The organism is Alloalcanivorax balearicus MACL04, from assembly GCF_025532145.1.
GTDB lineage: Bacteria > Pseudomonadota > Gammaproteobacteria > Pseudomonadales > Alcanivoracaceae > Alloalcanivorax > Alloalcanivorax balearicus.
The window spans coordinates 57672-114460 of the sequence record NZ_ARXS01000010.1 but is presented as its reverse complement, the minus strand read 5'-3'; the positions used below and the strand labels follow the sequence as shown (position 1 = coordinate 114460).

General features: G+C 63.3%; 54 protein-coding genes (2 of these 54 cut by a window edge). 39 read left to right on the top strand and 15 right to left on the bottom strand.

The genetic code is table 11. The annotated features are described in order from the left end of the window. From odhB to sucD, 4 genes are all read left to right on the top strand, one after another. Nucleotides 1-139, top strand: partial view of a 2-oxoglutarate dehydrogenase complex dihydrolipoyllysine-residue succinyltransferase gene (gene odhB, locus MA04_RS10570; protein ID WP_262460378.1) — the 3' portion only. It extends 1079 nt beyond the left edge of the window; 139 of the gene's 1218 nt are visible here — the last part of the coding sequence; the start codon falls outside the window, past its left edge; the stop codon is at nucleotides 137-139. Between the two features lie 65 nt (nucleotides 140-204). After that, nucleotides 205-1644 (top strand): dihydrolipoyl dehydrogenase, encoded by a 1440-nt coding sequence (lpdA, locus tag MA04_RS10565; protein ID WP_262460377.1) that lies wholly within the window; start codon nucleotides 205-207, stop codon nucleotides 1642-1644. Between the two features lie 161 nt (nucleotides 1645-1805). Further along, complete coding sequence (gene sucC, locus MA04_RS10560) at nucleotides 1806-2975, top strand: ADP-forming succinate--CoA ligase subunit beta (RefSeq protein ID WP_014995016.1); 1170 nt, start codon at nucleotides 1806-1808, stop codon at nucleotides 2973-2975. Further along, a complete protein-coding gene (sucD, locus tag MA04_RS10555; RefSeq protein ID WP_163124294.1) occupies nucleotides 2972-3847 on the top strand; it encodes a succinate--CoA ligase subunit alpha in 876 nt (291 codons plus the stop codon). The genes sucC and sucD overlap by 4 nt, the downstream gene beginning before the upstream one ends. Before the next feature lie 126 nt (nucleotides 3848-3973). On the opposite strand, the gene MA04_RS10550 is transcribed toward sucD, so the two are convergent. Continuing rightward, nucleotides 3974-5245 carry a serine hydrolase domain-containing protein gene (locus MA04_RS10550; RefSeq protein ID WP_262460376.1) on the bottom strand — a complete coding sequence of 424 codons (1272 nt, stop codon included), beginning with the start codon at nucleotides 5243-5245 and terminating at the stop codon, nucleotides 3974-3976. Nucleotides 5246-5470: 225 nt separating this feature from the next. On the opposite strand from MA04_RS10550, the gene panB reads away from it, so the two are divergent. The 5 genes from panB (at nucleotide 5471) to MA04_RS10525 (ending at nucleotide 8927) form a co-directional block, all read left to right on the top strand. Then, nucleotides 5471-6256 (top strand): 3-methyl-2-oxobutanoate hydroxymethyltransferase, encoded by a 786-nt coding sequence (gene panB / locus MA04_RS10545; protein ID WP_163124300.1) that lies wholly within the window; start codon nucleotides 5471-5473, stop codon nucleotides 6254-6256. A 28-nt stretch (nucleotides 6257-6284) separates the two neighbouring features. Continuing rightward, nucleotides 6285-7076, top strand: a complete 792-nt coding sequence (sseB, locus tag MA04_RS10540; RefSeq protein WP_262460375.1) for an enhanced serine sensitivity protein SseB — start codon at nucleotides 6285-6287, stop codon at nucleotides 7074-7076. A gap of 26 nt (nucleotides 7077-7102) precedes the next feature. Next, nucleotides 7103-7663 (top strand): GNAT family N-acetyltransferase, encoded by a 561-nt coding sequence (locus MA04_RS10535; protein WP_262460374.1) that lies wholly within the window; start codon nucleotides 7103-7105, stop codon nucleotides 7661-7663. A 31-nt stretch (nucleotides 7664-7694) separates the two neighbouring features. Further along, nucleotides 7695-8447, top strand: a complete 753-nt coding sequence (locus MA04_RS10530; protein WP_262460373.1) for a DUF4328 domain-containing protein — start codon at nucleotides 7695-7697, stop codon at nucleotides 8445-8447. A gap of 72 nt (nucleotides 8448-8519) precedes the next feature. Continuing rightward, nucleotides 8520-8927 (top strand): DUF393 domain-containing protein, encoded by a 408-nt coding sequence (locus tag MA04_RS10525; RefSeq protein WP_262460372.1) that lies wholly within the window; start codon nucleotides 8520-8522, stop codon nucleotides 8925-8927. 84 nt (nucleotides 8928-9011) lie between these two features. On the opposite strand, the gene MA04_RS10520 is transcribed toward MA04_RS10525, so the two are convergent. Next, on the bottom strand, nucleotides 9012-9251 hold the full coding sequence (locus MA04_RS10520; RefSeq protein WP_262460371.1) for a PA3496 family putative envelope integrity protein: 240 nt from the start codon (nucleotides 9249-9251) through the stop codon (nucleotides 9012-9014). Between the two features lie 719 nt (nucleotides 9252-9970). Here MA04_RS10520 and MA04_RS10515 point away from each other — a divergent pair. The 5 genes from MA04_RS10515 to sixA all read left to right on the top strand — a co-directional run bounded on the left by MA04_RS10515 (nucleotide 9971) and on the right by sixA (nucleotide 15974). Further along, complete coding sequence (locus MA04_RS10515) at nucleotides 9971-11500, top strand: hypothetical protein (RefSeq protein WP_262460370.1); 1530 nt, start codon at nucleotides 9971-9973, stop codon at nucleotides 11498-11500. Next, nucleotides 11497-12396 (top strand): TIGR01777 family oxidoreductase, encoded by a 900-nt coding sequence (locus MA04_RS10510; protein ID WP_163124321.1) that lies wholly within the window; start codon nucleotides 11497-11499, stop codon nucleotides 12394-12396. The genes MA04_RS10515 and MA04_RS10510 overlap by 4 nt, the downstream gene beginning before the upstream one ends. Before the next feature lie 79 nt (nucleotides 12397-12475). Next, the gene (htpG, locus tag MA04_RS10505) at nucleotides 12476-14353 is read left to right on the top strand and encodes a molecular chaperone HtpG (protein WP_262460369.1); all 1878 of its coding nucleotides are present in this window, start codon (nucleotides 12476-12478) and stop codon (nucleotides 14351-14353) included. A gap of 128 nt (nucleotides 14354-14481) precedes the next feature. After that, a complete protein-coding gene (locus MA04_RS10500) occupies nucleotides 14482-15507 on the top strand; it encodes an NAD(P)H-dependent glycerol-3-phosphate dehydrogenase (protein ID WP_014995003.1) in 1026 nt (341 codons plus the stop codon). 2 nt (nucleotides 15508-15509) lie between these two features. Beyond that, the gene (gene sixA / locus MA04_RS10495; RefSeq protein ID WP_014995002.1) at nucleotides 15510-15974 is read left to right on the top strand and encodes a phosphohistidine phosphatase SixA; all 465 of its coding nucleotides are present in this window, start codon (nucleotides 15510-15512) and stop codon (nucleotides 15972-15974) included. Nucleotides 15975-15981: 7 nt separating this feature from the next. Here sixA and MA04_RS10490 read toward each other — a convergent pair whose 3' ends face one another. Together MA04_RS10490 and xthA are read right to left on the bottom strand one after the other, a co-directional pair. Continuing rightward, nucleotides 15982-17073 (bottom strand): ion transporter, encoded by a 1092-nt coding sequence (locus MA04_RS10490; protein WP_262460368.1) that lies wholly within the window; start codon nucleotides 17071-17073, stop codon nucleotides 15982-15984. Beyond that, a complete protein-coding gene (xthA, locus tag MA04_RS10485) occupies nucleotides 17070-17891 on the bottom strand; it encodes an exodeoxyribonuclease III (protein WP_163124330.1) in 822 nt (273 codons plus the stop codon). Before xthA ends, MA04_RS10490 begins: the two co-directional genes overlap by 4 nt. Nucleotides 17892-18083: 192 nt before the next feature. On the opposite strand from xthA, the gene MA04_RS10480 reads away from it, so the two are divergent. The 7 genes from MA04_RS10480 (at nucleotide 18084) to MA04_RS10450 (ending at nucleotide 24616) form a co-directional block, all read left to right on the top strand. Beyond that, complete coding sequence (locus MA04_RS10480) at nucleotides 18084-18935, top strand: alpha/beta fold hydrolase (RefSeq protein WP_262460367.1); 852 nt, start codon at nucleotides 18084-18086, stop codon at nucleotides 18933-18935. Further along, on the top strand, nucleotides 18904-19764 hold the full coding sequence (locus tag MA04_RS10475; protein ID WP_262460366.1) for an alpha/beta fold hydrolase: 861 nt from the start codon (nucleotides 18904-18906) through the stop codon (nucleotides 19762-19764). The genes MA04_RS10480 and MA04_RS10475 overlap by 32 nt, the downstream gene beginning before the upstream one ends. 110 nt (nucleotides 19765-19874) lie before the next feature. Beyond that, on the top strand, nucleotides 19875-20816 hold the full coding sequence (locus MA04_RS10470; protein ID WP_163124339.1) for a metal-dependent hydrolase: 942 nt from the start codon (nucleotides 19875-19877) through the stop codon (nucleotides 20814-20816). Between the two features lie 57 nt (nucleotides 20817-20873). Further along, complete coding sequence (locus MA04_RS10465; protein WP_097058700.1) at nucleotides 20874-21320, top strand: Lrp/AsnC family transcriptional regulator; 447 nt, start codon at nucleotides 20874-20876, stop codon at nucleotides 21318-21320. Between the two features lie 337 nt (nucleotides 21321-21657). Next, nucleotides 21658-22746 carry a TRAP transporter substrate-binding protein gene (locus MA04_RS10460; RefSeq protein WP_014994996.1) on the top strand — a complete coding sequence of 363 codons (1089 nt, stop codon included), beginning with the start codon at nucleotides 21658-21660 and terminating at the stop codon, nucleotides 22744-22746. A gap of 11 nt (nucleotides 22747-22757) precedes the next feature. Next, a complete protein-coding gene (locus tag MA04_RS10455) occupies nucleotides 22758-23300 on the top strand; it encodes a TRAP transporter small permease subunit (RefSeq protein WP_240342698.1) in 543 nt (180 codons plus the stop codon). After that, a complete protein-coding gene (locus tag MA04_RS10450; RefSeq protein WP_163124345.1) occupies nucleotides 23297-24616 on the top strand; it encodes a TRAP transporter large permease in 1320 nt (439 codons plus the stop codon). Before MA04_RS10455 ends, MA04_RS10450 begins: the two co-directional genes overlap by 4 nt. Before the next feature lie 184 nt (nucleotides 24617-24800). On the opposite strand, the gene MA04_RS10445 is transcribed toward MA04_RS10450, so the two are convergent. The 6 genes from MA04_RS10445 to MA04_RS10420 form a co-directional block, all read right to left on the bottom strand. Next, on the bottom strand, nucleotides 24801-24992 hold the full coding sequence (locus tag MA04_RS10445) for a hypothetical protein (RefSeq protein WP_163124348.1): 192 nt from the start codon (nucleotides 24990-24992) through the stop codon (nucleotides 24801-24803). Then, complete coding sequence (locus MA04_RS10440) at nucleotides 24989-26125, bottom strand: PepSY-associated TM helix domain-containing protein (RefSeq protein ID WP_163124351.1); 1137 nt, start codon at nucleotides 26123-26125, stop codon at nucleotides 24989-24991. The genes MA04_RS10445 and MA04_RS10440 overlap by 4 nt, the downstream gene beginning before the upstream one ends. Nucleotides 26126-26148: 23 nt before the next feature. Beyond that, entirely contained in the window at nucleotides 26149-28572 is a 2424-nt protein-coding gene (locus MA04_RS10435; RefSeq protein ID WP_262460365.1) for a TonB-dependent receptor, read from the bottom strand. A gap of 67 nt (nucleotides 28573-28639) precedes the next feature. Then, nucleotides 28640-29656, bottom strand: coding sequence for a FecR domain-containing protein (locus MA04_RS10430; protein WP_262460364.1), 1017 nt, complete (start codon nucleotides 29654-29656; stop codon nucleotides 28640-28642). Then, entirely contained in the window at nucleotides 29653-30162 is a 510-nt protein-coding gene (locus MA04_RS10425; RefSeq protein WP_063141564.1) for a sigma-70 family RNA polymerase sigma factor, read from the bottom strand. Before MA04_RS10425 ends, MA04_RS10430 begins: the two co-directional genes overlap by 4 nt. A gap of 194 nt (nucleotides 30163-30356) precedes the next feature. Then, the gene (locus tag MA04_RS10420; protein WP_163124363.1) at nucleotides 30357-31553 is read right to left on the bottom strand and encodes a saccharopine dehydrogenase family protein; all 1197 of its coding nucleotides are present in this window, start codon (nucleotides 31551-31553) and stop codon (nucleotides 30357-30359) included. A gap of 123 nt (nucleotides 31554-31676) precedes the next feature. On the opposite strand from MA04_RS10420, the gene MA04_RS10415 reads away from it, so the two are divergent. Further along, the gene (locus tag MA04_RS10415; protein WP_163124366.1) at nucleotides 31677-32189 is read left to right on the top strand and encodes a DUF2505 domain-containing protein; all 513 of its coding nucleotides are present in this window, start codon (nucleotides 31677-31679) and stop codon (nucleotides 32187-32189) included. 222 nt (nucleotides 32190-32411) lie between these two features. Here MA04_RS10415 and MA04_RS10410 read toward each other — a convergent pair whose 3' ends face one another. The 4 genes from MA04_RS10410 to MA04_RS10395 form a co-directional block, all read right to left on the bottom strand. Next, nucleotides 32412-33200 carry an SDR family NAD(P)-dependent oxidoreductase gene (locus MA04_RS10410; RefSeq protein WP_262460363.1) on the bottom strand — a complete coding sequence of 263 codons (789 nt, stop codon included), beginning with the start codon at nucleotides 33198-33200 and terminating at the stop codon, nucleotides 32412-32414. 27 nt (nucleotides 33201-33227) lie between these two features. Then, nucleotides 33228-34523 (bottom strand): dicarboxylate/amino acid:cation symporter, encoded by a 1296-nt coding sequence (locus tag MA04_RS10405; RefSeq protein WP_163124372.1) that lies wholly within the window; start codon nucleotides 34521-34523, stop codon nucleotides 33228-33230. Nucleotides 34524-34601: 78 nt separating this feature from the next. Beyond that, nucleotides 34602-35093: an EVE domain-containing protein gene (locus MA04_RS10400; RefSeq protein WP_163124375.1), complete on the bottom strand. Its 492-nt coding sequence runs from the start codon at nucleotides 35091-35093 to the stop codon at nucleotides 34602-34604. 68 nt (nucleotides 35094-35161) lie between these two features. Next, complete coding sequence (locus MA04_RS10395; protein ID WP_163124378.1) at nucleotides 35162-35575, bottom strand: hypothetical protein; 414 nt, start codon at nucleotides 35573-35575, stop codon at nucleotides 35162-35164. A gap of 168 nt (nucleotides 35576-35743) precedes the next feature. Here MA04_RS10395 and prmB point away from each other — a divergent pair, with 168 nt between their 5' ends. Then, a complete protein-coding gene (prmB, locus tag MA04_RS10390) occupies nucleotides 35744-36670 on the top strand; it encodes a 50S ribosomal protein L3 N(5)-glutamine methyltransferase (protein WP_163124381.1) in 927 nt (308 codons plus the stop codon). Between the two features lie 27 nt (nucleotides 36671-36697). Next, on the top strand, nucleotides 36698-37804 hold the full coding sequence (aroC, locus tag MA04_RS10385) for a chorismate synthase (RefSeq protein ID WP_262460362.1): 1107 nt from the start codon (nucleotides 36698-36700) through the stop codon (nucleotides 37802-37804). A 199-nt stretch (nucleotides 37805-38003) separates the two neighbouring features. On the opposite strand, the gene MA04_RS10380 is transcribed toward aroC, so the two are convergent. Beyond that, nucleotides 38004-38870 (bottom strand): LysR family transcriptional regulator, encoded by an 867-nt coding sequence (locus MA04_RS10380; protein ID WP_163124387.1) that lies wholly within the window; start codon nucleotides 38868-38870, stop codon nucleotides 38004-38006. 258 nt (nucleotides 38871-39128) lie between these two features. On the opposite strand from MA04_RS10380, the gene leuC reads away from it, so the two are divergent. From leuC to purF, 15 genes are all read left to right on the top strand, one after another. Then, entirely contained in the window at nucleotides 39129-40541 is a 1413-nt protein-coding gene (leuC, locus tag MA04_RS10375; protein WP_262460361.1) for a 3-isopropylmalate dehydratase large subunit, read from the top strand. A gap of 6 nt (nucleotides 40542-40547) precedes the next feature. Beyond that, complete coding sequence (gene leuD, locus MA04_RS10370) at nucleotides 40548-41201, top strand: 3-isopropylmalate dehydratase small subunit (RefSeq protein ID WP_163124392.1); 654 nt, start codon at nucleotides 40548-40550, stop codon at nucleotides 41199-41201. A gap of 26 nt (nucleotides 41202-41227) precedes the next feature. Next, nucleotides 41228-42304, top strand: a complete 1077-nt coding sequence (gene leuB, locus MA04_RS10365) for a 3-isopropylmalate dehydrogenase (RefSeq protein WP_163124394.1) — start codon at nucleotides 41228-41230, stop codon at nucleotides 42302-42304. Nucleotides 42305-42360: 56 nt separating this feature from the next. Then, nucleotides 42361-43473, top strand: a complete 1113-nt coding sequence (asd, locus tag MA04_RS10360; protein ID WP_262460360.1) for an aspartate-semialdehyde dehydrogenase — start codon at nucleotides 42361-42363, stop codon at nucleotides 43471-43473. Nucleotides 43474-43633: 160 nt separating this feature from the next. Beyond that, nucleotides 43634-44647 carry an aspartate-semialdehyde dehydrogenase gene (locus MA04_RS10355; RefSeq protein WP_163124400.1) on the top strand — a complete coding sequence of 338 codons (1014 nt, stop codon included), beginning with the start codon at nucleotides 43634-43636 and terminating at the stop codon, nucleotides 44645-44647. A 433-nt stretch (nucleotides 44648-45080) separates the two neighbouring features. Further along, a complete protein-coding gene (locus MA04_RS10350) occupies nucleotides 45081-48221 on the top strand; it encodes a FimV/HubP family polar landmark protein (protein ID WP_262460359.1) in 3141 nt (1046 codons plus the stop codon). Nucleotides 48222-48625: 404 nt separating this feature from the next. After that, complete coding sequence (gene truA, locus MA04_RS10345) at nucleotides 48626-49414, top strand: tRNA pseudouridine(38-40) synthase TruA (protein ID WP_163124406.1); 789 nt, start codon at nucleotides 48626-48628, stop codon at nucleotides 49412-49414. Nucleotides 49415-49740: 326 nt separating this feature from the next. Continuing rightward, on the top strand, nucleotides 49741-50385 hold the full coding sequence (locus MA04_RS10340) for a phosphoribosylanthranilate isomerase (protein WP_163122201.1): 645 nt from the start codon (nucleotides 49741-49743) through the stop codon (nucleotides 50383-50385). A gap of 58 nt (nucleotides 50386-50443) precedes the next feature. After that, on the top strand, nucleotides 50444-51655 hold the full coding sequence (trpB, locus tag MA04_RS10335) for a tryptophan synthase subunit beta (protein ID WP_163122197.1): 1212 nt from the start codon (nucleotides 50444-50446) through the stop codon (nucleotides 51653-51655). An 11-nt stretch (nucleotides 51656-51666) separates the two neighbouring features. Further along, a complete protein-coding gene (gene trpA / locus MA04_RS10330) occupies nucleotides 51667-52470 on the top strand; it encodes a tryptophan synthase subunit alpha (protein ID WP_262460358.1) in 804 nt (267 codons plus the stop codon). A gap of 67 nt (nucleotides 52471-52537) precedes the next feature. Further along, nucleotides 52538-53410 (top strand): acetyl-CoA carboxylase, carboxyltransferase subunit beta, encoded by an 873-nt coding sequence (gene accD / locus MA04_RS10325; protein WP_163122191.1) that lies wholly within the window; start codon nucleotides 52538-52540, stop codon nucleotides 53408-53410. After that, a complete protein-coding gene (locus MA04_RS10320) occupies nucleotides 53407-54663 on the top strand; it encodes a bifunctional folylpolyglutamate synthase/dihydrofolate synthase (protein WP_262460357.1) in 1257 nt (418 codons plus the stop codon). Before accD ends, MA04_RS10320 begins: the two co-directional genes overlap by 4 nt. A 100-nt stretch (nucleotides 54664-54763) precedes the next feature. Beyond that, entirely contained in the window at nucleotides 54764-55405 is a 642-nt protein-coding gene (locus MA04_RS10315; RefSeq protein ID WP_163122185.1) for an SPOR domain-containing protein, read from the top strand. A gap of 160 nt (nucleotides 55406-55565) precedes the next feature. Beyond that, entirely contained in the window at nucleotides 55566-56066 is a 501-nt protein-coding gene (locus MA04_RS10310) for a CvpA family protein (protein ID WP_026949739.1), read from the top strand. 15 nt (nucleotides 56067-56081) lie between these two features. After that, nucleotides 56082-56789 carry the 5' end (the start) of an amidophosphoribosyltransferase gene (gene purF, locus MA04_RS10305; RefSeq protein WP_163121694.1) on the top strand. It continues 816 nt past the right edge of the window, so 708 of the gene's 1524 nt are visible here — the first part of the coding sequence; it begins with the start codon at nucleotides 56082-56084; its stop codon lies beyond the right edge, outside the window.

Genomic DNA, 56789 nt, shown 5'->3' with positions numbered 1-56789 from the left:
CGAAGTGAAGATTCTGCCGATGATGTATCTGGCGTTGTCCTATGACCACCGGATCATCGACGGCAAGGAAGCGGTGCAATTCCTGGTCGCCGTGAAGAACTTCATCGAGGATCCGGCACGGCTGCTGCTGGACATCTGATTCCCGGCGCCGGCCCGGGGCCCCGCGCCCCGCGCCGGTGGCCCCGACGCATATAGGGACTGGTTATGTCAGAGAAATACGATGTCATCGTCATCGGTGGCGGGCCTGGTGGCTATGTCGCCGCGATTCGCGCCGCGCAATTGGGTTACAAGACCGCCTGCATCGAGAAGCGCATCAACAAGCAGGGTGACCCGGCTCTCGGCGGCACCTGCCTGAACGTGGGATGCATCCCCTCCAAGGCGCTGCTGGATTCCTCCTGGAAATACCATGAAGCCGAAGAAGCCTTCGCCGATCACGGTATCGGTGTTGGCAAACTGAACCTGGACCTGGACACCATGCTGCAGCGCAAGGACAAGATCGTGCTGCAACTGACTGGCGGTATCGCTCAGTTGTTCAAGGCCAACAAGGTGGATTGGCTGCAAGGTACCGGCCAGCTCAAAGCCAACAAGCAGGTGGTGTTCAAGCCGCTGGAAGGCGACGAGCAGACCCTGGAAGCGGAAAACGTGGTCCTGGCCGCCGGCTCCGTGCCGATCGATATTCCGGTGGCGGAAGTGGATCAGCAGATCATTGTCGACTCCACCGGTGCCTTGGAATTCACCAGCGTGCCCAAGAAACTGGGCGTGATCGGTGCCGGCGTGATCGGCCTGGAACTGGGCAGCGTCTGGGCGCGCCTGGGCAGCCAGGTGACCGTGCTGGAAGCCGTGGACACCTTCCTGCCGGCGGTGGATCAGCAAGTCGCCAAGGAAGCGATGAAGCAGTTCACCAAGCAGGGCCTGGACATTCACCTCGGTGCCCGGGTCACTGGCAGCAAGAAAAACAAAAATTCCGTTCGCGTTACCTATACCGATGGTGGCGGCGAACAAGAAGAAACCTTCGATCGTTTGATCGTGGCCGTGGGCCGCCGCCCGTATACCGAAGGCCTGCTCAGCCAGGACGCCGGTGTGACCCTGGATGAGCGTAACTTCATTTACGTCGACAACCAGTGCCGTACCGACGTCCCCGGTGTCTACGCCATCGGTGATCTGGTGCGCGGTCCGGCCCTGGCCCACAAGGCCATTGAAGAAGGGGTCATGGTGGCGGAGGTGATCGCGGGCGAGCATACCCAGGTCAACTACGACGCCGTCCCCGGGGTGATTTATACCCACCCGGAAGTGGCGTGGGTGGGTAAAACCGAGGAAGAAGTGAAGGAATCCGGGGAGCCCTACAAAACCGGGGTGGTCCCCTTCGCCGCCAATGGGCGTGCTCTGGCCGCCGGTGAATCCGCCGGTATGGTGAAGTTCGTGGTGGACGAGAAAAGCGACCGCGTTCTGGGCATGCACGTGCTCGGTCCCCAGGCTTCCGAACTGGTCCAACAGGGCGTTATTTCCCTGGAATTCGGCGCCAGCATCGAGGACCTGCAATTGATGGTGTTCGGTCACCCGAGCCTGTCCGAGACCGTGCACGAAGCGGCTCTGGCCACGGATTACAAGGCCATCCACGTGGCGCAACGGCGCCGCAAGAAATAAGAGTCGGGCCCCGGCGTGCCGCGCTGGCCGATACCGGACGTAGTGTGTTTGCACCGCCGCGCTCCCACGGGAGCCGTCGACGCAAACGCGGAACTTCGTCGGTTGTTGGCGTGCCACGCCGTCCCGCCTTTTGATCTTTCATCAACGACGGAATTAATGGCATGAACCTCCACGAGTATCAGTCGAAACAGCTGTTTGCTGATTACGGCCTGCCGGTTTCCAAAGGCTTCGCCTGCGACACCCCCGAAGAGGTCGCCGCCAAGACGAAGGAAATTGGTGGTGACAAATGGGTCGTCAAGGCCCAGGTACACGCGGGCGGCCGTGGTAAGGCCGGTGGTGTGAAATTGGTGGACAGCGCGGAAGAAGCGGCTGAGTTCGCCAAAAAATGGCTGGGCCAGCGTCTGGTCACGTTCCAGACCGACGAGCACGGTCAGCCGGTTTCCAAAATTCTGGTGGAAACCTGCACCGACATCGCCCGGGAACTGTACCTGAGCGCGGTACTGGATCGCGCCACCCGCCGGGTGGTGTTCATGGCGTCCACCGAGGGCGGCGTGGAAATCGAGAAAGTGGCCGAGGAAACCCCCGAGAAAATCCTCAAGGCGGAAGTGGATCCGCTGGTCGGCGCGCAGCCGTACCAGGCCCGTCAGATCGCGTTCCAACTGGGTCTGGAAGGCAAGCAGGTCAATCAGTTCGCCAAGATCTTCACCGGTCTGGCCAAACTGTTCGACGACAAGGACCTGGCTCTGATCGAGGTCAACCCGCTGGTGGTCACCGAGCAGGGCGATCTGCACTGCCTGGACGCCAAGATCAATGTGGATGGCAGCGCGCTGTTCCGCCACCCGGACATCAAGGCGCTGGAAGATCCCTCCCAGGAAGACGAGCGTGAGCGTCGCGCCGCCGAATGGGAACTCAACTACGTGGCCCTGGAAGGCAACATCGGCTGCATGGTGAACGGCGCCGGTCTGGCCATGGGCACCATGGATCTGGTCAAACTCAAAGGCGGCCAGCCCGCCAACTTCCTGGATGTGGGCGGCGGTGCCACCAAAGAGCGCGTCACCGAAGCGTTCAAGATCATCCTCTCCGACGACCAGGTACAAGCGGTTCTGGTGAACATCTTCGGCGGTATCGTCCGTTGTGACCTGATCGCCGAAGGCATCATCGGTGCCGTGGAAGAAGTGGGCGTCGAGGTGCCGGTGGTGGTGCGTCTGGAAGGCAACAACGCCGAGCTGGGTGCGCAGAAGCTGGCCGACAGCGGCATGAACATCATCGCCGCCAAGAGTTTTGATGACGCCGCCGAGCAGGTGGTGAAAGCGGCGGGAGGTGCCAAATGAGCGTATTGATCGACAAGAACACCAAAGTGATCTGCCAGGGTTTCACCGGCAGTCAGGGCACCTTCCACTCCGAGCAGGCGATCGAGTACGGCACTCAGATGGTCGGCGGCGTGACCCCGGGCAAGGGCGGTCAGACCCATCTGGGCCTGCCGGTCTTCAACACCGTGGCCGACGCGGTCAAGGAAACCGGCGCCACCGCCTCCGTGATCTACGTACCGGCACCGTTCTGCAAGGACTCCATTCTGGAAGCGGCCGACGCGGGCATCGAGCTGATCGTCTGCATCACCGAGGGCATTCCGGCTCTCGATATGCTGTACGTGAAGGAATACATCACCCGCAAGGGCGGTGTGCGCCTGATCGGCCCGAACTGCCCCGGCGTGATCACTCCGGGCGAGTGCAAGATCGGTATCATGCCCGGTCACATTCACAAGCCGGGTAAAGTGGGCATCGTCTCCCGTTCCGGTACCCTGACCTACGAAGCGGTCAACCAGACCACCAAGCTGGGTTACGGTCAGTCCACCTGTATCGGTATCGGCGGCGACCCGATTCCGGGCACCACTTTCATCGACGCGCTGGAGTTGTTCCAGAACGATCCGCAGACCGAAGCCATCGTCATGGTGGGTGAGATCGGCGGTACCGCGGAAGATGAAGCCGCTGCCTACATCAAGGAGCACGTGACCAAGCCGGTGGTCAGCTACATCGCCGGTGTCACCGCGCCTCCGGGTAAACGCATGGGCCACGCCGGTGCGATCATCGCTGGTGGCAAGGGCACCGCGGACGAGAAGTTCGCCGCCCTGGAAGCCGCCGGTGTCGTTACCGTGCGCAACCCGGCGGAAATCGGCGAAGGCGTAAAGAAAGCCACCGGCTGGTAAGCCCAGGTGGTGCCGGACCTTGAGTCCGGCCGCCAGCGTCAATGCCATCGCGGCCCGTGGGCCGCTCCCGCAGGAGGTTTCTGCCTCTCGCAGGAGCGGCCCACGGGCCGCGATGCTTTTTGGGGTTCAGTCAATCAGCGCCTGATAGACCAGTGAGCGCAGGGTTTGCCGGATCGGTACCAGCGTGGAGGGCATCATCTGGGCCATCTGGATGACGATCAGGTCTTCACTGGGGTCGATCCAGAACTGGGTGTTGGCCATGCCGGTCCAGAAATACTCGCCCACCGAACCCATGGTTTGAGCCAAGGCCGGATTGAGTACCACGCCAAAACCCAGACCGAATCCCAACCCGGCCCCCATGTGAGTATTGTTGAAACGGGGCTCGCCCATGTCGGCCATCGAGCCGGGCAGGTGATTGCTGTGCATCAATTCCACGGTCTTGCGGCCCAGCAGGCGCACCCCGTTGAAGTTGCCGCCATTGCGTAGCATCAGAGCGAAACGCAGGTAGTCGCCGGTGGTGGAGGTCAGGCCACCGCCGCCGGAGAAAATTTTGGGTGGCTGAGTGAACTGCCGACCACCGGACGCCGCGCTGACTTCCAGCGCGCCCCGCGGGTCCGGGATGACTTCGGTGGGCTCGCCCTTGATGCGTGGTGGCGTGGCGCCGGCCAGGGTGTACATCTCTGCCAGTCGATGCAATTTTTCTTCGGCGACCCAGAAGGCGGTATCGTTCATGCCCAGAGGAGCAAAGATATGTTCCTCGAAATAGCGATCCAGTGATTGCCCGGAAATCACCTCCACCACCCGTCCCAGCACATCCGTGGAGATGCTGTAGTTCCACTTTGTACCGGGATGGAAAAGCAGCGGCATCTGTGCCGCCTGCCGGGTCATTTCCGCCAATGAACCGTGATGGCGACTGAAGTTGATGCCGTGCTTGCGATACAGGGCATCCACCGGTGGAATGCTGGTGAAATCGTAGGCCAACCCGGAAGTGTGCGTCAGCAGTTGCCGCATGGTGATCAGGCTGCGCGCCGGTTCCAGCTTGGGATTCTCTTCGTCCCCGCCCACACAGACCTGCATGTCGGTGAACTCAGGCAAGAATTTTGCTATCGGATCATCGAGCTGAAACAGGCCCTGCTCGTAGAGCATCATGGCGGCGACGCTGGTGATCGGCTTGGTCATCGAGTAGATACGAAAGAGGGTATCTTCGGCGATCTTCTGCTGCTGATCCGTCTTCAGGTGGCCAGCGCCGCCAAACCAGGCGCAATGCCCGCGCCGGTAAACCAGTACGCTGATACCGGCCAGCCGCCGCGATGCCACCAGCGTCCGCATCCAGTTGTCGACGCGTCCCAATCGATTGCTTGAGATTCCCACCAGCTCCGGTGTCACCAGATCGAACATATTGTTTTTCTCCAACTCATGACGACGGCGTGGCCATCGCGGAATTGCTGGCCGCGCTGGGGAATCAGCCGCCACCTTGAAAGCATTTTGCACGATATCGGTGTTGTGAAGATAGGGCGATAAGGCTGTCACCATGCTTTTCAACGGGCGGTGCCACACCCGTATTGTCTGTCGCGGCGGAACATGATTAGCTCAAGCTCCGGTTTTCAGGAGGAGTGGTTTGTGATGAAAAAGCACGCACAGGCTTTGATGGAAATGAAAGGGCGGACGCCCATCGCCATGTTGACCGCCTATACCTGCCCGGTGGCTCGGGCGGTGGAACGGGCATCAATTCCGGTGATCCTGGTGGGGGATACCGTCGGCATGGTGGAAATGGGCTTCGACAGCACCCGTGACGTGACCATTGACCACATGACCTATCACGTCGGTGCCGTACGCCGTGGCGCGCCGGAAACCCACATCATCGGCGACTTGCCCTACCAGACCGATAAGGACCCGGACACAGCGCTATGGAATGCCCGCCGCCTGATCGCCGCCGGCGCGGACAGCGTCAAGCTGGAGGGCGCCAAGACCGAGGTGATCCGGCATCTGGTGGACAACGGCATCGCGGTGGTCGGGCACACCGGCCTGACCCCGCAGACCGCCAAGAGCTTTACCAAGGTGGGGCGCACCGAACAGGAAGCCAGGCAGGTGCTGGAGGATGCCATCGCCATCCAGGAGGCGGGTGCCTTCATGATCGTGCTGGAACACATTCCCTACGATCTGGGCGCGACGCTCACCGACACCCTGCGGATTCCCACCATCGGTATCGGTGCCGGTCCGGACTGCGACGGCCAGGTGCTGGTGATCAACGATGCCCTGGGGCTGGGTGACTACTGGCCGCCGTTCTCCAAGCAGTATGCCCACGTCAGCCGCACCATTTTGCAGGTGGCGGAGGACTTCGCCGGTGAGGTGGCCTCCCGTGAGTTCCCCAACAATATCATTGCCTTCCCCGGCTCAGGGAAAGCCTGATGCAGGCATGACATACAGGATGTCGTTGATGACGGAAAGGGAAGAAAACGATCTGGAACGCCTGCTGCGGCTGGCAGCCAGCGAACCGGCTCACCGGCCGGAGTTCTACCAGCGGCTGCTGGAATCCACGGTCTATGTGCTGGGCACCGCCAATGGCGGTGGTGGGCAGACCACCCTGGAGGCCGGCAGTCAGGTCAATCTGGCGCAATGGGAGAAGCAGGACGGGAGCTCGGCGATTCCGTTCTTCTCGTCCCTGGAGCTGTTGCAGCAAGCCATTGAGGAGGAGCAATCCTACCTGGCGCTGCCGGCCCGTTCCTTGTTCGAGATGACCGAGGGCGCGACTCTCTATCTCAACCCGCGCCTGCCCTACGGCAAGGAGTTCGTGCCGGAGGAAGTGCGGGGGCTGCTGAACGGCGGTGTTGGCGGTGCGCCGGAGCAACGCACGGTGGAGCAGGATACCGAGGTACTGTTGGGACAGCCGGCCGAATATCCGGCCAGAATGGTGGATTCCCTGACCCAACTTCTGGCCAAGCACGGCAATGTGAAACGCGCCTTTCTGACACTGATGCATGATCGCTCCGTCAGCGAGCACCCCTCCTTGGTGGTCGGTATCGAGGCGGAAGGCGACATCGAGCCGGTGATGCGCGAATGCGGTCAGGTGATTGGCGACACCGTGAGCGAAGGGAAGGCGGTGGATCTGTATCGGATCGCGGAGAATGACGAAGGGCTGAGCCGCTATTTCGTGGAGCAGGTGGAGCCGTTTTATCAGCGTCGCTGGGGATCCCGGCTGCGCAATTTTTTCAAGGGCGGAAACGCCTGAGAGAGGCCATTGCCGCGGAGGGAGTGATGAAACAACCGGTTGCCGAACTGAACACCGAGCGTCTGCGTTTGCGCCAGTGGCGGCCCGCGGATCGTGCCCCGTTCGCGGCTATGAACGCGGACCCGGAAGTGATGCAATTCTTCCCCGGGACCATGAATGAGGCGCAGAGTCAGGCCATGGCGGATCACTGCGAGGCCTTGATCGCCGAACGCGGCTGGGGATTCTGGGCGCTGGAGCAACAGCAACAAAAGCGGTTTCTGGGCTTTGTCGGCCTCAATATTCCCAACGTCATGTTGCCGTTCCAGCCCTGCGTGGAAATCGGCTGGCGTCTGCGCCGCGATGCCTGGGGCAACGGCTATGCCACGGAAGCCGCCAGGGCGGTGCTCGAGTTCGGTTTTGACAACCTGGAGCTGGAGGAAATCGTTGCCTTCACCAGTGTGCTGAATTACCGCTCTCAGGCGGTGATGGAGCGGCTGGGTATGGAACGGCAGGAGGAAACCTTCGACCATCCCAGCGTGCCGGAAGGCATGCCAATACGGGAGCACTGTCTTTACCGGCTGTCCGCCGGGCACTGGCGCCGGCGCTAGCGAATATTCGAACCAAAAGGGAAGCCGAACAATGGAACAGGGAAGCCCGAATCAGGGGGAGGGGACGCCTTACGCACCGCCGCGGGCGGATCTGTCGGAAAAACCTCTGCAACCGGAGGCGTTGATTGACGCCGGTGCGCTGACCAAATGGGTGATACGTTTTTTATACGCGGATATGGCCATGGCGACGGTGGCGGTTATTTCGGGATTACTGGAATATCGGCTATTGACCCGACTTCGCGATGGCGTGATGTTGAGCGATCAGACTATCCAGACCGCGGCTATTCGCCAGGGAGTGATCGGCCTGGTGCAAACCCTCGTTCTTATCACCGCCATGATCCTGGTGGCCCGTTGGATCTACCGTGCCAACCAGAATTGCCGCAGGCTGGGGGCAGCGGACATGCAGTTCACGCCGGGCTGGGCGGTGGGCTGGTACTTCATCCCCGTGCTCAGCATGTGGAAACCGTATCAGGCGATGAAGGAAATCTGGCGTGCCAGTGTCGCCCCCGCCGATTGGCGGCGTCAATCCAGGCCAATGCTGATGCCTGTGTGGTGGGGGATGTGGCTGCTGTCCCTGGCACTCGGGTCGGCCATCATGCAACTGGCTCGTCATGCGAATTCCGTGGATGACTACCTGCGCCTTAGTCAGGTGACGCTGGCGGCGGACTTTCTGGAGATACCGCTGGCTTTCGCGTTGATCGTATTGGTCCGGCGTATCCATGCGATGCAGCGCTCAGGTGCCACGTCCGCCGAGCAGGCATGGGAGGCAAACCGTACGGAGTGAAGAACCGGCTCTCCCATTGCCCTGCACGGACGTTGTTTCGACAATGTGAGAAAGACAGACACTGAGGGCACTATGGCGAAAGCGGATATCGTGCTGGTCTATGACAAACAATGTCCCGCCTGCGACAACTATTGCCGCTGGGTTCGCCTGCGTGATGCCGTCGGCCCCTTGCAACTGGTCGATGCGCGTGAGGACACCGATATCCTGCGAGAGATCACCGCCCGTGGCTGGGACATTGATCAGGGCATGGTGTTGAAGGTCGGAGAGCAACTCTATTACGGTGCCGACGCTATCCACGCGCTGGCGTTGATGGGAAGCCGTTCCGGGCTGTTCAACCGCCTGAATTACTGGATGTTCCGCTCGCCGAGGGTCGCGTCGATATTGTATCCGGTACTGCGCGCCCTGCGTAACGGGTTACTCAAGGTATTACGGAAAAGCAAAATCAATAACCTGGGCAAAGCGAACAATGAACGCTTCTAGGTGACGTTTTCCCGGTTTTTTTTAAAAAATGAAAGATACCGGCGGACTCCGTCAGCCCGAAAGGGCGACGGAGGCCGGTGAGGTTCAGTGCAGAGTATCGTCGTCTTCCAAATCAAGGAACTCGTATTCGCTAAGCTCCCGTTTCAGACGACGCTCCTCCAGCCGATCCTCGATACGATGACGCATATCCATGTTGAAACTGCGAGCGCGGGCGCTGCGTTCCTCCTGGAGTTCCTCATCGTTGTCGTCATCGACAAGGTCAAAATCATCATTCATCAGCAGATCTTCCGATTCATAGTCACGGTCAGCGCGGCGGTTACTCATGGGGCCTCCTTTCGGTAACGAAAGCGCCGTAAACAACCGGGTGCCAAGGGGGACTCCGCGAACGGAACTCCCAACCCGACTACCTCAGCGCCTATATAACTTCTGTTTTTCCCCGATACAAGTATTTTTTTTGTTCATCGCGGATCAACCGAGGATGGGTCTCTCCATCGGGGGGGCGGGTCTGCACGGAGGCCTTCCGGGATCGCCGTGAATTCGTCCATGTAGGCTCCCGGTTTGACGTCCCTGTCAAACAGGGTCCCGGAAGGCCTCCGTACAGACCCGCTTCGAGTGAGCCGCAGCGTTCCGGGTTCCAGCAACGACGAACCTTTCAGGAGAGGGCAGATCACATCATCCCGTCATAGCGCCTCAGCGGAGGTCGGAAAGGCTCCTGTGCTTTCCGGTTACCTCGAAGCGGAGCCGCGTTATGCCTTTGCGGGATCCTGTCGAACAGGGACGTTCGACCGGGAGCCTACAGGGACGTATTTACGGCGTTCCCGTAAAGGCATAACGCGGCTCCGCTGTCCCTGATGGAGGGAGGCACTGAGGCGGGTCTGTACGGAAGCCTTTCGGTGCCGACGCTATGTGACCGTGATCATAAGCCCGGGATCTCCACCCCCCGATGGTGGGGGAAACGCTGGCGGGCTCCGGAGAGGCTTTGTAAGCTGGCCTTTTGGGCGGCCGCGAGCGGCATGTACCCGGGATTGGGGAGATAAAAGACAATGGCGGATTGGCTGGTGGTAGTGGGCGTCAGCATGACGGTCATGGCCACGGTGGGGCTGATCAGGCAGGCGGCCTGGCGTGGTCACAGCCTGGTCCTGTTCGTATTGCCTGTGGCAGGCTTGCAGCAGGTGCAGGAGAACTGGGAGGCCTATGGGCGGCTCGCCTTGTTGCGGGTCGCGGGGCTGGTGATCACCCTGGCGGGCCTGGGACTGATGTACGTGGACTACCGCGAGAACGCAACGATTCCCCTGATGCCGGGTCAGGTGGTGAGCGGCGGCGCCGACATCACCAGCAGCCCCTTCGTGCGCTCCTCGGAAGCGGCCCTGCTGATGGCCCGTGGCGAGGGGCATCCGCTTACCGGCCGGCTGCACGGTACCGATTTGAGCACCCCCCAGGTGACCCTGGTCAACGGTGTATTAACGGTGCATCAGGGGGACGGTGTGCTGCCGGAACTGTCCGTCAGTCTGCTCTTGAACTGGTCGGCGAAGGCGATCCGCGAACGCCGTACCTTGCTGGTGTCTCCCTGGGAGGAGCAGGGACCGGAAGTGCATCTTTCCTGGACCCCCGCCGGCCAGCAATACCCGGAAACGCGCATTATCAGTAACGGCTACCGTCTTGATCTGGCATTGGCGCCACGGGATCCCAGCGGCTTCAGCGGCACCATTCAACTGGTCCTGCCGGATGAGAAAAACAGCTATCTGGTGGGGGATTTCACCGCCCGCACCAACCACTTGCGCTACCGGGACGGCAAGGTGGATGCCGCTTTCGATCACCCGGACACCCTGGCCTGGGTGGCGGAGCAGTATTTGCAGACCCAGTTCCCCGCCGGGGTACTGCAAAACGTGGAAGTGGAAAATGTGATCCTGCGCCGTACCGCCGGCGAGGGCCGGGTGGAGGTGCGCCTGACCCGCTCCGATGGCGCCAGTGAACGGCGTCAGCTTGGCCTGGAGAAGACCCCGGTGGGATGGGCGGTGACACCGGGTTCCATGACCGGTGGTCGCCAACCGTTGCCCGAACCGTCACGGCCGCCGGAATCGGCCGAACCCCCGGGGCCGGATACCTCGGAGCCGCTGACCGACTTGCTGGCGCTGGCGCCACTGACCGGCACCGAGCTGACGGTGCGCGAAAGCAGTGGCCGGGAGCGCACCGGTGTGCTGACCCGGGTCGCCAGCGATCGGCTCTGGCTGCGCCTGGCGCTGGGTGCCGGCAGCGCCGAGATCGCCGTGGACGGGGCCCAGATCGACAGCCTGGGCAGCCACGACGGCCGCCGCTGGCAAGTGGCGACGGCCACCGTTTCCGACACGCCGCCGCCGGTGGTGCCGGGCGATGACCCGGTGGCCCCGGAGGTGCCTTATCAGGCACTGCTGGGGCGTCAGGTCCGGGTTACCACCGGGGACGGCAAAACCCAGGAAGGGCGCTTGCAGGCGGTGGCGGGCGGGCGTATTACTTTGACTGTGCCGGTGGGTGCCGGCACAGTGGAATACTTCCATGCACTACCCGATATCGTGTCCATGGAGGCGGTTCGGTGAATATCCTGATGACCGGCGGCACCGGTTTCATCGGTGGCGCCCTGGGACATCATCTGCACAGCCACGGTCACCGGCTGGTGGTGCTCAGTCGCCAGAGCCAGCAACGGGCGCTGGCGTCGTGCCCGCCCGGCACCCGGATAATCGCCTCGTTCGATGACATCGCCGACGACGAAGCGCTGGATGCGGTGGTCAATCTGGCCGGCGAGAGCCTGTTCAGTCGTCGCTGGAGTGCGCCACGCAAGCAGCGGTTGCTGGACTCCCGTGTCGGTCTTACCCGGGACCTGGTGGCGCTGATGCGCCGTCTGCGGCAGCCGCCGGCGGTGATGGTCAGCGGTTCGGCGGTGGGCTTCTACGGCGATGCCGGTGACGCCGAACTGACCGAACACAGCTCCGCCCGGCGCAAGGACTTCGGTTACCGTCTCTGCGATGCCTGGGAGCAGGCGGCCCGTGAAGTCACCGGCCTGGGCATACGGCTGGTGATCGTTCGTACCGGCGTGGTGCTGGGTGCCAACGGCGGCATGCTGGCCAGGCTGTTGCCCGCTTACCGGTTCGGCCTGGGGATGCGTCTGGGCAACGGGGAACAATGGCTGAGCTGGATCCACCGGGATGATCTGGTGGCGATTCTGACCCGGGCGCTGGCCGCTCCCGGCGTCGAAGGGGTGTTCAACGGTACCGCGCCGGGGCCGGTGACCCAGCGCGAATTTCATCACGCCCTGGCCCGGGCGGTGCGGCGGCCGGCGCCTTGGGTAATGCCGGCGCCGGTGCTGAGACTGGCTCTGGGCGAGATGTCGCAGCTGATGCTCGGCGGGCAGCGCGCTTACCCCCGCCGACTGGAAGAGCAAGGGTTCGTGTTCCGCTATCCCCACCTTGAGCAGGCTCTGGCCGATCTGGTGTGACCCCTTGAAATTCCCGCCGCCAACCCAATTTTTCTCCCATCCCAAGGCCGCACCCGACAACAAAACGGAGAACCCCTCGATGAGCAGTGACCGCGAGACCCGTGGTTTTCAGGCGGAAGTGTCCCGCCTGTTGCATCTGATGATCCATTCCCTGTACAGCAACCGGGAAATTTTCCTGCGTGAGCTGGTATCCAATGCCTCCGACGCCTGTGACAAGCTGCGCTTCGCCGCTCTGGATCACCCGGAATGGCTGGAGGAAGATCCGGAGCCGGCCATCGATCTGGCGGTGGACGCCGACGCCGGCACTCTGACTATCAGTGACAACGGAATCGGCATGAACCGCGAGGAAGTGGTGGAGAACCTGGGCACCATCGCCCGGTCCGGCACCGAGAAATTCCTCGCCAGTCTTACCGGTGATCAGAAGAAAGACGCGCAACTGATCGGCCAGTTCGGGGTCGGTTTCTATTCCGCTTTCATCGTCGCCGACACGGTCACCGTGGAAAGCCGCCGGGCCGGAGACAGCGCGGAGCAGGGCGTGCGCTGGGAAAGCGACGGTCAGGGCGAGTTCAGTGTGGAAACGCTGACGGTGCCGCACCGTGGTACCCGCATTACCCTGCATCTGCGTGACGACGCCAGGGACTTCGTCGACACCGGCAAGTTGCGCAACATAGTACGGCAGTATTCCGACCACGTGGCCTTCCCGATCCGCATGGCGGTGCCGTCCGGTGACGAGAAGGAGGAGGACGCCACCGAGCTGGAAACCCTCAATTCCGCCACCGCCCTGTGGCAGCGCCCCCGCCAGGAGGTCAGCGATGAGGAATACCAGAGCTTCTATCGTCACGTCAGTCATGACTTCCAGGATCCACTGACCTGGAGTCACAACCGGGTGGAAGGCAACCTGGAGTACACCAGCCTGTTGTACGTACCGCCGCGGGCACCGTTCGATCTGTACCACCGGGAAGCCAGCCGGGGGCTCAAGCTCTATGTTCAGCGCGTGTTCATCATGGACGACGCCGAACAGTTCCTGCCCCTGTATCTGCGTTTCATCAAAGGCGTGGTGGATGCGCCGGGCTTGCCGTTGAATGTCAGCCGTGAATTGCTGCAGGACTATGGTCCGGTGCGCAAGATCCGCGCGGCGCTGACCAAGCGGGTACTGCAGATGCTGCGCAAGCTGAGCGGTGACCAGGAAGCCTACGCCACGTTCTGGCAACAGTTCGGCCAGGTGCTCAAGGAAGGGGTCGGCGAGGACGGCGATAACCGTGAGGCCATCGCCGGTTTGCTGCGCTTCGCTTCCTCCACCTCGCCAACGCCGGGGAGCGTGGGGCTGGATGATTACATTGAACGCGCCGGCGAAGAGAACAAACGGATTTACTACCTGCTGGGCGACAGCCTGAGCGCCGCCCAGAACAGCCCGCACCTGGAAGTGTTCCGCAAGAAAGGCGTCGAGGTGCTGCTGCTGGCCGAGCGGGTGGACGAATGGATGATGGGCTTCCTCACCGAGTACAAGGGCTACACCCTGGTCAACGCCGCGCGCGGTGAGCTGGACATGCCCGGCGATGAAGACGACAAAGCGGAAGATCCACGGCAGGATGCACCGGTGCTGGGCCGTCTGGGCGAAGTGCTCAACGAGCAGGTGGAAGCGGTGCGCGCCACCGCCCGGCTGGTGGAGTCCCCGGCCTGTCTGGTGCTCGGTGCCGACGAGCTGGGCCCGCAGATGCGCATGATGCTGGAAGCCGCCGGCCAGCCGGTGCCGGAGAGCAAGCCGGTCCTGGAGGTGAATCTGTCCCATCCGTTGATGCAGCGCATGGCCGAGATCGAGGACGGCGATACCTTTGCCGAACTGACTCAGCTACTGCTGGATCAGGCGCTGCTGGCCGAAGGCCAGTTGCCGAAGGATCCGGCGGCCACCGCGCGGCGCTTGAATCAACTGCTGCAGGACCGCGCCGAACGGGCTTGATAGGAAGGCTGGACGACGGACCGGGAGCAGGAAAGTGGCCTAAGGTGGAAAGATCCGGCCCAGGCTCTTATGATGCCGGAAATTCGCGGCGCGGCCCGGTTCGCGCCGCCGGACAAAGGATGCCCTGCATGACGCAACATACCGCGGCCATTCTCGGTGGCGGCAGCTTCGGTACCGCCATGGCCAGTATCCTGGCGGAAAACGGTCACGGCACCCGGCTCTGGGTGCGCGATCCGGAAACCGCCGCGGCCATCAATGAGGACCGTGAGAACCCGCGCTATCTGCCAGGGCAGGCCCTGCCGGCCGGAGTGGTGGCTTCCGAGAGCCTGGAAGAAGTGCTCAAGGGCGCCGATCTGGTGTTCGTCGCCGTCCCCAGCAGCGCCTTTGTCGAGGTCCTCGGCCAGGCCCGCCATTGGGTGCCGGACGGCACCATCGTGGTCAGTTGCACCAAGGGCATCCTGGAGGACGGTTTCCTGCTGATGAGCCAGGTGTTGCAGCGCGAATGGCCGCACACCCGGGTCGGGGTACTCAGTGGCCCCAACCTGGCGCGGGAGATCGTCGAACGCAAATTCACCGGCACCGTCATCGCCAGTGGTGACGAGGCACTGCGCGCCACCATCCAGAAAGCCCTGAGCTGCGATTACTTTCGTGTCTACGACAATCCGGACCTGTATGGTGTGGAACTGGGCGGGGCGCTCAAGAACATCTACGCGGTGGCGTCCGGGATGGCGGCGGCCATTGGCGTCGGCGAGAACAGCCGCAGTTTCATGCTGACCCGGGCGTTGGCGGAGATGAGCCGCTTCGCCGTGGGGTTGGGCGCCAATCCACTGACCTTCCTGGGGTTGGCCGGGGTAGGCGATCTGATCGCCACCTGTTCCTCGTCGTTGTCGCGCAATTACCGGGTTGGTTACGAGCTGGGGCAGGGCAAATCGCTGGAACAGGCGGTGGCGGACCTGGGACAGACCGCGGAAGGGATCAACACCATCAAGCTGGTGGCGGAGCGGGCCAGGGAACTGCAGGTCTATATGCCGCTGGCCACCGCCCTCTACGATATCATTTACGATCATCAGCCGCTGGAGACCATGGTGGTGCGGCTGATGAGCGGTGAACACAAACACGATGTGGAATTCAGTTTCCACGGAGCCTCGTCTTGAGAGTGTACCTGTGCCGTCATGGTGAAGCGGTGGCCAAGGCCCCCACCGACGCGGAGCGCCCGCTGACCGAACGGGGCCGGGCGGAAGTGTTGTCCCTGTGGCAAACCTTGCGTGAGGAAGGGGTCAGCGTGGGCCGCATGGTGGCCAGCCCCTACCGGCGCGCGCAGCAGACCGCGCTGTGCATCGCTCAGGCGTTCGGCGGCATGGAACAGGAATCCTGCGGTTACCTGGTGCCCGAGGCGCAGCCGGAGCGGTTTCTGGAGTGGTTGATGCTGCAGCCGGAGCAGGAAAACCTGGTCCTGGTCAGCCACATGCCGCTGGTGTCCTTGCTCACCGCCACCTGGATTGGTGAGCCGTGCTCCCGTCCGGCGTTCCGGGTCGGTTCGGTGGCGGCGCTGGATGTGGACGTGGCCGCCGCCAACGGCGCCCGTCTGCTGTGGCTGCGAGGGCCGGAACGGCCCTGCTGATCGGCACTTAGCTTCTCTCTTTCCGTTCGCGCCTTTCACGGCGCGCTTTGCGGGCTTGCTGCCGGCGCTTCTCTTCGAGCATGCGCTCATCCGCTTCCTCGTGCTTCCAGTGCTGCACGGCGATTTGCGCCTTCACTTCCTCGAGGATATCCAGCAGGGTTTCGCGAATCAGCGTATTCAGTTGTTGCTGTTGACCGCCGGTGGCGGTGCTGATCAGGTCATTGATCAGGTGATCCAGCCTTTCACGGTTGGCTGGCGCGCTGATGTCTTCCACCAACTGCTCCACCAGAGCGTCGCCGGCATCGCGCACGGTCTCGCCAAGCAGGGCGACGGCACGGGGGCCGGCCACCGGAATCGCCGCCAGCCGCCGGCCCGCCGGGGTGCGGTTCACCGCCTCATTGGTGAGATGGCTGAGATAATCACCGAGCTGGTCCCGGTACTGGTCGTGACTGCGCCGGGTGGCGTCGGCGATGCGTCCGCCGAGATAGTCCACCAGATCGTCACGGCGCGGCAGCAGCACGTCCTGCTCGATACGATGCATCAGCTGGCCGCCGCTGACGATCTCCCGCTGAGCGCCTTCCAGAATGTTGATCACCACCCGGTCGGAAATCTCCTCCACCAGGATCCGGTAATACTTGAGTACGGTGCGGCCCAGATAGGTCTCGGTGAAGTCCACCACGCCCCGTTTCTGCAGACGGTACATGAGGCTGATCACACGCAGGATCCGCAACCAGCGGAAGCTGCCCACCGGAATACAGCCGAGCAGATCGTACCAGTGCGCGAACGGGTAGAAGAACCAGCGATGGTAGGTGCGCCGGCCGATGGCGACGCCCCAGCGAATCACGAACTCGGTAAGGAAAACCGCCACGAACCAGAGGTCGATTTCGAGAAAATTGGCGTGCACGGTGTCCCGGTAGAAGCCGAAAAACGCCGGTGACAGCATGTGCAGAAAATCCTGCACGGCGGGGATGCGGAACAGCCAGTCGAACAGGATCAGTCCCAGATTGAGCAGGATCAGGCCGATCATCGCCAGATCGACCAGATAGCCCAGGCTGTCCAGATCCGGGCGCAGCCGTTTCAGATTCAGACGCACGTTCATGAGATCGGGTCGAAGCGGCCCCACACCGGGCAGTGGTCGGAGGGTTTTTCCATGGCGCGGATGTCGTAATCCACACCGCTGTCCTTGAGCTTGTCAAGCAACGGCCGGGTCGCCAGCAGGGTGTCGATGCGCAGGCCGCGACGAGGCTCACGGTGAAAGCCCTTGGAGCGGTAATCAAACCAGGAGAACACATCGTTGGTTTGCGGATTCAGGTGGCGGAAGGTATCCACCAGACCCCAGTCCACCAGCCGCTGCCACCATTCACGTTCTTCCGGCAGGAAGCTGGTTTTGCCTTCGCGCAGCCAGCGTTTGCGATTGTCCTCGCCGATGCCGATGTCCAGATCGGTGGAGGAAATATTGAAATCGCCCATGATTACCAACTGCTCATCCGGCCTGTGTTCGCTTTCCAGATACTGTTGCAGGTCCTCGTAGAACTTCTGCTTGGCCGGGAACTTGGTCGGGTGGGCGCGGTTCTCGCCCTGCGGAAAGTAGCCGTTGAGTACCGTCACCGGCGCGCCGTCGCGATCATGCAGACGGCCGATGATCATGCGCTTTTGCGCTTCCTCGCCATCGCCAGGAAAGCCGTAGCGAATATCCGCCAGCGGTTCGCGGGTGATCAGGGCGACGCCGTAATGTCCCTTCTGGCCGAAATAATAGGGGTGATAACCCATATCCCGCACCGCTTGTTCGGGAAACTCGCTGTCCTGCACCTTGGTTTCCTGCAGACCGATCAGTGCCGGCTGGTACTTGTTGATCACCGCCTCCAACTGATGCAGACGGGCGCGAATACCGTTGATGTTGAAAGAAATCAGAGTCATGCCTTTTCCTCGGATCGTTACTCGGCCGCTGGCGGCCGTCCGCCATCGGGGCATTGTACACGAGCGGACCTGCGTTGCGCTGAGCTCCCGGCTGACCGAATTCGCCCCCCATGATGTCGTAATCGGTCCATGTGTTTCCCCGCCGGTGTGGCTATGATGTCCGACTTTCCACGCTGGTTCTGAGGTTCATGCATGACGGATACCGATAACACCGGTGAAGCCGGGCGCAAAACCACGCTCGCGTTCGCCCATGCCAACGGTGTGCCCGGCCACAGTTACGACACCTTCCTGGCGCCGCTGGCGGAGCACTATGATGTGCGGATTATCGAGTGTCTGGCGCACGATGCGCGCTTCCCGGTGGACGCCGACTGGAAAAGCCTGAGCCTGGAGCTGGAAGAGTGGATGCGGGATCTGCCCAAGCCGCTGATCGGCCTGGGCCATTCCATGGGCTCGGTGCTGATGTTTCACGTGGCCCAGCGCCACCCGGACTGGTTCAAGGCGCTGATCATGCTGGATCCGCCCATGGCCAACGGATTCCGCGGCGTTATCATGCGCGGCATCAAGGCGCTGGGCCTGCAGGACCGGTTCACCCCCGCCGGCCTCAGCAAAACCCGGCTCGATCATTGGGACAACTGGGACGACGTGGAAAGCTATTTCGGCTCCCGTGGCTTCTTCAAGGCGTTCGATCCGCGCTGCCTGCGGGATTATCTGCGGGCCGGTCTGGAGCGTCACGGGGACGGCTGGCGGCTGCGCTTCCGCCCGGCAATCGAAGTGGCCATCTTCCGCGAAGTCCCCACCGGTCTCACGCGCATGCCCCGCCTCAAGGTACCCGGCGCCCTGGTCACCGGCCAGGACTCGCCGCCGCCGTTTCATCACAGCGGCGGACGGCACGCGCGCCGTCACCGTCTGCGCCGGCTGTTCTCGCCAGGAGGCCACATGTACCCGTTGCAATACCCGGAGCGTACCGCTGAAATGGTGCGGGAACTGATCGTGGAACTGACCGGAGCCGAGCATGCCCTCCCCGCCGACCAAAAGAGTGCCTGAAGAACGCCGCTTTTCCGCCTACGGACAAACCCTGGCGGCGCTGTATTGGGATGGCGAGGGTGAACCGATTCTCGCGCTGCATGGCTGGCTCGACAATGCCGCTTCCTATCTGCCGCTGTCCGCGCATTTGCACCGGCCCATGGTGGCGCTGGACTTCGCCGGCCATGGCCATTCCGAGCACCGCCCGGCGGAGCTGGCCACCCATTACGTGGACCATGTGCGCGACGTGCTCGCCGTGGCCGACCAATTGGGGTGGGACCGCTTCGTGCTGATGGGGCATTCCATGGGGGCAGGGGTGGCCTGCCTGTTCGCCGCGACTTTCCCCGAGCGGGTCAGCAAACTGGTTCTGATTGAAGGACTGGGCCCGCCGGCCACGCCCGCCAATGAAGTGGTCAGTACGCTGCGCACGGCCATCGATCAGATGCACTCCCTGCCGGAGAAGCGCAAGCCGGTCTATGCCCACCAGGACGACGCGGTGGCGGTGCGCCGGCCCGCGCTTGGCGGCCTCGAAACCGAATCCGCGCGGCTGCTGTGCGAGCGGGGGCTGGTGGCGGTGGAAGGCGGCTGGACCTGGCGTACCGACATGCGTTTGCGGATTGCCTCCTCGGTTCGCTTCACCGAGGAACAGGTGGAAGGCTTTGTCCGTGCCATTGAAGCACCCACCTTGCTGATCCTGGGGGAGAATGGCCTCGCCGGCGAGGTGAAATTCGAGCACCGCTTCGACTGGCTCCGGGACGCCCGTCGGGTCATCCTGCCCGGACGTCATCATTTGCATATGGATACGCCCGAACCGGTGGCGGCGGAGATCCAGGGTTTTCTGGCCTCGTAAGGACGACCGAGACCGGCACCGGCGGCATTTCGGTGGCTCGACATTGTTGACAGTGACATTGATCGATGTAAATTAGATTCTATCTAGACAACGTCCAGATGGAATCCGACATGTCCACCGCCAAACAAAAAGCACAACAGCTGCATCGCGCGGCGGGCCATTCCTTGAAGGCCCGCCGTGTCCGCTTCGATTTCTCCGGGACGCCACTGCACTGGTTGCCGGAAGACCCGTTTTCCTCCTACATGATCAACGGCATCCATTTGCTGCTGCCTGCCGGGGAACTGTGGTTCTGTCGCGTCTATAACCAGGCCCTGCCGCTGATCAGCGATGACGCTTTGCGGGCCGAGGTGGAGGGCTTCATTCGCCAGGAAGCGATTCACTCTCGTGCCCACTCCGGCGCCCAGGAGTACCTGCGCCGCCACGGCTTGAGCGTGGAGGACTATGTGGCGCGGGTGGATTGGCTATTTGGCACTTTCCTGGGTGATACGCCGTTGGCGGTACCGATGTTTCGGCAGCGTCATCTGGAAAAGCCCTGGCTGGTGCTGCGGGTGGGCCTCATCGCCGCGATCGAACACTTCACGGGGGTACTCGGCCAATGGGCGATGGACAATACGTCCTGGGAAGAGCAGGGCGACGCCGCCATGGCGGACCTGTTCAAATGGCATCTGGCGGAGGAGGTCGAGCACCGCACCGTGGCCTTCGATCTGTTCGATCATCTGTGCCGCACCCAACTGGGGTTCTATGTCAGCCGACAGGCGTTGATGGCGCTGGTGTTTCCATTGTTCATTTACTTCATCTCCGAAGGCGCGCGCAGCTTGGCGCGCCAGGATCCGGATCCGCGCGTGCGCCGGATCGGCCGGCAGTGGATTCCGCGACTGTTATGGCGGTTGCAGCGCACCGGGCGCCGCACCGGCAATGTGCCCACCTTCAGCTTTCTGGTGGCGGCGACCCTGCGCTGGATTCACCCCGGCTTCCACCCGTTCTTTGAAGGGGACACCGGGCAGGCGCTGGCGTACCTGGCGCGCTCTCCGGCGGCGCGGGCGGTGGCCTGACTCCGCGAAGGGCATGAACCCTGCATGACCGGTGGCACATGGTGATGTGGACCGGTCATGAACAAACTCGACAGTGCTCTGCTGAATATACTGATCAAGGACGCGCGCGCCTCCTACGCCGATATCGCCCGCCAGCTCGGCATTTCCCGTGCCCACGCCCGCACCCGGGTACAGGGGCTGGTGACCAGCGGCGTCATTGAGCAATTCTCCGCCGTGGTCAATCCGGAGAAGCTGGGCAAGGTGATTTCCCTCTTCATCGATCTGAAAGTGGCGCCGACGCAGTTGGAAACGGTGTCCCAGGAACTGGCGGACTGCCAGGAAGTAGTCAGCCTTTACATCATGAGTGATTTGCAGAGCCTGCATATTCACACCCTCACCGACAGCTTCGAAAGCTTTGACGCCTTTGCCCGCCGCCGCATCTTCAACCGTCCGGAGGTCCTCTCCGTCGACTGCAAAATGCTGATGTCCCGCGTCAAGCACCGGCGTGGCGGCCCGCGTCTGTAGCGTCGGCTTCGCACTGTGCGGGTGCGGCGGTACGCAAGCGGTGCGCGCCATACATCTGTCAGCGATGGCGGCCCCCGGACTGACGATCGGACACCAATGTTTGCCGCCAGATGACAAATGGCTTCCCGGCCCGTGGTGATACGCCATTTGTCATTCGTTTGTGCGGTTGTCCGGCTCCGCGCTGGGCGATGCCGGTGCTCATGGAGAATGGCTCGCCGTAAAAGAAAAAAGATAAAAATCATAGCGTTACGGTTAGCTATGGTTTGGCATGAGCCTTGCTGAGGTCGGCATTACAAATGCCTTCGGGCGCTGATCACGGAAACAGGAGCAGACCACCATGACCCTGAATCGCCGCAAGTTCCTCGCCACCGCCGGGGCCGCCGCGTCCGGTGCGATACTGGGCGCCCCCGCCATCGTTCGGGCGGAGTCGCAAACCACCTTCAACTGGAAGATGACCAACGCCTACCCGCCGGGCGCGCCGTTCTATGTGCAGGGGCCGGGCAGCCCCACTGACTTTTGCAAGAAAGTGGAAATCCTTTCCGGCGGGCGTCTGAAGATCCAGCATTTCGCCGCTGGCGAATTGATTCCCGCCATGGAAGGGTTTGACGCGGTGTCCAAGGGGCTGGTGGAGATGAACGCGGCCAATGCCTATTTCTGGGCCGGCAGAATTCCCGCCGCACAGTACTTCACCACGGTCCCTTTTGGTATGAACACACAGGGCATGAACGCCTGGATTTACCACGGTGGCGGCCTGGAATTATGGAACCAGATCTACGCCGAGCACGGGCTGGTGGCCATGCCCATGGGCAACACCGGTACTCAAATGACGGGCTGGTTCCGCAAGCCGATTGAAAATGTCGGTGATCTGGATGGGCTCAAGATGCGTATCCCGGGGTTGGCGGGCCGGGTCTACGCCGAGCTTGGCGTGACCGTGCGCCTGTTGCCCGGCGGGGAAATATTTCCGGCGCTGGAGCGGGGCGTGATCGACGCCGCCGAGTTTGTTGGTCCCTACCAGGACCGGCGTCTGGGGCTGCACAAGGCGGCCAAATACTATTACACCACCGGTTGGCACGAGCCGACCAACGTCACCGAACTAATCATCAACAAAAAAGCCTGGGACAGCCTGCCCGAGGATTTGCGAGCGGTGGTACGGACCGCCGCGCAAGCGTGCAATGTGGAGAGCCACGCCTGGTGTGAAGCGGTCAACGCCGATGCCCTTACCGATCTGGTCACTAACGAAGGCGTCGATGCCCGGCCGTTGCCGGCGGACGTGGTGGCGAAGTTGAAGGAGGTCACCGCCGAAACCCTCGAAAGTCTGGCCAAAGCCGATAAAACCACGCGCAAGGTGCACGACGCCTTCATGGATTTCCGTGGCAAACACGAGTCCTGGGCAGCGGTGAGCGAAAAAGCCTTCATGATGCTGTGAGAGCCTTGCTGATGGATGGGTTGTTGAACCGTTTTGTAGTGAACCGCCTTGAGCCCGTGGTGCGGGCCGCAGGCTGGGTGGCCCGTGCCGCCGTGCTGATGCTGGTGGTTCTGGTCGCCACCAATGTGCTGCTGCGTTATGTGTTGTCCTGGAGTCCGGTGGGCATGCAGGAAGCCGAATGGCATCTGGTCTCGCCGATCGCGTTGCTCGGCATGGCCTACGCGGTCTATCACCGCGCGGATGTGCGGGTGGATTTTCTTTATGAACGCTTCGGGCCACGCACGCGAGAAGGGATCGATTTGCTCGCCAGTCTGCTGACTCTGGCCGTCGGCATGCTCATCGCCTCGCTGGCGATACCCTATGTGATGCAGTCCTATCACACCGGTGAGGGATCGCCGGATCCCGGCGGCCTGCCTTACCGCTATTTGCTCAAAGTATTCATTCCATTGGGATTCGCGTTACTGGCGTTGCAGGGATTGATCGACGTGCTGCGTGCCGGGGCGCGGTTGTTTTCCCGCGCAGCACCCGAGGATAGCCGGGAGCCCCGCCCATGAGCGGTAATGAGTGGTTGATACTGGCACTGATCGGCGGCTTTCTGACGCTGATGATGATCGGCGTGCCGGTGGCCATTTCACTGGCGGTATCGGGATTCACCGTCGGCTTCATCGGCTTCGGTCCCATGCTGTTTTCACTGTTGCCCGCGCGCCTCTACGGCGTGGTCACCAACTACACCATGCTGGCGATCCCACTGTTCGTGTTCATGGGCGTGATGCTGGAAAAATCGCGGGTGGCGGAGGATATGCTGGAAACCATCGGCCGCCTGATGGGGCCGGTGAACGGCGGCATGGGCATCGCCATCGTCATTGTCGGCGTGCTGATGGGGGCGTCCACCGGTATTGTCGGCGCCACCGTGGTGACCGTGGCGATGCTGACCCTGCCGACGCTGATGCGTCGCGGTTACGCCCCGTCCATCGCCTCCGGCACAATCTGCGCGTCGGGCACGCTGGGGCAAATCATTCCTCCCAGTCTGGTGCTGATTCTGCTTGCCGAAATCGTCGGTGAATCGGTGGGCACGCTGTTCGCCGCGGCTTTCCTGCCCGGCCTGGTGCTGGCGCTGGTGTACGTTGTGTTTCTGCTGATACTGGGCCGGTGGCGGCCATCCTGGGTGCCGGCGATTCCCGCCGGGGAACGGGCGACATCGGGTGGGCTGGGCGGTGACCTGCTGCGCACCGTTTTGCCGCCGTTGCTGCTGATGATGGCGGTGCTGGGGTCGATCATCGCCGGTATCGCCGCGCCCACCGAAGCGGCCTCCATGGGGGCGCTCGGCAGCGCCTTGATCGCGCTCGCTGCCCGCCGTATGAACGCCACGTTGCTACGCGAAACGCTGCACGGCACCTTGACCATCACCGCCATGGTGTTCTTCATCCTGTTGTGCGCTCAGCCCTTCGCGCTGGCCTTCCGTGGGCTCGGAGGCGATAACCTGGTGCATGAGCTGTTCGCGCTGCTGCCCGGGGGCGAAATTGGCGCCGTGTTGTTTCTGATGTTGCTGTTGTTCGTGCTCGGCTTCTTTCTCGAGTGGATCGAGATTTCCTATATCGCGTTGCCCATGTTTCTGCCGGTATTCCATGGCTACGGCACCGACATGGTGTGGCTGGCGACGCTGGTGGCGATGAATTTGCAAATGTCGTTCCTGACACCACCGTTTGGCTGGGCGCTGTTCTTCCTCAAGGGTGTGGCGCCGCCGGGGATCACCACCCGTCACATCTATCTCGGCGCCTTGCCATTCGTGTTGCTGCAAATGCTGGCGGTGATGATCCTGTTTTTCGTACCCGAGGTGGCTACCTGGCTGCCCAAGGCCATCGGTTGGTGATTCGCCTGCCTTGCAAAAAAAAATCGCGGTTCTTTTCGCAAGCGCCGGACCTCGGGAACATGAAATTAGAGGTCGCTACAAGGCTGGCTCCCACAGCGGCTTTAGCCGCGAGTCGGCGTGCCAGTGTTGCGCATAGGCCAGCTGGCCCACAACGGTGCTTCATACAGGGAAGGACCGCGACGGATCAGACGCGCCGCGGACGCAGGGCGATGATGACCGGCACCGCCAGGCACAGCCAGGACAAGGCATCCCACACGCCGTCGGCAAGCAGGGCGGACACCAGCCCCACCGCGCTGATCACGCCGATCCAGAACGGGATGCGGAAAATGCCCCACAGCCCGGTGGGTTTTGCCACGGCTCGTTGCTGCATGTTCATGCGGTGTCCTCCAGCAGGTAATCCGGTTCTTCTTCCGTGGCTCGTTTGCTGCCGCGTCTTTTGCCGAGCCACAAGTACAATCCGCTAACGAGCACCACGATGGTGATCAGATCGAGCACCGTCCACAGCAGTTTCAACGGCAGGCCGCCGTAGTCACCGAAGTGCAGCGGCTGTGACAGAAACAGGGTCTGGGCGTACCAGGGCATGGCGCGGGTGGCGGTGATCTCGCCGCTGGCGGCGTCCGCCAGCACCGGAGTCAGTACGCGGCTGGTCACCGGGGTATTGCCCACCAGATAGACGCCGTAGTGATGCGGGCTGGCGAACGGCGTGCCGGGAAAGGCCAGGGTAAGCAGGTGACTATCCGGAAAAGCGGCCCGCACTTCCCCGGTAACCCGGTCCGCGGCGGCGTAGTGTTCCGGCACTGGCCGGTCCCGATGAGAGGCGCTCATCGCCGCCAGCTCGCTGGCCTGCCACAGGCGCTCGATGGGCACCGCCAGGGTATTGATCATCCCGGTCAGGGTGACCACCGTGAGCCAGACCACGGTGACGATGCCCAGCAGGTTGTGCAAATCCAGCCAGCGCAGGCGCCGGCTGCGCTGGGTACGTACCGTGGCGAAGGGCTGTTTGCGCATGAACGGCGCGTACAGCACCACGCCGCTGACGATGGCCACCATCACCAGCAGTCCCATCAAGCCCAGAAACAGCATGCCCGGCAGCGCGGCGAACAAGTCCACGTGCAGACGCCTCATTACATACATGAAGCCTTCCGTGGGCTGGGCCACCTGCAGTTGCCGGCCATTACGCAGATCGAAGGTCTGGTAGTGAAAGGTTTCCGGGGCGCTCATCGGCGAGGCGCCGGTGGCTACGATGACCAGAGGATCCTCGTCATCGAAGAACGCATAGAGGACTTGTTCATCCGGGCGGTTGTGGTCCGCCTGGTCGATGATGCTCTGTACCGCTACCGTGGTGTGATCCTCGGGCAGGGTTTCCAGTTCCGGCAGCGTCAGATGTTCGATCTCATGATGAAAGATCAGCGGCAGACCGGTCAGGCACAGCATCAGCATGAACACGGTGGCGACCAGGCTGGTCCACTTGTGCACGAAGGACCAGATGCGAAAAGCTCGGGATGTCATGGTTCTTATCTCCGCCGGTGGCCTTACAGATCCATGGTCACGGACAGGGTGAAGGTGCGCGGCACGCCGATGTTCACCCCTTCATAGCCGCTCGCCCCCTGCCAGTAATCCTCGCCGAGCGCGTTTTCCAGATTGGCGCGCAGCACCACCGGCGTGCCGGACAGATTGAGCCGATAACGGGCACCCAGGTCCACCCGGTGCCAATCGGGAATGGTGCGGGTGTTGGCGGCGTCCAGATAAGCTTCGCCGGTGTAAATCCAGCGGGCGCCGAGACTGATTTGGCCGGACAGGTCCCAGTCGAACCCCAGGTTGGCTTGCTTGCGGGAAACGCCGGGGGCATCGTTGTCGTCATTGTCGCCGCCCTCTGTATCGGTCAGGCGAGGCTGGATATAACTCAGGCCGGAAAGTACGCGCAGGCCCTTCACGGGCTCACCGAAAAGACTCACTTCAACGCCCCGGTTACGCTGCTCACCATCGGCTTTGAAAACCTGGTCACTGTTCACGTAGGCGCTGGGTTTGGTGATCTGATAGGCGGCGAGAGTCGTGCCAAAGCGGCCGGTGTCGTACTTCACACCTATTTCATACTGCTTGGTTTTGTAGGGCGGCAATCCCGGACCCTGTTTGCCAGTGGGGAGGATCGGGCGCTGACCGGGACTGAGGCCTTGAATGGCGTTGGCATAAAAAGTGAAGCCATCAGCAGGCATCACTGCCAAGCTCACCAGAGGACTCCACAGCGCTTCATTGTATGAGGGCATTTGTGTACCGGTATTCTGGTCAAGCTCGTCGCTCTTGATCCACTGGCGGCGGGCTCCCAGGGTGAACTGCAGGCGATCCTCCAGCATCAACAGCCGGTCGGTGATGGTCAGGCCGCTGTAGGTTTGCTCCAGAGTGGTGGGGATGTGACCATCCAAGGCGGAGTAGTCCACGTCCAGATCCCTGGCGGGATCGTAGAGATTGCCTGCTTCCTGCTCAGTAGCGAAGAGATAGACCAGCCCTTCACGATGTTTAAGACGATCCACACTCAGTGACCACTGATGATTCACGGCACCGGTGGCGAAGCGTCCGCGCAGCCCGGTCTGTGCCACCAGGGTGCGTCGCTCGGCGCGTTGGCGCGCGCTGCCGAACGTTGCCTCGCCGCTGTCACCGTCGGTAATGAACACGTTGGCGGCGACGGTATCCCATTCGTTCTTGCGACCACCGAAGGTAAGAAAGCCGGTGACATGATCGTTGAAGTCGTATTCGGCGTTGTTGGCGATGGACAGGGTCTGGGCATCGGAATAGGAGTTCTTCATGCCGAACAGACGGTCGGAGTCCGGGGCGTCCGGCATCGACACGCCTTCAGCCACCTGGATCGGCCGGATCACACCGTCCAGCTTTTCTTTCTGGAACAGTAGATCGGAGGACAGACGCAAGCGCTCGCCTTGATAATCCAGCGCCAGAGTCATCAACGGGAATTCCCGGCTCTGGTCTTCCAGAGCGGTGCCGCCCTGACGATAGACGCCGTTGAAGCGCACGCCGAAACGCTTTTCGTCACCGAACCGTCGCCCCACATCCACATGAGTGCCGACCTGACTGTCGGAGGTGTAGTCCACACTGAGCCGTGTCAGCGGCTGCGCCGCCGCCCGTTTGGGCACCACATTGATGGCGCCGCCGACGCTGCCGCTGGGGGCCATGCCGTTGAGCAGGGCGTTGGGGCCGCGGATCAGTTCCACCCGCTCGGCGAACTCAATCGGTACCCGCCAATAGGGCAGCAGGCCATAGACGCCATTGAGTGCCACATCATGGTTGTTCACCGGAAAACCACGAATAGTGTAGCTGTCGTTGAGGTCGCCACGGGCGCCGGTGAGACGTACCGCGGCGCTGTTGTTCACCAGGATATCGGCGACGCTGCGCGCCTGCTGATCGTCCACCAGTTCGGCGGTGTAGGCGGTGATATTGAACGGCGCTTCCATCATATCCATGTCACCCAGCACACCGACGCGGCCGCCGCTGGCCACCTGACCGCCGGCGTACACCGGCACCGGCATGGCGGCGCTGGAGACCGGGACATCGGCGCTGACGTCGATCGGCGCCAGACGTGACGCCGCCGGTTGGATTCGATAGCCGCCCTGGCCGTTGGTGCGTGCTTGCAACGCCGTGCCCGCCAGCAAGTGCTGGAGACCATCCGCCACTGTATAGCTGCCATTGAGTCCGGGGCTGCGCAGATCCTTTACCAGCTCGGGAGAGAACGACAGCAGGATCCGCGCCTGTTGACCAAAGCGGTTCAGGGCCGCTTCCAGGGGCCCGGCGGGGATGTTGTAGCGCTGCCGTGCTTCCGCATTGGCAGCGGCGTTCTGGGCCTGCGCGGCAACGGGCAGCAGCGGCAGGCCCAGGCTGAGGATAACCAGCAGGGACCGTCCCAGGGAGGGAAAGGGCCGGCAAGCAAGGGAGGTCAACGAAACAGGCATCAGGGACTCCGGATCAAGGGAGATAAGTGGGTTTACCTCCTATGTCCCGCGAGTCGTGCAAAACAGCTCACCCGGAAGACGATTTTGGCAAAATCCGTACCCAATAGCGGGTCAGGAAGCGCACTTCCACCGGCAGGATGCCGGGCAGGGCGGTCAGTACGCGGTCGCTGTCGGCCAGCGGATAGGTGCCGGACAGGCGCAGGTCCGCCACCGCCGGGTCGCAACTCAGAGAGCCATTGCGATAACGGCTCAGTTCCGCCAGGAAATCCGCCAGACGCTGGTTGCTGGCCACCAGCATGCCATGGGTCCAGGCCGCGGCGTTGTCGTCCAGCGGAGCCGCTGGCGTCACGCCAAAGGCGTTGAAGCGCCGCTGTTGGTCGGCCGGCACTCTGGCAGCCTCGTGCCCCTGGCCGCGCGGATGGATCGCCACCACGCCTTCGAGCACGCTGAGACGAATGGCATCCTCCAGGACCCGCACCGTGAAGCGGGTGCCCAAAGGGCGCAGTTCTCCCTGCCCGGTTTCGACCACCAGCGGGCGGCGGTCCTGGCCGGTGGTGACCATGATTTCGCCGGCAATCAGGCGCAGCCGCCGTTCGTGATCGTCGAACAGCACATCCACGGCGCTGTCGGTATTCAGTGTCAGTTCGGTGCCGTCCTCGAGCCGGTGGGTGGCACGCTCGCCCACCGCGGTGCGCAAGTCCGCCCGCCACACCGGCCAGGCATCACGGGTGCTCCAGGCGCCGCCACCGAGAAACAAGGCGGCGACCAGCGATTGCACCACACGCCGGCGCGTGCGCGACCGGGAAGAGAGAGGAGGCGTGAGCAGGGTGGCCCGGGCCAGCGGAGCCCGGTGCGGGCCGCCGAGATCGCGCAGGCGCTGATTGACCTGCTCGATGTGCCGCCAGGCGCGGCGGTGATCCGGATCGGCATCGTGCCAATGGCGAAACGCCTCCTGGCGGTCGGGGGCCATGTCGCCGGATTGCCACTCCACCAGCCATTCCACCGCCTGCCGTGCAATCTCCTTGGGAACGTCCGGCGGGGTGGGCAGACCTTCCTCGGTGGCGGCGGACCAGGACTCACTCATGCGCTTTCCAGAGCGAAGTAGCATTGGGCGGAGGCGCGAATCAGGTAGCGCTTCACCGTGCTGATCGACAGGTTCAGCTCGTCGGCGATGGCCTGATGGGTGAGGCCGTCCAACTGGGCGTAAAGAAAAGCGCGCTTCACCGGCAACGGCAGATCGCCCAGCATCCGGTCCACCTGGTGCAAGGCTTCCAGCAGCAGAGCGTGTTCCTCCGGAGAGGGCGCCTGCTCCTCGGGCAGCGCCGCCAGACTCTTCAGGTAAGCGGCTTCCACTTGCTCGCGGCGCCAGTGGTTGGACAGCACCCGGCTGGCCAGGGTGGTGAGAAAGGCCCGCGGTTCGCGCACGGTAATGGCTTCCCGACGCACCAGCAGGCGCATGAAAGTGTCATGGGTGAGGTCATCGGCACGCTGATGGCAGCCGAGCTTGCGACGGAACCAGCTCACCAGCCAGCGCTGGTGGTCGCCATAAAGCCGGTCGATTTGCTGGTGCCACTGGCCGCCACTCGCCATCGCGGATCGTCTTCCCCGTGCTCATTCATGATAATAATAATGGTTATCATTATGGGGGCTGGCGCGGCAGCGCGCAATTGCGGGAAAGGCCCGATGCTGCCCGGCGGTTTCCACGGAAAAGACTACGAAGCCGCTGTGGGAGTTTGTCCGGGCGGCGGGCCGCTGCAAGCGAATGGGCTATTCACTTGGTCTCCTTATCCGCTGGTCTGGTGGAGCTCCTCGAAACGGATGCCGGCGTTGATCAGGCGCTCCAACAGTTGGTCACGCAGCGCCATCACCGGGGTGATGACGCCGGTATCCCGCGGCTGGCCCGGATCCAGAGCCAGCGCCATGGCGGTTTCGGCAAGCATGCAGGCGGTTTCGTCGTAGCCGGGGTCGCCACCGGACACCCGGCACAACACTTCGCTGTCTCCGCAACGACCGCGTAGCCGCACCTGGAACCAGGAGCGGGCACGGGTGGCCGCGTCCGGGCCTTCGCCTGCGGGGCGGCGTTGCAACAGCCAGCGCCGCAGCGGGCCCACTTGCGCCGCGCCGATCAGCGCGCCGACGGCGGCGGCACCCAGGCCCAGCTTGAGCGGATTGCCGCTGGCCAGGTAATGGCCATAGCGGAATTGCGGGCCATAGCGCTCCAGAGCGCGGGCGGAGCGCAGCACCACCATCGGGTCGATGGTTGGCAGCGGTGCCAGCCAGCCGCCCAGATCCGCGTCGCGCCGTGCGCGGAAGGGCACCGTGGCGACCTGCCTCGGATAGTCCCGGCGCAGTTGCTCGTTGGCCCGGCGCAGGCTATCGCGATTGGCGCCGGGGCGGGCGAAGGCTTCCAGGGCGGAATGCCAAGTGCCGCCGGAAAACTCCGCGGAAGCGGTCAGCGCCCCTTCCACCGTTACCGGCTGGTCCAGCGGGCGGCCGTGGGCCTGGGTCAGCCGGTTGATGGTGAACAGCACACCGACGTCGTAGGGAATGGAGTCGAAGCCGCAACTGTTGACGATGGCACAGCCGGCGTCGCGGGCGGCGGCATGGTGCTCCAGCAGCAGGCGATTGACGAACTCCGGCTCGCCAGTGAGATCACAGTAGTGGGTACCCTGGCCGATGCAGGCCCGCACCAGCGGTTCACCATGACGGACATAGGGCCCCACCGTGCTGACCAGCACCCGGGTCCTGGCGGCCATGGCATCGAGGCTGGTGTCGTCGTCGCTGCAGGCAATCAGCAGATCCGGACGGTGGCCGCGCTGTTCCAGGGCGGCGGCGATTTTCTCCAGACCATCGCGGTGCCGTCCGGCAATCGCCCAGCGGACATCCCGGGGCAAATGACAGCTCAGGTAGCGGGCGGTGAGTCCGCCGGTGAAACCGGTGGCGCCATACAACACCAAGGCATAGGGACGTGTGTCGCTCATGCTGCCCCCCGATCCTGTTCAGAACTGGTATTCCAGTGTACCTTCCCCGCCGTTTCTGGCCCATCATAGAGTTCTTTGCACACAGGCTTTCTGGCCAATACGAAAAAACGTTCGGGAGACAACATGGAAATGACGGTGGAGCGCCGCTATCCGGTGGATGTGGAAACGTTGTACGCGATTCTGACCAGCAAGGCGTTTTTCGAGCAGCGTTATGCCTGGGGGAAGGTGGAGGATTATCGCTTTGATGCCTTTGAACAGACCGAGGACGGCGCGCTGATCCGTATCGTCCAGCCGATTACCATCCGCGCTGATAAAATTCCCGGTTTCGCCCGCCGCTTTTTGCCCACCCGGGCCGACCTGACCACGGAATTCCGTTGGCACCCGGCGCCGGAAGGCGGGTACCGCGCGGAATACCGCTTCGCCCTCGGCAATGTGCCGGTGAAAGTCAACGGCACCATGACACTGTTACCCGGCAGCGATGGCGGCGGCGAATCCCGCCAGATCACCCAGGTGGCGGTGCGCTCCTCGGTGCCTCTGGTGGGTGGCAAACTGGAAAAACTGATCGGCCAGCGTTTCGACCAGGCCTTGGAAGGGGACTATCGGGCCACGCTGCGGTACATAGAAGAAAAGCAGTGAAGAGTTAATAGGGAACAGAGAACAGGGAACAGTGAATAGTGAATAGTTAACAGCGCAAAGAAAGCGGCGTTGCGATGACGCAAAGGCCGTTTGCCGATCCGCAATAGTCCGCTTTTTTATTTTTCCAATCAAAGAGGCCGCGTCCAGGGTGGGGCGCGGCCTCTTTGATTTCAGTTACCGCCTTTCGTAGCGCGCGAACTATTCACTGTTCCCTATTCACTGTTAACTGCGTTTTTTCCATTTATGGAAAAATCGCACCGGGTTGCGCCGCTTGCGGCGCCAGGCGCGGCGGGCTTCCGCTTGCGGGAAAATGTACAGCGCCCGTTTGGCGGTGGCGCCGAGGATTTCCCTGGCGACGGTGTCGACGTCATCGGCGGCGCGGCGCATGGCCCGTTCCAGGCGCGCCCGGCTGAGCGGGTCGGCACCGGTCAGCCGCTGATGCAGCGTGCTGGCGAAGAGGTCGGGACAGGCCACGCTGACGGCGATGTCGGTGCCGGCCAGTTCCGCCGCCAGCGCCTCGCTGAGCCGCACCAGGGCGCCGCTGCAGGCGGCGTAGCTGCTCAGTCCGGGTGGTCCGGTGATGCCCGCCAGCGCCGAAATATTGATCAGGTGGCCGCTGTTCTGGGGTTTCATCTGCGCCAGCGCCGCCCGGCACACGTACACGGTGCCCATTACATTGGTCCGCCACAGCGTTTCCCAGCCGTGGTTGCCGAGGGCCTCGAACGGACCGGTGTCGGCGACGCCGGCGTTGTTGATCACCACGTCCAGCCGTTCCCAGCGCCGCTGTATTCGTGCCATTGCCTGACGGACCGCGCGTTCATCACTGACGTCGGCGTGCAGGAATAACACCTCGCCGGTACGGCCGCGCAGGGTATTGGCCAGGGTTTGCCCGGCCAGTTCGTCACGATCCAGCAGCGCCAGCCGGTAATCATCAACGGCCGCCCGGGCCAGGGCGGCGCCCAGACCGTGGGCGGCACCGGTGATCAGCATCACGGGGCTGGCCTGACTCATGGCCGGTGCTCGCGCCGCAGGCCAGGTCTACACCGCATGACGTTGGCCATCCAGTTGGCGCATCGGGGTTTGCAGCACATTTTCCTCGCCTTCACTGCGGGCCAGCAGCACGGCGCCGACACTGTCGCCCCACACATTCACCGCGGTACGGCACATGTCGAGAATACGGTCGGTGACCAGAATCAAACCAATCGCCTCCGCCGGCAGGCCGATGATGCCGAGGATCACGGTGATCGCCACCAGGCTGGCGGCGGGGATGCTGGCAACGCCGATGGAAGTGATCAGAGCGGTGAAAACAATGGCGAACTGCATGCCGAAGGACAGATCCAGACCATAGGCCTGGGCGATGAAAATGGCGGCGGCGCACTCGTACAGCGCGGTGCCGTCCATGTTCACGGTGGCGCCCAGCGGCAGCACGAAACTGGCGGTGCGCTTGGAGACACCGGACCGCTTTTGCACGCAATCCATGGTCAACGGCAAGGTGGCGGCGGAGCTGGCCGAGGAGAACGCGGTCATCAGCGCCGGTGACATGGCCTGGAAATGGCGCCAGGGTGAGCGTTGCGCCAACACCCGGATCAGCAGTGGCATCACCACGAAGGCATGCAGGAACAGGGCGGCGAGTACCGTGAAGAAGAACCACAGCAGCGGTTCCAGGGCGTCCAACCCGGTGCGGGTGACGGTGGCGGCGATCAGACCGAACACGCCCAATGGAGCGAAACGGATGATCAGCATGGTGATGCTGACCATCACGTCGTAGAACCCCTCGACCATGTTGCGCAGGGTTTCGCCCGGCGCTCCGGCCAGCGTCCGCAGGAAAAAGCCGAACAGCAGCGAGAACACGATCAGCCCCAGCATCTGGCCATCGGCGGCGGCCTGCACCAGATTGGGCGGTAACATTTGCAGCAGAATCTGAGTGAACTCGCCGGCGCCCCGGCCTTCGATTTTCTGCAGCACGTCCTGGGTGTTGGCGGCGAAGCCCAGCAGGTCCCGGGCCGGTTCGCCGTCGATGATGCCCGGGGTGATGAGATTCACCAGCAACAAACCGATCAGAATGGCGATCAGGCTGGTGCTCATATAGAACAGCACGGTCTTGGCGCCCAGTCGGCCCAGGTTCTTGCCCTGGCCAACGTTGATCAGACCACTGATGATGGCGGTGGTGATCAAGGGCACCACCAGCATTTTCAAGGCATTGATGAACAGCGTGCCGATCAGGTCATAGGCTTCGATAACGGCGATGCCCAGTATCCGGGTATCTTCACTGGTCACCCAGCCCGCCAGCCCGCCCAAAATCATGGCGAGAAAAATCTGGTGATGCAGTTTCATAGAGTGCCCCACTGCGTTGTTTTTCTTACTTAAGCATACCGGAGGAAACGATGGCGAGTGAAACCGCCTCTTGCCCGGTCAGGCCGCGCCGCCAGCGCCTCGCGGCTCATCGATTCCGCACAGGGCCAGAATCTGCTGGTACTGCCGATCCGTTATCTGCTGGATCGACAGGCGCGGGCGGGTCACCAGCTCCATGTCGGCGAACTCCACGTAATCGCGGATGGTCGCCAGGGAGAGCGGTTCGGGAAAGTGGCGCCGGTAGCGCACATCCACCTGATACCAGCGCGGGTTGTCCGGGTGGCTACGCGGGTCCTCGCCGGCGCCGCCGATAATGAATTGAGAAGGATCCGGATAGGCGTCGGACACCACTTCCGCCTCGCCGACGATGGCGGGCACCTTGCAACTGGAGTGGTAAATCAGAACGCGATCACCGTTGCTCACTTCATCGCGCAACCGGTTGCGAGCCTGATAGTTGCGCACGCCATCCCAGCCGGAGATACCGTCCGGGGCGGCTTGTAAGTCGTCCAGGCTGAAGGCGTCGGGTTCGGTTTTGAATAACCAGATGCGCATGGCTTCCTCATCAGTGTCCGCGAAAAAAGAGGGCGTGATTATTATGGGCAGCGGCCACTTATTCTTTACTACCTGCCTTTGATACTGGCGGCAAGGGTACTGTCCGTTGTATCGGCAGGAAGCTCACTGAGTAGCCGGGTTCTCGCCTGCTCGAGCGATAACGCCGTGCTGACGGTAAACGCCGGCTTATTGAGCGTCAGCATCATGTGCGCGAAGGTTCGGTTGAGCGCGCTTTCCAGCACGATGACCTTGTGCGCGGTGATCCGCGCGAAATCGGCGCCGCAGGCAAAGCGCGCGGCACGCATGTCGAGGCTGCCGATATTGCCGCAGTAGATGACGTGCTGACGCCGTTCGCCATGCATATGAAACAGCGCCAGCCGCTGACGGTAGATACGCCACTGCACCGCCGGATCCACATCAATGCCATCGGGCAGTTCGACCAGGGTCAGGGGGCCGTCCTGACGGACGGTGAGGGAGGGCATGGGGTTATCGCATCCTGCTTATTTTGGGCAACCTTGTGAGAGTGGCGCAGGTGGGCCCGGGAAATCAATCCGGTGAAAGTGCTATGTGGGGGCCGGCCAGCGGACCGCGACCCTCCATCCCGCGCCGTTCTATGCTAATCTTGCGCGCCCATTCGTGGAGGTCCTCAGGTGATCGACGAGATTCAGCAACAACAGGCCCGGGCCACCCTGCGCACGCCCCGGGATTGTCTGCGTTGGGGGGAGAGCTGCCTGCGCCGCGGCGGGGTGTTTCTGGGCCATGGCACCGACGACCATGGTGACGAGGCGCTGGCGCTGCTGTTGCATGTGCTGGCGTTGCCCCACGATACCGACCCCCGCATGCTCGATGCCCGTTTGCTGCCCCATGAAGTGGAAGCCTTCGTGGCCCTGCTGGCGCGCCGCGTCAACGAGCGGGTGCCGACGCCGTATCTGACCGGCCAGGCCTGGTTCTGCGGTCTGCCGTTCCAGGTGGACGAGCGGGTGCTGATCCCCCGTTCGCCGATCGCCGAACTGATCGAAGCCGGTTTCCAGCCCTGGTTGGATCCGGACCAGCCAGTGCGTGCACTGGATTTGTGCACTGGGGGCGGTTGCATCGCCATCGCCATGGCCATGGCACTGGAAGACGCCGAGGTGGATGCCAGCGATATTTCCGCCGACGCCCTGGCGGTGTGCCAGGCCAATATCGATCACTACGGCCTTGGTGACCGGGTGCGGGCGGTGCTTGCGGATGGCTTTGACGGCTTGCGGGGGCGTTATGATCTGATCGTCTCCAACCCGCCTTACGTGGACGCCGCCGATCTCGCCGCCATGCCCGAGGAATTCCACCACGAGCCGGAACTGGCACTGGGTTCCGGCGCCGATGGTCTGGACTTCACCCGCCGTATTCTGGCCGAGGCCGCCGATTATCTGAGCGATGACGGTGTGCTGATCGTGGAGGTGGGCAACAGCGACCAGCACGTGATGGCGGCCTGGCCGGAGGTGCCGTTCCTGTGGCTGGAGTTCGAGCGCGGCGGCCATGGCGTTTTTCTGCTGACACGGCAACAATTGATCGACCATCGTGAGTATTTCGCCGGCTGACCGGCGACCCCTGATCGAGGAGCACGAATGTCTGGGAACAGTTTTGGTGAACGGTTTCGGGTGACCACCTTCGGTGAGAGTCACGGCCCGGCGCTCGGGGCTATCGTCGACGGCTGCCCGCCGGGGCTGGCGTTGAGCGAGGCGGACCTGCAGGGTGAGCTGGATCGGCGTAAACCCGGCACCAGCCGTTACACCACCCAGCGACGCGAACCGGATCAGGTGCGCATCCTCTCCGGCGTGTTCGAAGGCAAGACCACCGGCACGCCGATCGGCTTGCTGATCGAAAACACCGATCAGAAATCCAAGGATTACAGCGAAATCGCCAATACCTTCCGTCCCGGCCACGCCGACTACACCTACACCCAGAAGTACGGCTTCCGTGATTACCGCGGCGGCGGGCGCTCCTCCGCCCGGGAAACCGCCATGCGCGTGGCCGCCGGCGCCATCGCCCGCAAGTTTCTGGCCGAGCGGATCGGGGTGCGGATTTTCGGCGGCGTCGAGCAGATCGGCGATATCCGTGCCGAACAGCTTGACTGGAGCACGGTCAACGACAATCCCTTCTTCTTTCCGGACGCCGACAAAGTCCCTGAACTGGAAGCACTGATCAACGCCCTGCGCAAGGACGGATCTTCCATCGGCGCCCGGGTCACGGTGTTCGCTGACGGCGTGCCGCCGGGCTGGGGCGAACCGGTGTTCGACCGCCTCGACGCCGATCTGGCCAAGGCTCTGATGTCGATCAACGCGGTGAAAGCGGTGGAAGTGGGCGACGGCTTCGAGGTGGTCAACCAGCGCGGCGAACAGCACCGCGACGAGATGACTCCGGAAGGCTTCGTCAGCAACCATGCCGGCGGCGTCCTCGGCGGCATCAGCTCCGGCCAGCGCCTGCGCGCCAGCATCGCCCTCAAGCCCACTTCCAGCATCCTGATCCCGGGCCGCAGCCTGACCCTGGACGGCCAGCCCACCGAAGTGGTCACCAAAGGCCGCCACGACCCCTGCGTCGGCGTGCGCGCCACCCCCATCGCCGAAGCCATGATGGCCCTGGTGCTGATGGACCACTACCTGCGCCACCGCGCGCAAAATGCGGACGTGGTGGCGCCCTTGTCGCCGGTGCCCGGCGACAAGGGCAGTGAATAGGGAACAATGAATAGTTAACAGTGAAAATCAAAAGCGCTGGTCTTTAGCCGCTGTGGGAAGCTTGCTTGCAAGCGAATGGCCCAACGCCGGAGGTCGGGATTCGCCAGCAGGCTGGCTCCCACAGCAAAGACACGAACTGTTTTTGACTTTCGCTATTCACTGTTAACTGTTAACTATTCACTGCCGTCATCGCTGTTAACTATTCACTATTAATTGCTTCAAGGAAGGCCCGTGCCGCATTCGACCGGCTCCGCCCGGGGTGGGTGACCACGCCGAGTTTGCGTTCCGGCAGCGGTGTGTCCACCGCCAGTTCGATCACGCTCTGGTCCAGCATGGTGGCCGGCAGCACGCTCCAGCCCAGGCCGATGGACACCATCATATGGATGGTCTCCAGATAGTTGGTGGACATGGAGATGTTCAGCGCCAGGCCGTGCTCCTGGAACAGCCGTTCGACGATGCGGCGGGTGAAGGTCACCGGAGAGGGCAGGATGGCACTGAAGCGGGTCAGGGTTTCCAGGGTGAGATCCGCTTGCCGGGCCAGCGGGTGTTCCGGCGCGCACATGAACACCAGCGGGTCGTCCCAGATCACCTGGCTGTGCAGGCGGGTATCCGGCTGCGGCGGCAGGGTCACCACCCCCATCTCCAGATCCCCGTGCAGCACCGACTCCCAGGCTTCCTCGGAATCAATGAAATGAATGTCCAGACGCACCTGCGGGTACTCCCGGGAGAAACGCCGCAGCACCGGGGGCAGGCGGTGCAGACCGATATGGTGGCTGGTGCCGATGCGCAGGGTACCGCTGACCTCGCCGGTTAAGTTGTTGATGGCGCGGCCCATGTCCTCCAGTTCCTGAAGCACCTTCCGCGCCCGCGGCAACAGCGCTTCGCCGGCTTCGGTGAGGCGGATGCGCCGCCCGACCCGGTCGAACAGCCGCGCGCCCAGTTGCTGCTCCAGCACCGCGATGCGCTTGCTCACCGCCGGCTGGGTCAGGAACAGCCGCTCCGCCGCGCCGGAAAAGGAGCCGCTCTCGGCCACGGCCATGAAGGCTTGCAGGGATTGGGTGTCCATAAAGTCTCGCTTGCACGCAACACGCAACACGCAACACGCAACACGCAAAAATAGGGGGGGTAGCGTGCAGGCGTGTTGCGTGTAAGCGTGCCAGCGCTTCCCTTGCAAGGCCGGAAGCCCTTTGCTTTCCGGATCTCTGCAATACTCTCAAATAACCTCTGGGAATCCAAACCATAAAAAAGATGAATTGGATTTATCTTATGCCCCCGCGTAGGGTGTGGGCATTAACAGCCCCCCAAGGCTCCAGGAGAAGCATCAATGGCAGGCAAGACCCTCTACGACAAGTTGTGGGACGCCCATCTCGTCGCCCAGCGGGAAGACGGATCGGCGTTGATCTACATCGATCGTCACATCATTCACGAAGTGACCTCGCCGCAGGCCTTCGAAGGGCTGCGTCTGGCCGGGCGGCAGCCCTGGCGGACCGGCGCGGCGGTGGCGACCATCGACCACAATGTGCCGACCACGCCGTTCAAGAGCGCCGCCGACATCACCGATGAGACCTCGCGGATTCAGGTGCAGACGCTGCAGGACAATACCCGCGAGTTCGGCATCACCGAGTTCGGTATCGGTGACGTGCGTCAGGGCATCGTGCACGTGATGGCGCCGGAGCAGGGCGCGGTAGTGCCGGGCATGACCGTGGTGTGTGGCGATTCCCACACCTCCACCAACGGCGCACTGGCCTGTCTGGCTCACGGTATCGGCACCAGTGAGGTGGAGCATGTGCTTGCCACCCAGACGCTGGTGGCCAAGAAGATGAAGAACATGCAAGTGAAGGTGGAGGGCGACCTCGGCCCCGGCGTCACCGCCAAGGACGTGGTGCTGCACATCATCGGTGTGATCGGCACCGCCGGCGGTACCGGCCACGCCATCGAATTCGCCGGCAGCGCCATCCGCTCGCTGAGCCTGGAAGGCCGCATGACGGTTTGCAACATGGCCATCGAGGCCGGCGCCCGTGCCGGCATGGTGGCGGTGGATGACGTCACCGTCGATTACGTCAAGGGCCGCCCGATGGCGCCCAGCGGTGAACAATGGGCACAGGCGGAAGCCTACTGGCGCACCCTGGTGTCCGATGACGACGCCCGATTCGATACCGTGGTGGAGATCGACGCCGCCGACATCAGCCCGCAGGTCTCCTGGGGCACCAGCCCGGAAATGGTGGTGGCGGTGAACGCCAGCCTGCCGGATCCGCAGGCGGAAAACGACGAAGTGAAACGCTCCGGTATGTTGCGCGCCTACGAGTACATGGGCCTCAAGCCGGGCATCAAGGTCGGTGATATTCCCGTGGACCGGGTGTTCATCGGTTCCTGCACCAATTCGCGAATCGAGGATTTGCGCGCCGCCGCCGATGTGGCCAAGGGCCGCAAGAAAGCGGATTCGGTGAAGCAGGTGCTGGTGGTGCCGGGTTCCGGTCTGGTGAAGAAGCAGGCGGAACAGGAAGGCCTCGACAAGATCTTCATCGAAGCCGGTTTTGAATGGCGCGAGCCCGGTTGCTCCATGTGTCTGGCGATGAACCCGGACCGTCTGCAACCCGGTGAGCACTGCGCCTCCACCTCCAACCGGAACTTCGAGGGCCGGCAGGGCAACGGCGGCCGCACCCATCTGGTGAGCCCGGCCATGGCCGCCGCCGCCGCGGTGGCCGGTCATTTCGTCGACGTGCGGGAATTGGGGTAAGCGATCATGGAAAAATTCGTCAAGCATGAAGGGTTGGTGGCGCCGTTGGATCGCGCCAACGTGGACACCGACCAGATCATTCCGAAGCAGTTTCTCAAGTCGATCAAGCGCACCGGCTTTGGGCCGAACCTGTTCGATGAGTGGCGTTATCTGGACGAGGGCTACCCGGGCCAGGACAATGACGCACGGCCGAAGAACCCGGATTTCGTGTTGAATCAGCCGGTCTATCAGGGCGCTACTATTTTACTGGCCCGCCGCAACTTCGGTTGTGGCTCCAGCCGTGAGCACGCGCCCTGGGCGTTGATGGATTTCGGTTTTCGCGCGGTGATCGCGCCGAGCTTCGCCGATATCTTCTACAACAACTGTTTCAAGAACGGCCTGCTGCCCATTGTGCTCTCCGAAGAGCAGATGGAAGAGCTGTTCCAGGCCGAGGCGGCCAATCCCGGCCTGCGTCTGACCGTGGACCTGGAAGCCCAGCAGGTGCGCACGCCGGAAGGCAAGGCCTACGATTTCGACATTGATGAGTTCCGCAAACACTGCCTGCTCAACGGCCTCGATGAGATCGGCCTGACCCTGCAGGAAGCGGACACCATTCGTGCCTATGAGGAACGCCGCCGGGCCCGCGAGCCCTGGGTGTTCGCCGAGCACGCGAACCACTGATCAGGACAACACCACGGAAGCGAACCATGAGCCACATTCTGATTCTGCCGGGTGACGGCATCGGCCCGGAAATCGTCCAGGAAGCGGTGCGCGTGCTGCGCGCCGCCGAGCAGCGTTTCGGCCTCGACATCAGCCTGGACGAGGCGCCGGTGGGCGGCGCCGCCTATGACCTGCACGGTGACCCGCTGCCAGAGAGCACGCTGAACAAGGCGCGCGCCGCTGACGCGATTCTGTTCGGTTCCATCGGCGGTCCCAAGTGGGACACCATCGAACGGGACAAGCGCCCCGAGCGTGGCCTGCTGCGGCTGCGCTCCTCGCTGGGCCTGTTCGCCAATCTGCGCCCGGCGATTCTGTTCCCGCAACTGGCGGACGCCTCCTCGCTGAAAGCGGAAGTGGTGTCGGGCCTGGATATTCTCATCGTCCGTGAACTGACCGGCGGCATCTACTTCGGTCAGCCGCGCGGTATCCGTGAGGAGAACGGCGAGCGGGTCGGCTTCAACACCGACGTCTATTCCGAATCGGAAATGCGCCGTATCGCCAAGGTGGCGTTCGAACTGGCCGGCCAGCGCAACAACAAGGTCTGCTCGGTGGACAAGGCCAATGTGCTGGAAGTCACCGAGCTGTGGAAAGAGGTGGTCACCGACGCCGCCAAGGACTACCCGAATATCGAACTGTCCCATATGTACGTGGACAACGCCGCCATGCAACTGGTACGCGCGCCGAAACAGTTCGACGTGATCGTCACCGGCAACCTGTTCGGTGACATCCTCTCCGATGAAGCCGCCATGCTCACCGGCTCCATCGGCATGCTGCCCTCCGCGTCCCTGGACGAAAACCGCAAGGGCCTGTACGAACCCTGCCACGGCTCGGCGCCGGATATCGCCGGCCAGGGCATCGCCAACCCGCTGGCCACCATCATGTCGCTGGCCATGCTGATGCGCTACAGTCTGGAGCGTGGCGACGTGGCGGATGCGATTCAGGCCGCGGTGGAGCAGGTTCTCGATCAGGGGCTGCGTACCGCGGATATTTACACCGAGGGCACGCGCAAAGTGAGCACCGAGGAAATGGGCGCCGCCGTGGCCGAAGCACTGGCTCGCGGTTGATCGGCGCCTGAACCCATAGATTAAGAAGGGGCAACCCCTTCGGGAGACAAGTCTCAATGAAGAAAGTCGGTTTTATCGGCTGGCGTGGCATGGTCGGTTCCGTATTGATGGACCGCATGCGTGAGGAAAACGATTTCCAGGACATCGAACCGGTGTTCTTCTCCACCTCCCAGGTCGGCCAGGCCGGCCCGGATGTGGGCAAGGAAATTCCGGCGCTGGGCGACGCCAAAAGCGTCGATGAGCTGAAAAAACTGGACGTCATCGTCACCTGCCAGGGCGGCGACTACACCAATGAGGTGTATCCCAAACTGCGTGAAGCCGGCTGGCAGGGTTACTGGATCGACGCCGCCTCCGCGCTGCGCATGCAGGACAACAGCGTCATCGTGCTGGACCCGGTGAACCGCAAGGTGATCGACCAGGCGCTGGACAACGGCGTCAAGGACTACGTCGGCGGCAATTGCACCGTGAGCCTGATGCTGATGGCCCTGGGCGGTTTGTTCAACGCCGATCTGGTGGAGTGGGCCAGCGCCCAGACCTACCAGGCGGCCTCCGGCGCCGGCGCCCAGAACATGCGCGAGCTGATCGCGCAGATGGGCACCATCCACGGTGCCGTGGCGGACAAACTGGCGGATCCGGCCAGCGCCATTCTTGACATCGATCGTCAGGTGGCGGACACCATGCGGTCCAGTGATCTGCCGCAACAGCACTTCGGTGCGCCACTGGCCGGCTCGCTGCTGCCGTGGATCGACAAGGAAATGGAAAACGGCCAGAGCAAGGAAGAATGGAAAGCCCAGGCCGAGACCAATAAAATCCTCGGTCGCGGCGAGCAGCCGATTCCGCTGGACGGCACCTGCGTGCGTATCGGTGCCATGCGCTGCCACGCTCAGGCACTGACCGTGAAACTGAAAAAGGACGTGCCGCTGGACGAAATCTACGACCTGATCCGCAACGCCAACGACTGGGTAAAAGTGGTGCCCAACGAGAAAGAGGCGACGCTGCGTGACCTGACGCCGACGGCGGTAACCGGCACCTTGACCGTTCCGGTGGGGCGCCTGCGCAAGCTGAACATGGGCGGCGAATACCTCAACGCCTTCACCGTCGGCGATCAGTTGCTGTGGGGCGCCGCCGAGCCGCTGCGTCGCATGCTGCGGATTCTGCTGGAAAGATAAATATCGCTGGCACGCTTGCACGCCGGCACGCTGGCACGCTAAAACCCGGGGGGCGTTGCACGACCCTCATGAGCCGGGTTTGGCGTGTTGGCGTGCCGGCGTGTTGCGTGTAAGCGCTGTTCCCAACCATGGGACGGCAGTCGTCCTGGAGGAAAATGCAATGTCGATGGAACCCGGATTGGCGGTGGTTGGTGCCACCGGCCTGGTGGGCGATGCCCTGCTGGAGCAGCTGGCGCAGCGCAAGGTGCCCTACGGAGAGCTGTTCCTGCTGGCCTCCGAAGAGAGTGAAGGCAAGTCGTTGCGGGTGGGCGGCCGTTCGCTGACGGTGCAGCGGCTGGAGGGCTTCGACTTCTCCCGCGTGGCGCTGGTGGTGTTCGCCGCCGGCGCCGCGGTGTCCCAGGAATGGGCGCCGCGCGCGGTGGACGCCGGAGCCATGGTCCTGGACCTGTCGCCGGCGTTCCGCTACGAGCCGGACGTGCCGTTGCTGGTGGCCGGGGTCAACGACGAGCAGATTCCCGCCGCCCGCGAGCGCAATCTGGCCGCCGCCGCCGACGCCGCCACCGTGCAACTGATGTTGGCGCTGAAGCCGCTGATGGCGATCTCCGAATTGCAGCGGGTCACGGTGACCCAGTTGCAGGCCGCCTCCTCCTCGGGGCGCAATGGCGTGGAGCGTCTGGCCCGCCAGAGCGCGCGTTTACTCAATGGCATGGAGGCCAGTGAAGGCGCGGAACCGCAATACGCCTTCAACCTGGTGCCCACCGTCGGCCGGCTGCAGGACAACGGCTATACCAGCGAGGAATTGAAACTGATGCTGGAAGCCCGGCGGGTGCTCGGCCGTCCGGACCTGGCCGTGGATGTGAGCTGTGTGCAGGTGCCGGTGTTCCATGGCCTTTCCCAGGTGGTGGTGGTGCGCGGCGGTCTGCCCATCGGTCTGGCTCAGGCGCAGGCCTGCTGGGACGAGGCACCGGGTCTGGCCCAGGACGACGGCGGTGAGGGCGATGGTGCCTCCCCGGTACGGCAGGTGAAGGAAGAGCCGCTGGTGCGGCTGGCCCGTGCCCGGGAAGACGTGGACGGGCAGGGCGAACTGAGCTTCTGGACCGTGGCCGATAACATCAAGGCCGGCGCCGCCCGTAATGCCGTCCTGTTGGTGGAGCAACTGCTCGCCGGGGCCTGATCCTGTTCTCAACCGTCCGACTCCAATTCCCACAGCGGCCTTGTAGCGACGTGTATGCGGCCAGAGGCAATTCATGGGCAAAGGAAGTGCTTACCCCCTCGACAACCCCCATCCCACCAGAATAAAGTCGTAGCTCTCGGGCCGCCCTGACGGCCCGAGGTGGGGGCGTTTCAATTCACGGTTGGGCGTGCATTTTTCCGAAAAAACCATGAAAAATGCGCACTTACTAGCAATATGTGACGCAGTTTCTAGGTTTATACCCCGTCGTCGGGCACAATCGAATGCGGACTTTCTGACCAGAGCGTCTCAGAATAAGGTTTGTTTTCTCTGGATTGTTCCAGACCTTATTCCGAGACTCGCGGAAAGAAATCCGCAGCGTGCCTGCCGGCTCAGAGGGCGGGGAATACAGAATAAGTAACTGGGGTTCAACCACATGCTCCGAAAATTTGGCATAGGGTTTGTCGCGCTGGCGGCGATGACGCCGGGGCTTGCGGCTGCTCTGGGGGTGGGGGAATACGAGCTTAACTCCTATCTGAACCAGCCGCTGGAGATGGACGTCGTCCTGCACGAAACCGGACGGCTGTCGACAGAGGAAATCGTGGTCAATCTGGCCCCGCAAGCGGAATTCGACTCCGCCGGGGTGGATCGTGGCTATTTCCTCAATGATCTGACTTTCGAGGTGACCTTCACCGGCGAGGGCGACGGGGTGCTGCATATCCGTTCCCGCCAGCCGGTGCGTGAGCCCTACCTCAACTTCCTGGTGGAAATCCTCTGGCCCACCGGCCGCCTGGTGCGCGAATACACCGTATTGCTGGATCCGCCCAGCTACGATGCCGGTGGTGAGGCGGTCAGTGCCGCCCAGGTTCAACCGGCGCCGGTGCCGGTCGTGCCGCAAGCGGAGCCGAAAACCGAACCGGCACCGCCCGCGCCGGAGCCCGAACCCGAAGCCCTGGCGCCCGCCGTCAGTGACCAGGAGACGGAAGGAGAACCAGGAGACGAGACGGAAACCGCCGCCGAGCCGGTGGCCGAATCCGCGGAACCGAAGCCGGAACCGGAGCAAGCGGAAGCGGACTCGGACCAGGGTGGCACCGCCAGCGGCGCGACACCGGGGCGTGGCACTCTGAACGAAAGCAATGACCGCTACCGGGTGCGCTCGTCCGATACCCTGTGGCGCATCGCCGCCGAGCATCGCCCTGGCGGGGGGGTCTCCGTCCAACAAATGATGATGGCGATTCAGGAGATGAACCCGGAAGCCTTCATCGACGGCAACATCAATCTGGTGCGGGAAGGCGCGGTGCTGCGGCTGCCCAGCGAACGTCAGGCGGCGGCGATCGCCAGCAGCGAAGCCATGCGGCGGGTGGCCGATCAAACCAGCGAATGGCGCCAGCGGCGCGCGGCCAGCGGCAATGAAGAGGAAACACTGGCGGCGGCGCAACTGGATGCCACCGAGCAAAGCGATGCCGCACCGGTGGAGCAGGACGACGATGGCGGCCGGGTCACGCTGGTGGCGCCGGATTCCACCGACGCCGCCCGTGACGGTGATGGCACAGGTACCGGCGACGGCGGCGAGGCGGCCACCGCCGCGCTGCAGAACGAACTGGCTATCCGTGACGAGAATCTGGACCGGCTGACTCGGGAAAACGATGAGCTGCGCAGCCGCATCGATGAACTCGACGAGCAGTTGGGCACCAGTGGCGAAATGCTGCGCTTGCAAAATGAGAAGATCGCGGCGCTTCAGGAGGCATTGCGGCAGCTGCGGGAAGGCGAAGGCGATGGCGGCGTGGATGAGGCATTGCTCGCGCCTACGCGGATGCCCTCTACGCGGATAACCCCTGAGCAACGGGCCTTGGACGAGCCGGCGCCAACGGAAATGAAGGATCCGGCGTCGCAACGGAGCGACACCGGATCCGGCCCGGGCCCGGCGGCGGCCACTTCGCCGCCGGCCGAGTCCGCTGCCATGGACTCTTCTACTATGGACTCTTCTACTATGGAGAGGCCCGACGGCGCCGCCGAGGCCGCGCCGAAACCCCTGTCCCAACCGGCAAGCGGCGCTGACAGCGCCGCTTCCGTGCGTCCGCTGCCGCCGGCGGCCGAGCCGGCTGCCCCGGCGCCCGCTGGCTGGCTGGACTGGGTAATGCGCAACCTGCTGTATCTTGGAGCCGCCGTGGCGGCACTGTTGCTGCTTCTGCTGTTGGCGTTGCGCCGCCGTCAGGGCGGCAAGGATGACCCGGAGGAAGACGCTTTGCCGCCCTTGATGCCGCTGGCGGATGACGGCGACAACGAGGACGAAGGGCCGTCCGGGCAGGACCCGATGGTGGCGCGGACCGGCGCCGGCGCCGGCGACGTCGATGAAGAGGATGGATCCCGTGCCGCCGCGTCCGCCAATCAGGATCCGCTGGAAGAGGTGGAAGTCTATGTGGCCTATGGCCGCTACCCGCAGGCGGCGGATTTCCTCCGTAATGAAATCAATCAGGCGCCGGGCCGTAACGATTTGAAAGTGCGGCTGCTGGAAGTGCTGAACGAGATGGGCGATCAGGCGGCGTTCCGGCAGCAGGCCGCGCTGTACGCTGGCACCGCGGTGGAACTGGATCGGGCCATCGAACGGCTGGGTGGTGGCGGACAGTCCGGCACGGACCAGTCCGCCCCGCTATCCCTGGACGATCTGGAACTGGATCTGGCCGGTGATTTCAGCGCGCCGGCCCCGTCGGAGCACGATCAGCACGAAGAAAGGGGGGAGGACCCGCTCAATCTGGATGACTTCGAGTTCAGTCTGGACGATGACAAGGCGCCGCCGAGCGAGGCCGATGACGACGAACCGGTGCTGATCGACGACGACCCGGAAGAGGCCCTGGCCCTGGACGAGGAGCCGTTGACCCACTCCACGCTGACGGTCCGGGACGATACTCCGGTAAGCTCGGATGGTCTCGATCTGGATGACCTGGATTTTTCTTCCGACACCGACGACAGCGATGACATCGAGGGCCTGGAGCTGGACTCGACGCCGGTGGAAGCCTTGCAGGAGGAACCGGCGGCCGGGACGATGTCGCCAGGATCGGAATCACTGGAGTTCCAACTGGACGACCTGGAACTGGAGTGGGACGGCGACAAGGCCGAGCCCGCTGCCGAGCCGGTCTCCGAACCGGAGAGCGACGACCACGGCGAAGCGGGGACGGAGGATCAGGGGGACGACACCTTCGAGTTCTCCCTGGACGGCCTGGATCTGGACGATGCCGGTGCCGATGAAACCCCGGAGGAGGCGATCGAACTGCCCGAGCCGGTGGCCGCCGATGCCGGCACGGAAGCTTTCGGGGACCAGGCCTTCGAGGCTCCGGCGCCCGCCGAGCCGCCGGCCAGCGAGGTTCAGGAACCGCCCGCGCCGGTGTCCGCCGACGAGGACGATGATTTCGACTTTCTGGCGGAAACCGATGAAAACGCCACCAAACTGGATTTGGCTCGCGCCTACATCGAGATGGGGGATATGGAAGGCGCCCGGGATATCCTTAACGAGGTGATCAGCGAAGGCAGTGACAGCCAACGGGACGATGCCCGCCAGTTGCTGGAGCGCGTCGAGTAAGGCGGTATCGCTTACACGCAACACGCCGTCACGCTAACACGCTTTGAAAACACGCGGTCATCTTGGACGTGAGAGTGCAATGGGCTTTGTAGGGAGCCTCTGAAAAACGTCATGCCGGACTTGATCCGGCATCTCCCTCTGTAGGGGCATGACTTCGTAGAAGGAGATGCCGGATCAAGTCCGGCATGACGAGGTTGCTTTGAATTCATATCCCCAAGGCCGGCAAGCGGGCCTTGGGTTTGGCGTGCCGGCGTGTTGCGTGCCAGCGTGCCAGCGAATTGTGGGACACCAGTGGCTCACGAGCCGCGATGCGGCCACGATAGCGAAAACGCCGTTCTGTAAAAAAAGGGGGCGATGCCGTAAGGTATCGCCCCTTCCTTTTGGCGTGAAAAAACAGGCCCATCATGACCCGGATCGCGTTGGCGGTGGAATACGATGGCAGCCGTTTCCATGGGTGGCAGACCCAGGCGAACGGCGTACGCACGGTGCAATGGCACCTGGAGCAGGCCCTGTCGCGGGTGGCGGATCATCCGCTGACGCTGATCTGTGCCGGCCGCACCGATACGGGTGTGCATGCCACCGGCCAGGTGTGCCATTTCGATTCAAACGCCAATCGTGACATGAAAGCCTGGGTCATGGGTGGCAATCGTTTTTTGCCCGATGACGTGGCGATTCGCTGGGCGGTGCCGGTGAGCGATGACTTTCACGCCCGTTTCAGTGCCTTCCGGCGCTGCTATCGCTACGTGATTTACAATGCCGGCGCGCCGCCGGCGCTATTCCGCCGACAGGTGACCTGGAACCACCGGCCGCTGGATGTGCAGCGGATGGCCGATGCCGCCCGGGCGCTGGTGGGCACCCATGACTTCACGTCCTACCGTTGTGTGCATTGCCAGGCCAAGTCGCCGGTGAAGACGCTGCACCGGCTGGACATTCAGCAGCGCGGTCGGATGATCATCCTGGAAGTGGAGGCCAATGCCTTCCTGATGCATATGGTGCGCAACATCGCCGGCGTGCTGATGGCTATTGGCGCCGGTCACCAACCGGTGGAATGGGCCGCCGAGGTGCTGGCCGCTCGTGACCGCCGCGAAGGCGGCGTCACCGCGCCGCCCTATGGACTGTATCTGGTGGATATCGGTTACCCGGATCAGTTTGAATTGCCGAAGGAGCCGTTGGGGCCGCTCTGGTTGGAGTAGGTTGAAAAGGGGTCGAAGCCACTGTGGGGGCTTGCCTGCAAGCGAATGCGCCGACGCCGGAGGGCCTGAATTCGCCAGCAGGCTGGCTCCCACAGGTCGTGCTACGAAGCCGCTGTGGGAGCTTGCCTGCAAGCGAATGGGCAGACGCCGGAGGCCCGGAATTCGCCGGCAGGCCAACTCCTGCAGCGGCTTCGTAGTTCGGAAGTGTTGAATGGCATGTTCGCGTGCCAGACCCTCGCCGCTTTGCTAACATGGACGGTCCCCGCGGGGCAGGTGGCGCCGCCTGTGGCGCTGTCCTTCGGCCCGCGTTTCCTGATAGGATTTCGATGAGCACACCCCGGGTTAAAATCTGCGGTATTACCCGTCCGGAAGACGCGGTACACGCCGCCCGCGCCGGCGCCGATGCCATCGGCCTGGTGTTTTATCCATCCAGTCCCCGCTACGTGGATCCGCGACGTGCCGCGCGCATTCTCGCCGCGTTGCCGCCGTTGGTGACCACTGTGGGCTTGTTCGTCAACGCCGACGCGGGACTGGTGCGCGAGTACCTGCGTGAGCTGCCCCTGGACATGCTGCAGTTCCACGGTGACGAAACGCCGGAATACGGCGCCGCTTTCCAGCGTCCCTGGATCAAGGCCCTGCGCATGCGTGACGGCGCCGACCCGGCCAGGGTGGCGCGCGAGTACGCCGCCGCCGGCGCCCGCGGGTTATTGGTGGACAGCTATGTGCCGGGCACCCCCGGCGGTACCGGCGAACGCTTCGACTGGGGCCTGCTGCCCCGGGAATCGGCGTTGCCGTTGATCCTGGCCGGTGGTTTGACACCGGCCAACGTGGCCGAGGCCGTGCGCCAGGTGCGCCCCTGGGGGGTGGACGTGAGCGGCGGCGTGGAGGTGCGGGCCGTGACCGGCGCCACCCTCGGCGGTATCAAGGACCGCCACGCAGTGCGGGCCTTTTTGCGCGCGGCCAAGGCCTAATCAGGCCGGTCCGGCGCGACAATCCTGACAGTACGCTATCCCAGACGAGGAGCATGAGGTGACTGAACGTCCTGATTACAAGGCATTCCCCGACCAGCGGGGCCACTTCGGGCAATTCGGCGGACGGTTCGTCTCCGAAACCCTGATGGCCGCTTTGGACGAACTGGAAACCATGTACCGGCGTCTCAAGGATGACCCCCAATTCCAGGCCGATTTCGATTACGACCTGGCCCACTACGTGGGGCGTCCTTCGCCGTTGTATCTGGCGGAACGCTGGAGCGAACAGCTCGGCGGCGCCCGCGTCTGGCTCAAGCGTGAGGATCTCAACCACACCGGCGCCCACAAGGTGAACAACACCATCGGCCAGGCCTTGCTGGCCAAGCACATGGGCAAGAAGCGGGTGATCGCGGAAACCGGTGCCGGTCAGCACGGGGTTGCTTCCGCCACCGTGGCCGCCCGGCTGGGGCTGGAGTGCCACGTTTTCATGGGCGAGGAAGACATTCGCCGGCAGCGGCTCAACGTCTACCGCATGAAACTGCTCGGCGCCGACGTGATTCCGGTGACCTCCGGCTCACGCACGCTCAAGGACGCCATGAACGAAGCCATGCGCGACTGGGTCACCAACGTGGACGACACTTTCTACATCATCGGTACCGTGGCCGGGCCGCACCCGTACCCGATGCTGGTGCGGGACTTCCAGTCGGTGATCGGCCGCGAGGCCCGGGAGCAAAGTCTGAAGCAGGCTGGCAAACTGCCGGATGCGCTGGTCGCCTGTGTCGGCGGCGGCTCCAACGCCATTGGCCTGTTCCACCCGTTCCTGGAGGACGAGGGCGTGGCCATGTACGGCGTGGAAGCCGCCGGTGATGGTGTCGCCACCGGCCGTCACGCCGCGCCGCTGACCGCCGGACGCCCCGGTGTACTGCACGGCAACCGCACCTATTTGATGGAAGACGAGAACGGGCAGATCATCGAGACCCACTCGGTGTCCGCCGGTCTGGATTATCCGGGGGTCGGCCCCGAGCATTCCTGGCTCAAGGACATCGGCCGGGTCAATTATGTGGCCGCCGACGACCAGGAAGCGCTGGCCGCGTTCCGTGAACTGACCCGGGTGGAGGGCATCATGCCGGCGCTGGAATCCGCCCATGCGCTGGCCTATGCGCGCAAGCTGGCGCCCACCATGAGCGCGGACCAGAATCTCATCGTCAATCTGTCCGGACGGGGTGACAAGGATATCCTGACCGTGGCCGATATCGACGGCATCGAGTTTTGAGGGGGAATGCCATGAGCCGTATTCAAGCCTGTTTCGAACAACTGAACACGAGCGGCCGCAAGGCGCTGATTCCCTATATCACCGCCGGTGATCCCAACCGGGAAGTGACCGTGCCGGTGATGCACGCGATGGTGGAGGCGGGCGCCGACATCATCGAACTCGGGGTGCCGTTCTCCGATCCCATGGCCGATGGTCCGGTGATCCAGAAAGCCTGTGAGCGGGCTCTGGAATCCGGCACCAGCCTGCGCGACGTGCTCGCCATGGTCGCCGAGTTCCGGCGTCGGGATGATCGTACTCCGGTGGTACTGATGGGTTATCTGAACCCGGTGGAAGCCATGGGGTACGAAACCTTCGCCGATGCCTGCGTCAGTGCCGGCGTGGACGGGGTGCTGCTGGTGGATCTGCCGCCGGAGGAATGCGAGGACATCGTGCCGCAATTCCGGCAGCGCGGTGTCGATCTGATTTTCCTGGTGGCGCCGACCACCACCGATGAGCGCATTCGCCGCATCGGCGAGGCGGCCAGCGGTTATCTTTACTATGTCTCCCTGAAGGGCGTCACTGGCGCCGCCACCCTCAATGTGGAGGAAGTGGCGTCGCGGGTTGAAACAATTCGCAACCTTGCCCAATTGCCCATTGGGGTAGGCTTTGGTATCAAAGACGCGGCATCGGCCCGGGCCGTCAGCCGGGTCGCCGATGGCGTGGTGGTGGGCAGCGCGCTGGTCAACCAGATTGCCGCCAACGCGCAACGGACCGAAGCCATCGCACCGGCGGTGGCGGCCGTGCTTGCCGACATGCGCTCCGCCATGGACGAATAAGCCGGTGCCGTACTCGCTTGGAGAGAAGCGGGTCCCATAAAGCGGGTCAAATACAAGGGTCTAGGTAATGAGCAACAACTGGCTGGAAAAGATTTTGCCCGCGGTTCGCCGACCGCAGGAAAACCGTCGCAACAGCGTACCCGAAGGTCTGTGGCGCAAGTGCCCACGCTGTGACAGTGCTTTGTACCGGCCGGAACTGGAGCGCAACCTGGATGTGTGTCCCAAGTGCGAACACCATATGCGTGTCGGGGCCCGCAAACGCCTGAAGCTGTTCCTGGACGAAGGCGTCACCTCCGAGATTGGTGTGGAACTGGCGCCGGAGGACCGGCTCAAGTTCAGGGACTCGAAGAAGTACAAGGACCGCCTCACCGGCGCGCAGAAGGACACCGGCGAGAAAGACGCGCTGGTGGTGCTGAAAGGCAAACTGCATGGCCTGCCGCTGGTGGCCTGTGCTTTTGAATTCCGCTTCATGGGCGGTTCCATGGGCTCGGTGGTGGGTGAGCGTTTCGTGCGCGCGGTGGAAGTGTGCCTGGAACAGCGGCTGCCGCTGGTCTGCTTCTCCGCCAGTGGCGGTGCGCGCATGCAGGAAGGTCTGTTCTCGCTGATGCAGATGGCCAAGACTTCCGCCGCCCTGGAGCGTTTGCGTGAAGCCGGGCTGCCGTTCATCTCGGTACTCACCGATCCGGTCTATGGCGGCGTATCCGCCTCCCTGGCCATGCTGGGCGATATCAACGTGGCCGAACCCAATGCCCTGATCGGCTTCGCCGGTCCGCGGGTGATCGAGCAGACCGTGCGGCAAAAGCTGCCGGAAGGCTTCCAGCGCAGTGAGTTCCTGCTGGAGCACGGCGCCATCGACATGATCGTGCCGCGTCTGCAAATGCGTGACACTCTGCACCGTCTTCTCGCCAACATGACCCGGGCGCCGCTGTCCACTCAATGAGCGACCTTCAACACTGGCTCGAACGCATCGAGCGGCTCCACCCCAGCGAAATCGAGCTGGGGTTGGAGCGTTTGCGCCGCGTCGCCGGAGATCTGGGCGTGCGCACCTTGCCGATGCCGGTGATCACCGTCGCCGGCACCAACGGCAAGGGCTCGGTGGTACGCCTGCTTACCGCCATGGCGGAGGCCGCCGGGCTGCGCTGCTGTGTTTATACCTCTCCCCATTTGCTGCGCTTCAATGAACGTGTCCGGCTGCCTGATGGCCCCGCCTCGGACCAGGCGCTTTGCCAGGCTTTCGCAGCGGTGGAGCAAGGGCGTGGCAACACCGCGCTGACTTATTTCGAGTTCACCACCCTGGCCGGGCTGTGGTTGTTCCAGCGCAGTGACGCCGACCTGTGCATCCTTGAAGTGGGCCTGGGCGGGCGGTTGGACGCGGTCAACCTGATCGACGCCGATGTGGCGGTGGTCACCTCGGTGGGGCTGGATCATCTGGACTGGCTCGGCGACAGCCGCGAAGCGATTCTGCGGGAAAAAATCGGCATCGGCCGGGCCGGCCGGCCGCTGGTCTTTGGTGAATCGGCGGCGCCTTCTAATCTGGACTCGGAACTGGCGGCGCTGGCGGCCTTGCCGCTAAGGGCAGGGCGGGAGTTCACGCTGGGCGATGGCGAAGTGACCGTGCGTGACGGCGATGAGCAACGCCGCTACCGGATACCGGAGCCGGCGCGTCTGGGCGATGACAATCTGGCCACCGCGATCCAGGCCCTGGCAGCGGCGGGTTTGGCGCCGGCCCCACATATTCCGGGGCAGGTAGCGGATACCGGGCTTACCGGCCGTTGCGACCGGCGCCGTTTTAAAGGCATCGATTGCATTCTCGATGTCGGTCATAACCTGGAAGCGCTGACCCGGCTGCGGCGGCAGTTGCCGGCCTGTTCCGGCCGCCGCCGGCTGGTGCTGGGCATGATGGCGGACAAACCGGTGGAGCAGGTGGTGGCGCTGTTCGCCGCCGAGCCACTGGAGTGGTATCCGTGCCGGCCGGATCTGCCCCGCGCCGCCACCGTGGAAAGGCTGGCGGCGGCGTTGTCGGGGGTGACTTCGAAGACAGCGGCGGCCCATCTTTGCGACAGCGTCGCCGAAGCCCTGGCGGCGGCGGTGAACGACAGCGATACTGGCGATCAGGTGGTGATCGTGGGATCCTTCTACACCGTGGCCGAAGCCCTGACGGTGATCGAAGCGGTTCCGCCGCCGGCGCGCTAGAATCCCGGCAGCGCCAGGCCGAATCGCCTCTGGGATGTGGCCGGCCTGGGTCCGTGACCCATCCGTTGTTGGACCTTTTATTCGCAAGGAGCCTCCGTTCGTGCAGTCCCGCACCCGTCACCGTTTGATTGGCCTGTTGCTGCTGCTTCTGCTGGCGGCGATTCTCGCTCCCCTGGTTCTGCGCTCCCCGGATCAGGTCCGGGTGGCATTGGATATGACCTTGCCGGAAGCGCCGGCGCTGGAAACCACCGAGGTGGAACCGGTCATCGATGAGCAGGAGCAGGAAAGCCTGGAGCGGGAGATCGAAGCGGATCAGCAGGCGGTGGCCGATGCCGGCCAGGCGGAACTGCAAGAGCCCTTGCCCGAAGAGCAGGACGGCAAGGACGAGGCGGCACCGGCCCCGGACGATCAAGCCGAGTCCCAGCCGGAACCCCAGCCGCAACCGGATCCCGAGCCGGAACCCGAGCCCGCCCCGGCGCAGAACGGCACCCTGCCGACATCGGGCTTCACCGTTCAAGTCGCCAGTTTCAGTGATCAGGCCAATGCCGAGGCCCTGGTGGAACGGTTGCGCGAGGCGGGCTACAACGCCTATTTCCGCGCCCAGGAACAGGACGGCAACCGCTGGCAGCGAGTGTTCGTGGGGCCGGAAATCCAGCGCCAGGATGCCGAGGCGATGAAACAGCGCCTGCGCGATGACAAGCGCTTCGCCCTCGACGGCCTGGTGCGCACCTTCGTGCCTTAGTGATCTCTACAAAGCCGCTGTGGGAAGCTGGCTTGCAAGCGAATATGCCCCTATACACATAGGCTCCGACGATGACGTTCATTCAAGTTCATCCATGGGCAAGCGCGGGACGCTCTGGTAAACTTTGCCGCCTGTTCCGCCCACGCCCCATCTCATGACTCTGAACCTGGCAGACGGCATCATCCTGTTCATCATCGCTGTGTCGGCCCTGATCAGCCTCCGCCGCGGTTTCACCCGGGAAGCCTTTTCTCTGCTGACGTGGGTGGCCGCCTTTGTGGTGGCGCGGTTGTTCAGCCCGGCGCTGGATGCGCTACTGGTGGATCAGATCGAGACCCCCAGTCTGCGTTTGGCGGTGGCGTTTGGTGTGCTGTTCGTCCTGACACTGGTGATCGGCGCGCTGATCAATCATTTGCTCGGTGAGTTGGTCCGGGTCACCGGCCTGAGCGGGACCGACCGGCTATTGGGCATGGTATTCGGCGCCATTCGCGGCGTCCTGCTGGTGGTGGTGCTGGTCGCACTGGGCCGCCAGCTTTTCATTGAGGATCCCTGGTGGCAGGCGTCGGTACTGGTACCGCATTTCGTCATGCTGGAGAACTGGACCCGCCAGGTGGCCGGGGATCTGCTCACTTATCTCATCAACATCAGCGCAAGCTCCAGCTAGCTCGAGGATAAGCAAATGTGCGGCATTGTTGGCATCGTGGGCCACTCCCATGTGAACCAGGCGATCTACGACGCCTTGACGGTCCTGCAACACCGTGGACAGGATGCCGCGGGCATCGTTACCTGTGACGGCGATCGGCTGTTTCTGCGCAAGGACAACGGCATGGTGCGGGACGTGTTCCGCAACCGCCATATGCGCCGGCTGGTCGGCAACATGGGCATCGGCCACGTGCGTTACCCCACCGCCGGAAGCTCCAGTTCCGCCGAGGCGCAGCCGTTTTATGTGAACTCGCCTTATGGCATCACGCTGGCGCATAACGGCAACCTGACCAACTCCGAGGCGCTGGCTGAACACATCTTCCGTGCCGACCTGCGCCACATCAACACCACCTCCGATTCCGAAGTGCTGCTCAACGTGTTCGCCCACGAGTTGCAACTGCGCGGCAAGCTGCAGCCGGAGCCGGACGATATCTTCGACGCGGTGGCGGCGGTGCATCGCCGGGTGGAGGGCGCCTACGCGGTGGTCGCCATGATCACCGGCTACGGTATTCTCGCGTTCCGCGACCCGCACGGTATCCGCCCGGTGTGCTTCGGCAAGAAGGACACCGAGCAAGGGCCGGAATACATGGTGTCTTCCGAGTCGGTGGCGCTGTCCTCCCTGGGCTTCCATCTGGAACGGGACCTGGAACCCGGTGAAGCGGTTTACATTACCGCCGATGGCCAG

Excerpts from the sequence above, each read along its gene's own strand:
- lpdA (WP_262460377.1), top strand. The coding sequence starts at position 205 with ATGTCAGAGAAATACGATGTCATCGTCATCGGTGGCGGGCCTGGTGGC.
- sucC (WP_014995016.1), top strand. The coding sequence starts at position 1,806 with ATGAACCTCCACGAGTATCAGTCGAAACAGCTGTTTGCTGATTACGGC.
- sucD (WP_163124294.1), top strand. The coding sequence starts at position 2,972 with ATGAGCGTATTGATCGACAAGAACACCAAAGTGATCTGCCAGGGTTTC.
- MA04_RS10550 (WP_262460376.1), bottom strand. The coding sequence starts at position 5,245 with ATGTTCGATCTGGTGACACCGGAGCTGGTGGGAATCTCAAGCAATCGA.
- panB (WP_163124300.1), top strand. The coding sequence starts at position 5,471 with ATGAAAAAGCACGCACAGGCTTTGATGGAAATGAAAGGGCGGACGCCC.
- sseB (WP_262460375.1), top strand. The coding sequence starts at position 6,285 with ATGACGGAAAGGGAAGAAAACGATCTGGAACGCCTGCTGCGGCTGGCA.
- MA04_RS10535 (WP_262460374.1), top strand. The coding sequence starts at position 7,103 with ATGAAACAACCGGTTGCCGAACTGAACACCGAGCGTCTGCGTTTGCGC.
- MA04_RS10530 (WP_262460373.1), top strand. The coding sequence starts at position 7,695 with ATGGAACAGGGAAGCCCGAATCAGGGGGAGGGGACGCCTTACGCACCG.
- MA04_RS10525 (WP_262460372.1), top strand. The coding sequence starts at position 8,520 with ATGGCGAAAGCGGATATCGTGCTGGTCTATGACAAACAATGTCCCGCC.
- MA04_RS10520 (WP_262460371.1), bottom strand. The coding sequence starts at position 9,251 with ATGAGTAACCGCCGCGCTGACCGTGACTATGAATCGGAAGATCTGCTG.
- MA04_RS10515 (WP_262460370.1), top strand. The coding sequence starts at position 9,971 with ATGGCGGATTGGCTGGTGGTAGTGGGCGTCAGCATGACGGTCATGGCC.
- htpG (WP_262460369.1), top strand. The coding sequence starts at position 12,476 with ATGAGCAGTGACCGCGAGACCCGTGGTTTTCAGGCGGAAGTGTCCCGC.
- MA04_RS10500 (WP_014995003.1), top strand. The coding sequence starts at position 14,482 with ATGACGCAACATACCGCGGCCATTCTCGGTGGCGGCAGCTTCGGTACC.
- MA04_RS10490 (WP_262460368.1), bottom strand. The coding sequence starts at position 17,073 with ATGAACGTGCGTCTGAATCTGAAACGGCTGCGCCCGGATCTGGACAGC.
- xthA (WP_163124330.1), bottom strand. The coding sequence starts at position 17,891 with ATGACTCTGATTTCTTTCAACATCAACGGTATTCGCGCCCGTCTGCAT.
- MA04_RS10480 (WP_262460367.1), top strand. The coding sequence starts at position 18,084 with ATGACGGATACCGATAACACCGGTGAAGCCGGGCGCAAAACCACGCTC.
- MA04_RS10475 (WP_262460366.1), top strand. The coding sequence starts at position 18,904 with ATGCCCTCCCCGCCGACCAAAAGAGTGCCTGAAGAACGCCGCTTTTCC.
- MA04_RS10470 (WP_163124339.1), top strand. The coding sequence starts at position 19,875 with ATGTCCACCGCCAAACAAAAAGCACAACAGCTGCATCGCGCGGCGGGC.
- MA04_RS10465 (WP_097058700.1), top strand. The coding sequence starts at position 20,874 with ATGAACAAACTCGACAGTGCTCTGCTGAATATACTGATCAAGGACGCG.
- MA04_RS10460 (WP_014994996.1), top strand. The coding sequence starts at position 21,658 with ATGACCCTGAATCGCCGCAAGTTCCTCGCCACCGCCGGGGCCGCCGCG.
- MA04_RS10455 (WP_240342698.1), top strand. The coding sequence starts at position 22,758 with ATGGATGGGTTGTTGAACCGTTTTGTAGTGAACCGCCTTGAGCCCGTG.
- MA04_RS10450 (WP_163124345.1), top strand. The coding sequence starts at position 23,297 with ATGAGCGGTAATGAGTGGTTGATACTGGCACTGATCGGCGGCTTTCTG.
- MA04_RS10445 (WP_163124348.1), bottom strand. The coding sequence starts at position 24,992 with ATGAACATGCAGCAACGAGCCGTGGCAAAACCCACCGGGCTGTGGGGC.
- MA04_RS10440 (WP_163124351.1), bottom strand. The coding sequence starts at position 26,125 with ATGACATCCCGAGCTTTTCGCATCTGGTCCTTCGTGCACAAGTGGACC.
- MA04_RS10435 (WP_262460365.1), bottom strand. The coding sequence starts at position 28,572 with ATGCCTGTTTCGTTGACCTCCCTTGCTTGCCGGCCCTTTCCCTCCCTG.
- MA04_RS10430 (WP_262460364.1), bottom strand. The coding sequence starts at position 29,656 with ATGAGTGAGTCCTGGTCCGCCGCCACCGAGGAAGGTCTGCCCACCCCG.
- MA04_RS10425 (WP_063141564.1), bottom strand. The coding sequence starts at position 30,162 with ATGGCGAGTGGCGGCCAGTGGCACCAGCAAATCGACCGGCTTTATGGC.
- MA04_RS10420 (WP_163124363.1), bottom strand. The coding sequence starts at position 31,553 with ATGAGCGACACACGTCCCTATGCCTTGGTGTTGTATGGCGCCACCGGT.
- MA04_RS10415 (WP_163124366.1), top strand. The coding sequence starts at position 31,677 with ATGGAAATGACGGTGGAGCGCCGCTATCCGGTGGATGTGGAAACGTTG.
- MA04_RS10410 (WP_262460363.1), bottom strand. The coding sequence starts at position 33,200 with ATGAGTCAGGCCAGCCCCGTGATGCTGATCACCGGTGCCGCCCACGGT.
- MA04_RS10405 (WP_163124372.1), bottom strand. The coding sequence starts at position 34,523 with ATGAAACTGCATCACCAGATTTTTCTCGCCATGATTTTGGGCGGGCTG.
- MA04_RS10400 (WP_163124375.1), bottom strand. The coding sequence starts at position 35,093 with ATGCGCATCTGGTTATTCAAAACCGAACCCGACGCCTTCAGCCTGGAC.
- MA04_RS10395 (WP_163124378.1), bottom strand. The coding sequence starts at position 35,575 with ATGCCCTCCCTCACCGTCCGTCAGGACGGCCCCCTGACCCTGGTCGAA.
- aroC (WP_262460362.1), top strand. The coding sequence starts at position 36,698 with ATGTCTGGGAACAGTTTTGGTGAACGGTTTCGGGTGACCACCTTCGGT.
- MA04_RS10380 (WP_163124387.1), bottom strand. The coding sequence starts at position 38,870 with ATGGACACCCAATCCCTGCAAGCCTTCATGGCCGTGGCCGAGAGCGGC.
- leuC (WP_262460361.1), top strand. The coding sequence starts at position 39,129 with ATGGCAGGCAAGACCCTCTACGACAAGTTGTGGGACGCCCATCTCGTC.
- leuD (WP_163124392.1), top strand. The coding sequence starts at position 40,548 with ATGGAAAAATTCGTCAAGCATGAAGGGTTGGTGGCGCCGTTGGATCGC.
- leuB (WP_163124394.1), top strand. The coding sequence starts at position 41,228 with ATGAGCCACATTCTGATTCTGCCGGGTGACGGCATCGGCCCGGAAATC.
- asd (WP_262460360.1), top strand. The coding sequence starts at position 42,361 with ATGAAGAAAGTCGGTTTTATCGGCTGGCGTGGCATGGTCGGTTCCGTA.
- MA04_RS10355 (WP_163124400.1), top strand. The coding sequence starts at position 43,634 with ATGTCGATGGAACCCGGATTGGCGGTGGTTGGTGCCACCGGCCTGGTG.
- MA04_RS10350 (WP_262460359.1), top strand. The coding sequence starts at position 45,081 with ATGCTCCGAAAATTTGGCATAGGGTTTGTCGCGCTGGCGGCGATGACG.
- truA (WP_163124406.1), top strand. The coding sequence starts at position 48,626 with ATGACCCGGATCGCGTTGGCGGTGGAATACGATGGCAGCCGTTTCCAT.
- MA04_RS10340 (WP_163122201.1), top strand. The coding sequence starts at position 49,741 with ATGAGCACACCCCGGGTTAAAATCTGCGGTATTACCCGTCCGGAAGAC.
- trpA (WP_262460358.1), top strand. The coding sequence starts at position 51,667 with ATGAGCCGTATTCAAGCCTGTTTCGAACAACTGAACACGAGCGGCCGC.
- accD (WP_163122191.1), top strand. The coding sequence starts at position 52,538 with ATGAGCAACAACTGGCTGGAAAAGATTTTGCCCGCGGTTCGCCGACCG.
- MA04_RS10320 (WP_262460357.1), top strand. The coding sequence starts at position 53,407 with ATGAGCGACCTTCAACACTGGCTCGAACGCATCGAGCGGCTCCACCCC.